Source organism: Burkholderia sp. BE12, from assembly GCF_002959955.1.
Classification (GTDB): Bacteria; Pseudomonadota; Gammaproteobacteria; order Burkholderiales; family Burkholderiaceae; genus Burkholderia.
This window is the reverse complement of record NZ_PREY01000004.1, coordinates 1-57282: the sequence shown is the minus strand read 5'-3', so window position 1 is coordinate 57282 and position 57282 is coordinate 1. Positions and strand designations below refer to the sequence as shown.

At 67.2% G+C, this 57282-nt stretch carries 50 protein-coding genes (1 of these 50 only partly in view); 26 read left to right on the top strand and 24 right to left on the bottom strand.

All coding sequences use genetic code 11. From position 1 onward, the window contains the following. The 9 genes from C4B30_RS35590 to C4B30_RS05600 all read left to right on the top strand — a co-directional run. Positions 1–972, top strand: the 3' portion of a protein-coding gene (locus tag C4B30_RS35590; RefSeq protein ID WP_199779046.1) for a glycosyl hydrolase family 28-related protein. It extends 333 nt beyond the left edge of the window; 972 of the gene's 1305 nt are visible here — the last part of the coding sequence; its start codon lies beyond the left edge, outside the window; its stop codon occupies positions 970–972. A 45-nt stretch (positions 973–1017) separates the two neighbouring features. Continuing rightward, a complete protein-coding gene (locus C4B30_RS05635) occupies positions 1018–1482 on the top strand; it encodes a low molecular weight protein-tyrosine-phosphatase (protein ID WP_105131982.1) in 465 nt (154 codons plus the stop codon). Then, the gene (locus C4B30_RS05630) at positions 1479–3740 is read left to right on the top strand and encodes a polysaccharide biosynthesis tyrosine autokinase (RefSeq protein WP_105131981.1); all 2262 of its coding nucleotides are present in this window, start codon (positions 1479–1481) and stop codon (positions 3738–3740) included. The genes C4B30_RS05635 and C4B30_RS05630 overlap by 4 nt, the downstream gene beginning before the upstream one ends. A gap of 2 nt (positions 3741–3742) precedes the next feature. Then, complete coding sequence (locus C4B30_RS05625) at positions 3743–5896, top strand: glycosyltransferase (protein WP_105131980.1); 2154 nt, start codon at positions 3743–3745, stop codon at positions 5894–5896. A gap of 20 nt (positions 5897–5916) precedes the next feature. Continuing rightward, positions 5917–6963: an EpsG family protein gene (locus C4B30_RS05620; protein ID WP_158683381.1), complete on the top strand. Its 1047-nt coding sequence runs from the start codon at positions 5917–5919 to the stop codon at positions 6961–6963. Between the two features lie 3 nt (positions 6964–6966). After that, on the top strand, positions 6967–8154 hold the full coding sequence (locus tag C4B30_RS05615; protein WP_105131978.1) for a glycosyltransferase: 1188 nt from the start codon (positions 6967–6969) through the stop codon (positions 8152–8154). A gap of 37 nt (positions 8155–8191) precedes the next feature. Next, on the top strand, positions 8192–9271 hold the full coding sequence (locus C4B30_RS05610) for a polysaccharide pyruvyl transferase family protein (RefSeq protein ID WP_158683379.1): 1080 nt from the start codon (positions 8192–8194) through the stop codon (positions 9269–9271). Positions 9272–9421: 150 nt separating this feature from the next. After that, positions 9422–10234, top strand: coding sequence for a hypothetical protein (locus C4B30_RS05605; protein WP_234015390.1), 813 nt, complete (start codon positions 9422–9424; stop codon positions 10232–10234). A 344-nt stretch (positions 10235–10578) separates the two neighbouring features. Then, positions 10579–11889 carry an MFS transporter gene (locus tag C4B30_RS05600; RefSeq protein ID WP_105132142.1) on the top strand — a complete coding sequence of 437 codons (1311 nt, stop codon included), beginning with the start codon at positions 10579–10581 and terminating at the stop codon, positions 11887–11889. Between the two features lie 601 nt (positions 11890–12490). On the opposite strand, the gene C4B30_RS05595 is transcribed toward C4B30_RS05600, so the two are convergent. The 6 genes from C4B30_RS05595 to C4B30_RS05565 form a co-directional block, all read right to left on the bottom strand. Continuing rightward, complete coding sequence (locus tag C4B30_RS05595; RefSeq protein WP_027782091.1) at positions 12491–13201, bottom strand: outer membrane protein; 711 nt, start codon at positions 13199–13201, stop codon at positions 12491–12493. Between the two features lie 99 nt (positions 13202–13300). Further along, positions 13301–13927 carry a response regulator transcription factor gene (locus tag C4B30_RS05590; RefSeq protein WP_027782092.1) on the bottom strand — a complete coding sequence of 209 codons (627 nt, stop codon included), beginning with the start codon at positions 13925–13927 and terminating at the stop codon, positions 13301–13303. Further along, positions 13924–15315 carry a sensor histidine kinase gene (locus C4B30_RS05585; RefSeq protein ID WP_234015389.1) on the bottom strand — a complete coding sequence of 464 codons (1392 nt, stop codon included), beginning with the start codon at positions 15313–15315 and terminating at the stop codon, positions 13924–13926. Before C4B30_RS05585 ends, C4B30_RS05590 begins: the two co-directional genes overlap by 4 nt. A 227-nt stretch (positions 15316–15542) precedes the next feature. Beyond that, the gene (locus tag C4B30_RS05580; RefSeq protein ID WP_105131975.1) at positions 15543–16394 is read right to left on the bottom strand and encodes an ion transporter; all 852 of its coding nucleotides are present in this window, start codon (positions 16392–16394) and stop codon (positions 15543–15545) included. A gap of 269 nt (positions 16395–16663) precedes the next feature. Further along, positions 16664–17473: a TlpA family protein disulfide reductase gene (locus tag C4B30_RS05575; RefSeq protein ID WP_105131974.1), complete on the bottom strand. Its 810-nt coding sequence runs from the start codon at positions 17471–17473 to the stop codon at positions 16664–16666. A gap of 295 nt (positions 17474–17768) precedes the next feature. After that, complete coding sequence (locus tag C4B30_RS05565; RefSeq protein WP_234015388.1) at positions 17769–18860, bottom strand: hypothetical protein; 1092 nt, start codon at positions 18858–18860, stop codon at positions 17769–17771. A 192-nt stretch (positions 18861–19052) separates the two neighbouring features. On the opposite strand from C4B30_RS05565, the gene C4B30_RS05560 reads away from it, so the two are divergent. Then, positions 19053–19778 (top strand): class I SAM-dependent methyltransferase, encoded by a 726-nt coding sequence (locus C4B30_RS05560; protein WP_105131973.1) that lies wholly within the window; start codon positions 19053–19055, stop codon positions 19776–19778. Positions 19779–19838: 60 nt separating this feature from the next. Here C4B30_RS05560 and C4B30_RS05555 read toward each other — a convergent pair whose 3' ends face one another. After that, a complete protein-coding gene (locus tag C4B30_RS05555) occupies positions 19839–20102 on the bottom strand; it encodes a helix-turn-helix domain-containing protein (protein WP_105131972.1) in 264 nt (87 codons plus the stop codon). 215 nt (positions 20103–20317) lie between these two features. On the opposite strand from C4B30_RS05555, the gene C4B30_RS05550 reads away from it, so the two are divergent. Further along, positions 20318–22042, top strand: coding sequence for an ABC transporter ATP-binding protein (locus C4B30_RS05550; RefSeq protein ID WP_105131971.1), 1725 nt, complete (start codon positions 20318–20320; stop codon positions 22040–22042). A 543-nt stretch (positions 22043–22585) separates the two neighbouring features. Here the strand turns inward: C4B30_RS05550 and C4B30_RS05545 are convergent. Continuing rightward, complete coding sequence (locus C4B30_RS05545) at positions 22586–23623, bottom strand: aldo/keto reductase (protein ID WP_105131970.1); 1038 nt, start codon at positions 23621–23623, stop codon at positions 22586–22588. A 126-nt stretch (positions 23624–23749) separates the two neighbouring features. Here C4B30_RS05545 and C4B30_RS05540 point away from each other — a divergent pair, with 126 nt between their 5' ends. From C4B30_RS05540 to C4B30_RS05530, 3 genes are all read left to right on the top strand, one after another. Further along, the gene (locus C4B30_RS05540; RefSeq protein WP_105131969.1) at positions 23750–24631 is read left to right on the top strand and encodes a LysR family transcriptional regulator; all 882 of its coding nucleotides are present in this window, start codon (positions 23750–23752) and stop codon (positions 24629–24631) included. Between the two features lie 178 nt (positions 24632–24809). After that, positions 24810–25109: an ArsR/SmtB family transcription factor gene (locus tag C4B30_RS05535; RefSeq protein WP_027782101.1), complete on the top strand. Its 300-nt coding sequence runs from the start codon at positions 24810–24812 to the stop codon at positions 25107–25109. Positions 25110–25129: 20 nt separating this feature from the next. After that, the gene (locus C4B30_RS05530; RefSeq protein ID WP_105131968.1) at positions 25130–26482 is read left to right on the top strand and encodes a pyridoxal phosphate-dependent decarboxylase family protein; all 1353 of its coding nucleotides are present in this window, start codon (positions 25130–25132) and stop codon (positions 26480–26482) included. 3 nt (positions 26483–26485) lie between these two features. Here C4B30_RS05530 and C4B30_RS05525 read toward each other — a convergent pair whose 3' ends face one another. Then, entirely contained in the window at positions 26486–27409 is a 924-nt protein-coding gene (locus tag C4B30_RS05525) for a LysR family transcriptional regulator (protein WP_105131967.1), read from the bottom strand. A gap of 143 nt (positions 27410–27552) precedes the next feature. On the opposite strand from C4B30_RS05525, the gene C4B30_RS05520 reads away from it, so the two are divergent. The 7 genes from C4B30_RS05520 (at position 27553) to C4B30_RS05490 (ending at position 36895) form a co-directional block, all read left to right on the top strand. Beyond that, complete coding sequence (locus C4B30_RS05520) at positions 27553–28773, top strand: Zn-dependent hydrolase (protein WP_105131966.1); 1221 nt, start codon at positions 27553–27555, stop codon at positions 28771–28773. A gap of 120 nt (positions 28774–28893) precedes the next feature. Beyond that, complete coding sequence (locus tag C4B30_RS05515) at positions 28894–29361, top strand: cupin domain-containing protein (protein WP_027782105.1); 468 nt, start codon at positions 28894–28896, stop codon at positions 29359–29361. Between the two features lie 321 nt (positions 29362–29682). Then, a complete protein-coding gene (locus C4B30_RS05510; protein ID WP_105131965.1) occupies positions 29683–32145 on the top strand; it encodes a GH92 family glycosyl hydrolase in 2463 nt (820 codons plus the stop codon). A gap of 97 nt (positions 32146–32242) precedes the next feature. Further along, complete coding sequence (locus tag C4B30_RS05505; protein WP_105131964.1) at positions 32243–34909, top strand: GH92 family glycosyl hydrolase; 2667 nt, start codon at positions 32243–32245, stop codon at positions 34907–34909. 341 nt (positions 34910–35250) lie between these two features. After that, positions 35251–35469 carry an AbrB/MazE/SpoVT family DNA-binding domain-containing protein gene (locus C4B30_RS05500; RefSeq protein ID WP_089501102.1) on the top strand — a complete coding sequence of 73 codons (219 nt, stop codon included), beginning with the start codon at positions 35251–35253 and terminating at the stop codon, positions 35467–35469. Further along, positions 35469–35888, top strand: coding sequence for a PIN domain-containing protein (locus tag C4B30_RS05495; protein WP_089501103.1), 420 nt, complete (start codon positions 35469–35471; stop codon positions 35886–35888). The genes C4B30_RS05500 and C4B30_RS05495 overlap by 1 nt, the downstream gene beginning before the upstream one ends. A gap of 185 nt (positions 35889–36073) precedes the next feature. Next, on the top strand, positions 36074–36895 hold the full coding sequence (locus tag C4B30_RS05490) for an SDR family NAD(P)-dependent oxidoreductase (RefSeq protein WP_105131963.1): 822 nt from the start codon (positions 36074–36076) through the stop codon (positions 36893–36895). Between the two features lie 71 nt (positions 36896–36966). Here the strand turns inward: C4B30_RS05490 and surE are convergent, their stop codons facing one another. The 3 genes from surE to C4B30_RS05475 all read right to left on the bottom strand — a co-directional run bounded on the left by surE (position 36967) and on the right by C4B30_RS05475 (position 38964). Next, complete coding sequence (gene surE / locus C4B30_RS05485; RefSeq protein WP_105131962.1) at positions 36967–37746, bottom strand: 5'/3'-nucleotidase SurE; 780 nt, start codon at positions 37744–37746, stop codon at positions 36967–36969. A gap of 188 nt (positions 37747–37934) precedes the next feature. Continuing rightward, complete coding sequence (locus C4B30_RS05480) at positions 37935–38237, bottom strand: AzlD family protein (RefSeq protein WP_442778446.1); 303 nt, start codon at positions 38235–38237, stop codon at positions 37935–37937. Further along, positions 38227–38964 (bottom strand): AzlC family ABC transporter permease, encoded by a 738-nt coding sequence (locus C4B30_RS05475; RefSeq protein ID WP_105131961.1) that lies wholly within the window; start codon positions 38962–38964, stop codon positions 38227–38229. The genes C4B30_RS05480 and C4B30_RS05475 overlap by 11 nt, the downstream gene beginning before the upstream one ends. Positions 38965–39089: 125 nt before the next feature. Here C4B30_RS05475 and C4B30_RS05470 point away from each other — a divergent pair, with 125 nt between their 5' ends. Both C4B30_RS05470 and C4B30_RS05465 read left to right on the top strand, forming a co-directional pair. After that, entirely contained in the window at positions 39090–39548 is a 459-nt protein-coding gene (locus C4B30_RS05470; RefSeq protein ID WP_006486309.1) for an Lrp/AsnC family transcriptional regulator, read from the top strand. A gap of 204 nt (positions 39549–39752) precedes the next feature. Continuing rightward, a complete protein-coding gene (locus C4B30_RS05465; protein ID WP_105131960.1) occupies positions 39753–40322 on the top strand; it encodes a hypothetical protein in 570 nt (189 codons plus the stop codon). A 45-nt stretch (positions 40323–40367) separates the two neighbouring features. Here C4B30_RS05465 and C4B30_RS05460 read toward each other — a convergent pair whose 3' ends face one another. From C4B30_RS05460 to C4B30_RS05420, 9 genes are all read right to left on the bottom strand, one after another. Then, on the bottom strand, positions 40368–40655 hold the full coding sequence (locus C4B30_RS05460; RefSeq protein WP_105131959.1) for a helix-turn-helix domain-containing protein: 288 nt from the start codon (positions 40653–40655) through the stop codon (positions 40368–40370). A gap of 42 nt (positions 40656–40697) precedes the next feature. Further along, positions 40698–41330: a LysE family translocator gene (locus tag C4B30_RS05455; protein WP_105131958.1), complete on the bottom strand. Its 633-nt coding sequence runs from the start codon at positions 41328–41330 to the stop codon at positions 40698–40700. A 125-nt stretch (positions 41331–41455) separates the two neighbouring features. Beyond that, positions 41456–44293, bottom strand: coding sequence for a nitrate reductase (locus C4B30_RS05450; RefSeq protein WP_105131957.1), 2838 nt, complete (start codon positions 44291–44293; stop codon positions 41456–41458). Further along, a complete protein-coding gene (locus tag C4B30_RS05445; RefSeq protein ID WP_105131956.1) occupies positions 44290–44688 on the bottom strand; it encodes a nitrite reductase (NAD(P)H) small subunit in 399 nt (132 codons plus the stop codon). The genes C4B30_RS05450 and C4B30_RS05445 overlap by 4 nt, the downstream gene beginning before the upstream one ends. Before the next feature lie 34 nt (positions 44689–44722). Next, the gene (gene nirB, locus C4B30_RS05440; protein WP_105131955.1) at positions 44723–47173 is read right to left on the bottom strand and encodes a nitrite reductase large subunit NirB; all 2451 of its coding nucleotides are present in this window, start codon (positions 47171–47173) and stop codon (positions 44723–44725) included. A 315-nt stretch (positions 47174–47488) separates the two neighbouring features. Further along, on the bottom strand, positions 47489–48889 hold the full coding sequence (locus C4B30_RS05435; RefSeq protein WP_105131954.1) for an MFS transporter: 1401 nt from the start codon (positions 48887–48889) through the stop codon (positions 47489–47491). A 437-nt stretch (positions 48890–49326) separates the two neighbouring features. Beyond that, a complete protein-coding gene (locus C4B30_RS05430; protein ID WP_027782121.1) occupies positions 49327–49659 on the bottom strand; it encodes a DUF2322 family protein in 333 nt (110 codons plus the stop codon). A 53-nt stretch (positions 49660–49712) separates the two neighbouring features. Next, complete coding sequence (locus C4B30_RS05425; RefSeq protein WP_105131953.1) at positions 49713–51155, bottom strand: MFS transporter; 1443 nt, start codon at positions 51153–51155, stop codon at positions 49713–49715. Positions 51156–51181: 26 nt separating this feature from the next. Further along, positions 51182–51883, bottom strand: a complete 702-nt coding sequence (locus C4B30_RS05420; RefSeq protein ID WP_105131952.1) for a flavin reductase family protein — start codon at positions 51881–51883, stop codon at positions 51182–51184. 231 nt (positions 51884–52114) lie between these two features. On the opposite strand from C4B30_RS05420, the gene C4B30_RS05415 reads away from it, so the two are divergent. Then, positions 52115–52441 carry a thioredoxin family protein gene (locus tag C4B30_RS05415; RefSeq protein ID WP_105131951.1) on the top strand — a complete coding sequence of 109 codons (327 nt, stop codon included), beginning with the start codon at positions 52115–52117 and terminating at the stop codon, positions 52439–52441. Positions 52442–52451: 10 nt separating this feature from the next. Then, the gene (locus C4B30_RS05410) at positions 52452–52871 is read left to right on the top strand and encodes a secondary thiamine-phosphate synthase enzyme YjbQ (RefSeq protein ID WP_089501116.1); all 420 of its coding nucleotides are present in this window, start codon (positions 52452–52454) and stop codon (positions 52869–52871) included. 99 nt (positions 52872–52970) lie between these two features. Here C4B30_RS05410 and atsR read toward each other — a convergent pair whose 3' ends face one another. The 3 genes from atsR to C4B30_RS05395 are packed head-to-tail and all read right to left on the bottom strand — an operon-like array spanning position 52971 to position 56208. Continuing rightward, positions 52971–54782 (bottom strand): hybrid sensor histidine kinase/response regulator AtsR, encoded by a 1812-nt coding sequence (atsR, locus tag C4B30_RS05405; RefSeq protein WP_105132140.1) that lies wholly within the window; start codon positions 54780–54782, stop codon positions 52971–52973. Between the two features lie 9 nt (positions 54783–54791). Next, positions 54792–55292, bottom strand: coding sequence for a molybdopterin-dependent oxidoreductase (locus tag C4B30_RS05400; RefSeq protein WP_027782127.1), 501 nt, complete (start codon positions 55290–55292; stop codon positions 54792–54794). Between the two features lie 46 nt (positions 55293–55338). Continuing rightward, positions 55339–56208 (bottom strand): response regulator, encoded by an 870-nt coding sequence (locus C4B30_RS05395; RefSeq protein WP_199779045.1) that lies wholly within the window; start codon positions 56206–56208, stop codon positions 55339–55341. 356 nt (positions 56209–56564) lie between these two features. Between C4B30_RS05395 and C4B30_RS05390 the strand changes: the two genes are divergently transcribed. Further along, positions 56565–57152: a tetratricopeptide repeat protein gene (locus C4B30_RS05390; protein WP_105131949.1), complete on the top strand. Its 588-nt coding sequence runs from the start codon at positions 56565–56567 to the stop codon at positions 57150–57152. Positions 57153–57282 lie beyond the last annotated feature (130 nt).

The window sequence follows — 57282 nt, the reverse complement described above, 5'->3', positions numbered from 1 at the left end:
TTCACCGGCCTGCCGCCCGACCGCGACGGCATCGTCTGCCGCAACGACGTGTCGTTCGGCACCGACGTGCTGCGCTATCCGTCCAATCGTTCGCCGTTCCTGGACGGCACGGGCGGCACGATTTCGATCCTTGGTCCGGGTGTCGGGCGTGCGGGCGGCACGGCGATCGTCGTCGGCGACGCGGATCCGCACGGCGTGGGCGTGGTGCGCGACGCGGGCGGGCGAAACGTCGTCGTCACGGGATGGCGCTGCGCCCTCGGTATCGATCCCGTCCATGCGTACCTGAATGCGTGGCTGTCGTGTCGCTTCGAGGCCAACCGCGACGCGGCGATCCACGTGCGTGCGCGGGCGGGGAAGGCGGTCGACAGCGGCGAGCGCATGACCTTCCACGACTGCACGTTCGCCGGCTCGCAGCGCGCATTGCTGATCGACACCGATAGCCAGGACTTCGTGTTCGACGCGTGCTCGTTCGATTTCAACGGCGACGTGATCGCGTACGGACCGGATGCGCGCTACGGCACGGTCGCGCTACATCACTGCCACGTCGAAGGTTTCGACGGGCTGCTGGTCGACGCGACGAAGGCGGGCGAGCGCCTGCGTGTCGCGCTCGACCATTCGATCGTGCTGCCGCGCGGCTGGAAGCGCCGCGACCGCGCCAATGCGCCACGGCTGCTGGTGGGGGGGCGGTGCCGGTTCTCGGCGATCGCGGTCGAGTTCCGCTTCGAAGCCGCCGCCGCGTCGCCGCGCGACGCGCTGATCGGCGACGACGTCCAGGTGGACGCGCTGGTCGGCCTGAGTTTTACCGGCCACGCCGCCTTGCCGTCGAACCGGCCCGAGCCGCGTGCCGATGCGTTCGAAAACGGCCTGCAGGTGCGCAACGCGGTTCGCGAGGGTCGCTCCGCCGACGTGGCGCGCACCGCCCCGCCCGGCGATGTGCTGATCGCGCGCGCGGCACGCTGGCGCAACGGCTGACCGGCTGGCGCCATCCCCCATTCACGAAAGAAACCGGATTTCACGATGTATCGCGTTCTCGTTCTCTGCCGAGGCAATCTTTGCCGAAGCCCCATGGCCGCCGCCTTGCTCGATGCACGGCTGGACCGTGTCGCCGTCGCGTCCGCCGGCCTCGACGCGCCGCACGGCGAGCCGGCCGCCGACGAAGCGGTCGCGGCGATGCGCGCGCGCGGCGTCGATATCGCTACCCATCGCGCAACCCGCGTGTCGGCCGAGCTGTGCCGCAAGGCCGACCTGATTCTCGTGATGAGCCGTATGCAGCAGCGCGAGATCGAATGGCGTTACCCGTTCGCGCGAGGCCGCGTGTTCCTGTGGTGCGAGCACGATGGCCGCGACGTGTTCGACCCGATGGGCGAGTCGGCCGACCGGTTCGACGCGTGCTGCGCGTTGATCGAGGAGGGAGTCGCCCACTGGGCGGAGCGCATCGGTGAGGTCGCGCGCCTTCGACCGGCAATGGGGGCGAGCCGATGAAATCCCCCGTGCATTCCGCGCGCGACGCGGCGCACGACGACGGCTTCGACATGGGCGCGTTACTCGACATGTTCGTGCTGCATCGGCGGACGATGGCTGTCGTGTTCGCGGTGTTCGCCGTGGCGGGCGTTGCGTGGGCCGTGCTGTCCACGCCGCTCTACCAGTCCGACATCCTCGTCCAGGTCGAGGACAACGACACGACGTCCGCTGCGCGTTCCGCGTTGGGCGAGCTGTCGTCGATGTTCGGCGTGAAGGCGTCGGCGGAGACCGAGAAGCAGGTGATCGGCTCGCGCTTCGTCGTGTCGAGGGCGGTCGATCGTCAGCGGCTCTATGTCGACGCGCGGCCGGCGCGATTGCCGCTGATCGGCGGCGCGATCGCGCGAGCGAACCCCAGGCTGTCGAACCCTGGTCTGCTTGGTTTCGGCGGCTACACGTGGGGCGACGAGCGGATCGACATCGCCGCGTTCGACGTGCCGAAGACGTTCGAAGGCGAGCGCTACATGCTGACGGCATTGCCGGACGGGCGCTTCGCGATCGACGGACCAGGGCTGGACGGGCCGCAGGCCGGCCGTATCGGCGAGCGCACGCATCCCGGTATGGATCAGCGCGGATTTACGTTGCAGGTCGACGCGATTCATGCACGGCCCGGCGCGCGCTTCTCGCTGGTCCGCTACGGGCGCCTCGAAACGATCGATCGCCTGCAGCGCGCACTGTCGATCGCCGAGGTCGGCAAGGATTCGAACGTGCTGCGCGTCAGGCTGCGCGGCGAAGATCCGGTGCGCATCACCGTCACGCTGAACGACATCGCGCATTTCTACGTCGATCAGAATGCCGCCCGCAAGGCGGCGGAAGCGGCGCGCTCGCTCGAATTCCTGGAAGGGCAACTGCCGCAGTTGCGCAGCAACGTCGACGCATCGGAAGCGGCGTTGACGAAGCTGCGCACCGGCTTGCGTTCGGTCGATATCGAAGGCGAAGCGAAGGTGCTGCTGCAGGAATCCGCCGACAACGACACGCAACTCGTACAGATACGGCAGAAACGGGCCGAACTATTGACCCGTTTTACGTCCGCGCATGAATCGGTGCAGGCGATGGACGAGCAGATCGCGGTGCTGACGGCCCGATCGGCCGAGCTCGGCAAGCGGGTCGCGGTGCTGCCCGAGCGGCAGCGCGAGATCGTGCGTCTCGAACGCGATCTCAAGGTCGACAACGAGCTGTACGTCGGCCTGCTCGACAACATCGAACAGCTGAAGCTGCTGCGCGCAAGCCGGATCGGCAATATCCGCGTGATCGACCTGGCCGAGCAGCCCGATCGCCCGGTGCGCTATCGCCGGGTGCTCGGCCTGGTGGCGGGGATTGCGCTCGGCGCGTTCATGGCGATGGTCGCAGCGTATGGGCGTCGCCTGCTGTCCGGCGCGCTTTCCGATCCGATCGAGATCGAGCGCGAGACGGGGTTGCGCGTGGCGGCGACGATTCCGCTGTCGCCAGGCGGCAGCGGGCGGCTGTCGTTGCGCGGGCGCGCGCGGCCGGATCCGCTTCGGCCGCTCGCCGTGAGCGACCCCGGCGATCCGGCGATCGAGTCGCTGCGCAGCCTGCGCGCGACGCTGGAGTTTTCCACGGCGGCGTCCGGCCGCAACGTCGTGATGATCACCGGCCCGTCGCCGGGCATCGGCAAGTCGTTCGTCGCGTCGAACCTGGCGACGGTGCTCGCGGCCGGCGGCCGGCGCGTGGTGCTGGTCGATTCGGACCTGCGCCGCGGCAAACTGCACCGCACGTTCGGCACCGGTGAGGCCGGCCTCGCGGAGGTGCTGGCGGGCACGGCCACGCTCGATGCCGCGTTGCGCGAGACCGGGCACGGGCAGCTCGACTTCCTGCCGGCCGGCGCGTATTCGGCCGACGCGGCGGACCTGTTCAACGATCGGCGCCTGAGGCCGCTGATGGCCGAGCTGTCCGCGCGCTACGACATCGTGGTGCTCGACACGGCGCCGCTGCTGCCGGTTGCCGACGCGGCGACGCTCGCGACGTTCGCGGCCGGCAACGTCTACGTCGTCGCCCGTGCGGGCGCGACGGGCCAGGGCGAGTTGCAGGTGACGGCCGACCGTCTCGCGCAGGTCGGAGCCGACATCAGCGGCGTGATCCTCAACGGCGTCGATCCGCATGCGGGCCGGTTCCGCTACGGGATGAAGTACGGCGCCTACCGTTACGACGCACGCCGCTCGACGAACGGCGCCGCCGCGCGACGGGCCGGGACGGAGGCTTGAGCATGTCTCGTCGCCGCGATATTGCCGCGATGGCGCTGCTCGGCGCCAGTGCGATCGGCTCCGCCGCGCTCGCGTTCGCCGCGCAGGCGATCCTGGCGCGCGCGCTGGACCCGGATGCCTATGGCCATTTCGTGTCGGCGCTGACGGTCGTCACGATCGTCGCGCCGGCCGTCGGTTTCGGGCTGCCGATGTTCTGGCTCAAGGCTTACGGCGCAGAAGGCTGGGGTGCCGTGCGCTGGATGCCGGCGTCGATGCGCTTCGTGTGCGCGAGCTCGCTGGCGTGTGCGGGCGTCGTCGCGCTGTGGGCGTGGCTCGGCGTTCGCGAGCACGACACCGCGCGGCTGCTGATGTGGATGCTGCCGGCCGTGCTGAGCCAGAGCGCGATCGAACTGTGCGCGTCGCGCTTTCAGCTCGAGGAGCGTTTCGCGCTGGTCGGCGCGTGGCAACTGTTCCAGAACGGCGTGCGGCTCGGCGCCGTGCTGCTGTTCGCGTGGCTGCATGCGGACCCGCGCCACTTCGCGATCGCCTACGGATGCATCGGCATGGTGATCGCGGCAGGCGCGTGGCGGGCGCTTCAGCCGCTGCGCAGCGGTCGCGCGGCGCTGGCCGGTCACGGCGCGCCGCCGTCGCCCGCGGCGGGCGATGCGCGCGCAGCGCTGCCGGCGGTGCGCGACGTGTGGCGCGGTGCGTCGCCGTTCGGTCTCGCCAGCGTGCTGTATTTCGCGTATGCGCAATGCGGGCTGTTTCTCGTCTCGTGCCTGATGAACCCGCGCGACACGGCTGCGTACAGCGTCGCCGTCACGATGCTGTCAGCCATCTATCTGCTGCCGGCCGTGCTGTTCCAGAAGTTGCTGATGCCCCGCCTGCACCGCTGGGCAGCGTCCGATCCGGTGCGTTTGCGCCGCGCGTTCGTCGCCGGGAATCGCTGGATGCTGGTGTGCGGCATCGCCACCGCCATCGTGTTCGCGGTATGCGCGCCGGTGCTCGTGCCGCTGGCCTTCGGCGCGCGCTATCGCGACGTCGTGCCGCTGCTTCAGTGGATGGCGCTCTGCGCGCCGTTGCGTTTCCTCACGACGAGCGCGTCGTCGGTCATGACCACGCGCAACCTGATCCATGTCCGGAATCGCCGCGCGATGGCCGCGCTGGCGGGCAGCACGCTGCTGGGCCTCACGCTGATTCCCGCCTGCGGGCTCGCCGGCGCGGTGACGGCGGCGATCGGCGGCGAGGCGCTGTGGGCGGTGCTGTCGGTGGCGGCGGGACGCCGCTGCATCGGGCGGCATGAACCGGAAGGCGAAGCCGGGCCGCGCGTCGCGCCGGCGCGGGCGGAACCGGGCGGCGTGCACGGCCGGCCGGCCACGGCGCCGGTCAGCGTGATCATTCCTTGTTATCGCAACGGCGACACGCTCGAACGGGCCGTCGCGTCCGTCTATCGGCAAACCCGCCGGCCGCTCGAACTGATCCTGATCGACGACTGCAGCCTGGACGATACGTTGCAGCGCGCCGAATCGCTGCGGCAGCGCTACGGCAGCGACTGGATCCGCGTGATCGCGCAGCCGGTCAACGGCGGGCCTGGCATCGCGCGGAATACGGCATGGCAACGCGCGACCCAGCCGTATATCGCGTTTCTCGACGCGGACGACGCGTGGCATCCGGAGAAGATCGCGATCCAGTACGGCTGGATGGCGGCGCACCCCGATGCCGCGATCACCGGCCATCCGGTCGCATTGCACACGGACGATACGCCGGCGTCCGAGCCGGTTGCCGGATCGCCGGAGCCCGTGGCCGTGTCGCGCCGGCGCGTGCTGTTCTCGAATCGCTTCACGCCGTCGAGCGTGATGGTGCGGCGCGACGTCGGCGCTCGCTTCGACGAAACGAAGCGCTACGCCGAGGACTATTTCATGCTGCTCGACCTGGTGCTGGTCGAAGGCGGCCGCGCGTACCTGTTCCGGATGCCGCTTTCCAGCGTCTTCAAGGCGCAGTTCGGCGCGCCGACGGGCTTGAGCGCGCGTCTGTGGAAGATCCAGCAGGGCGAGCAGGACAACTACCGGTACTTCCGGCAGCGCGGCGCGATCGGGCGCGTCGAATGGCTCGTGTTCGCGTTGCTGAGCTTCGCGAAGTACCTGCGCCGTTGCGTGCTGTCCGGCCGCTTCGCGTGAGCATCGGACCAGGATCGCCGATGCTCATGCTTCCCTACCTGATTCCGCTCGTCGTGTTTTCGTTCGGCGTCGCGCTGTGCGCGACCCATGGCGCGACGAACCGGACCGTGCTGATGCTGTTCGGGCTGCCGATGATTCTGTTCGTCGTGCTGCGCGGCGATACCGGCACGGACACGGCCGCCTATTACACCGCGTTCACGGGCCTCGATTCAGGCGCGTGGTACGGCTCGGAGCCGTTCTTTCACGTGCTGACGCAACTGCTGTGGTTCGTCGAGCCCGATCCGCGCTTCGTCGTCAACGGCATCTCGCTGCTGACCGCCGTGACGTTGCTGTGGTCGATCGGCGGCGCGCGTCACGGCGCATGGTTCGGCGGCCTGCTGATCGTGCCCGGCATGTTCTACGAGCTGTCGATGAACGTGCTGCGCTTCGGGCTGGCCGCGTCGATCTTCCTGGTCGCGACGAACGTGCCGCCGCGCGAGCGTCCTTGGCGCTATCTCGCGCTGACCGTACTCGGCACCGGCACGCACTTCTCGTCGATCCTGCTGTTCGTGCTGTTCGTCGCGATCACGAACCGCACGCGGGCGGTGCCGCTGGTGCTGCTGTCGATCGGCGCGCTCGTCGGTGCGGTCGCGCTGCCCGGCTATCTCGGCGACAAGGCCGATCTCTATACCGGGCTCGCCGCGCCCAATGCGTCGTCGGGCCTGCTGTTCGTGATCCTGCAGGTGGCGATGCTCGCCACGGTCGCGCGCTTTCGTGCGGATTTCGCGATTCCGCGCGGCGGGTTCTGGCTCTGCCTGGCGCTCACCGGCGCGTTCTACGGCGTGACCCGCATGACCTACGCCGGCATCCGCTTCCAGCTGCTGCTCACGTTCCTGATGGCCGTCGTCCTGCTGCGCCAGTACCGGCCGCGTACCGGTCGCATGTCGTCGACGCTGGCCGCAGGCCTCCTCGTCATCGGTCTCGTCGCACTGGCGGGCCGGTTCAACAACATGCTGGACGAGGCGGGGCGCGGCGCGTCCCCGTTCATGCCGTATCGCATGTTGCCTTCCCTCGAAGCAGTCGGGTAGTCGATGAAAACCAGGAAAAGAAAGGTCGTGCACGTGACCGAAGCGCTCGGTGCGGGCGTGCTGCATTGCATCGCGTTGCTTGCGAACGCACAGGTGGAAGCGGGGGACGACGTCGTCGTCGTGCATTCGATCCGGCCCGATACGCCGGCTCCGGACAAGCTCGATGCGATGTTCGACCCGCGCGTCGTGCGGCGCGTGCTGCCGATGTCGACTGCGATCGGGCCGCGCGACGCATTGAGCCTGCTGCGGCTGATCGCGTGTCTCGCCGGGCTGCGGGCCGACGTAATTCATCTGCATTCGTCGAAGGCCGGTGCGCTCGGGCGCGTCGCGGCGCGCGTGCTCGGCAGGATAGACCGCACGTTTTACTCGCCGCACGGGTTCTCGTTCCTGCGCAAGGACATCTCGGCGCGGCGGGCGGGGATGTTGATCGGCATCGAAAAACTGTTGCATGCAATCGGCGGGCGACTGATCGGCTGTTCGCGCAGCGAGGCGCGTTATGCGGCGATGCTGTTGTCGCCGCGCCGCGTCGGCTACGTGGACAACGCGGTCGACCTGCGGCGTTTCGAGCCGGACGGCGAACGCGGTACGCGAGCAGGGCAAGCGGTGTGCACGTCGGGGCGCATCGCGTTCCAGAAGGCGCCGTGGCGCTTCGCGAAACTCGCCTTTGGTCTGTCCGCGCGGATGCCGGTGCGGTGCACCTGGCTTGGCGGCGGCGAGCCCGACGCGATCGGCCGATGGATCGGCGATGCGCCGGTCGAGGTGACCGGCTGGATCGACGCCGATGCATTGCGACGCCATCTGGCGGCGAGCGACGTGTTCGTCATGCCGTCGATGTGGGAAGGCATGCCGATCGCGCTGATCGAGGCGCAGGCCGCGGGCTTGCCCGCCGTCGTGAGCCGGATCGCCGGCAATCGGGATGTCGTGATTCACGGGGTCACCGGTTTTATGGCTTCGGACGACGAAGCGATGCGCGACTACACGCAGCGCCTGCTCGACGACGACGCGCTGCGGCAGCGCATGGGCGATGCGGCGCGGAAGATGGCGTTCGCGCGATTCGGCGCCGCGCGTTTCCGGCATGAATTCGACGCGTTGTATGAACGCGTCAGCCCGCGGCCGGCCCAGCAGCCGGCGCGTGCGCGAACCTCAGGAGAGTGGCGATATGGCAGCACGCAGGCACGCAACGAGCGATAGGTCCGTCGCGGCGAGGCGGCATGACGACCGGGTGCGAATGACGTTCTTCGGTTTTTACGGCCGTCACAACTTCGGCGACGATCTGTTCGGTTATCTGCTACAGCGATTCTGCGCGGATCTGCCGGGCGTGGCGCCGATCATGGTGGGTGCCACACCGCAGCGGGAGCTGACGGCCGCGTGGCGCCCGCGTCTGCTGGCGCGATGGCTGGACGATCGCGGCAAGCGCGGCACCATCGCGCGTTTCATCACCTACTGCGCGGCGATGGCACGGGCGGACGTGGCCGTGTTCGGTGGCGGGTCGCTGTTCGGGGCTCATGCGTCCGTTGCGTTCGCGCGCCTGATCGTCGGGTGGGCGCGGCGCTGGAACACGCCCGTGTATGCGCTGGGCGTATCCGTCGGGCCGTTTCATTCGGATCACCGCCGCGACGCCTTTCTTGAGCTGGCCGCACGGCTGACGGGGCTCGCGGTCCGCGACCGCGCGTCGGTGGCTGCGATGCACGGCATGATCGGCGCGAGCGGCCGGCCGCCCAACTTGGGGGATCTCGCGTTCGCGCTGCCGGCGATCTACCGGCCGCTTCGTCCGCTGGCGCCGCGCCGCAAGCTGGTCGTGTCGATCCATCTCGTCGACTACGTCGAGCAGGCAGTGGCCGTGCTGCGCGAGGCCGATTGCGGAACCGATATCGACCGCGTGTGTTTCGTGTCGCTCGATTCGGACTGCGCGGCGATCGCGGCAGCCATTCTGGCGGCGTTCGTGCCGTCACGCGTGACGGTCGAGCACGTCGTCTACGACGATTCGATCGAAGCGATCATCGACGTGATCGCCAGCGCGTCGTGCGTGCTGACCTCGAAGCTGCATGGCGCGATTACCGGATACGTGTATCAGGTGCCGGTGCTGCTGCTGTGCTATCAGCGCAAATGCGCGGATTTTCTGGACGATCACGCACTGCCCGGGCCGCGCGCATCGAACCCGACGCCCGGCGAATGCGTGGCCGCTCTGCGCACGTTGCTCGACCCGGTCGGCGTGCGCGAGCCGTTCGAGCAGGGCGACGCGTATCGGCAGCGGTTCGTGGCGTTTCTGCGCGACGCCGTGGACGCGCACGGTTTCGCACCGCGCTAGGACCAGGCTGACATAGGGCGATGCCGCGATTGGGCGTAGTCCGATTTACTCGAAACGGGCCCGGCGGGATACTCCGGGCAGGTCATTTACATCACGGGAGAACGGATCGGCGCGGCACACGCGGGGCGATTCGTCGTCGACATCATGGGCATGCAGGACATCACCGGACACTTCGCACTACCGCTCGCACGTCCTTATTCCGACGTGCCGCCGCCGTATGGCCGGCGCCGCACGCCGTTCGTGAAGAGCAAGCGGCCGCGGGCGGCGGTGTTCGACCTGCGCGCGGTGCGCGACGCGGCCGATGCACCGCGTGCCGCGGCGGTTCGCGCGGTGGATTTCGGTTCGGACAACCGCTCGTGGGTGAAGCCGAAGCCACCGCGCCGCCGCTGGCGGCCGACGATGCTGGCGCTGGTGGCCGGTCTCGCGTTCGGGTCGGTCGGCATCGCGGGCGCGCATCTGTTCGATGCCGGCCATCGCGCGCGGGTTCGGGCGCGTCCGCAAGATACCGTGTACGAATCGACGATTACGGTCGCGCCGCGGATGGCGCCCACCGTGACGCCGGTCGCCACCGTCGCTGCCCTCGAGATCGAGCGGCCCGTCGCGGACGACGCAGCGTTGCTCGACGCGCTGCAGGACAGTCGTGCAGGCGATGCATCTCCCGTGCAGGCTCCGGTAACGAAAGCCAACGCACCGCGCCGCAAGAAGGCAGTGCACACGGCCGCGATACCCGAGCGCCCGGCCGTGGCATCCGGCAGTGTTGCAACGCATGCCGCGGCGCCGAAAGTGGCTGCTTCGTCGACCGACTCCGCACCGGGCACGTCCGAAGCCGTCGGCATGAGCGCCGCCGAATTTTCGCACTGGCTCGCGTCGACGCGCGCGCCGGCGCACAAGGCGGCTGCACCGACGAATCCAGACGCGCTGCGCGTCGATCTGCCGAGTCATACGCGCCTGACGGATCAGTGAGGCATGCGACGCGTATTGATTCGGAACACGGAAGACTCCTGAAAGACGCACCAGAATCAGACCAATCCGATTCTCAGCCGACCGACCTTCGTCAACAATACTTATGCCGGTTTGGCGTGGTGTCCTCGCCGGTGTCTCCTCGATACGGAGACCTCTCCTTTACGACCGCTCTTCCCGGAGCGGTCTTTTTTATTGGAGCCGTCGGTATTACAGCGAGCGTTGCAATGACGTGGCGATAGTGCGGCCGATATCGACGCAAACGCGGAGAGAGGTACGCCATCTGGTGCGAGCGCATCGCGTGCGCGCCGACAAAAAAGAAATTGAATATCCAAATGGAGGAGCACATGTCGGATCAAGACGCGGCATCGAACGCCGCGATGCCTGACGCATCTACCGCCCCGGCGGTGGCCGGCCGCTATTTCCAGCTCGCGTTGCTCGTGTGCGCGGCCGGCGCGATCTATCCGATGCTGTACCTACGCCAGTTCTACCAGGACACGATGCTGGAGCTGTTCCAGATTTCGCGCGCACAGCTCGGCTATCTGTATTCGGCGCTCGGCACGACGTTCCTCGTTTGCTATTTGCCGAGCGGCTGGCTCGCCGATCGCTTGCCGCCACGCTGGCTGATCAGCTTCTCGCTCGTGGCGACCGGCGCGCTCGGCGTCGCGTATGCGAGTGCGCCGTCCTACCCCGTGCTGATGGTGATCTTCTGCGGCTGGGGCGTGACGACCGGGCTGACCTTCTGGGCCTCCGTCATCAAGCGCGTGAACACGATCGCGTTGCCGCGGGAGCAGGGCCGTTTCTTCGGTTTCCTCGACGGCGGACGCGGGCTGATCGAGGCGCTGCTCGCCACGGCGTCGCTCGCGCTGTTCGCGTGGCTCGTCGATGCGCGCGGCGCGTCGCATGGCGGCGCGTTCCAGCAGGTCGTGTTTTTCTACTCGATCGCCTGCGTCGCGCTCGGCGTCATGCTGCTGACGGTCAAGGACGCGAGCGCTTCGCGGCCTGCCGCCGCGCGAGCGGCGCAGCGCGGGCAGGGCAACCTGCCGCATGATCTGGCGATGCTCGCGCGCAACCGCTTTCTGTGGGTGTTCGCCGTCATCGTGTTCTGCGGGTATCACCTGTCGTGGGCCACGTACAGCATTTCGCCATACTTGCAGCAGAAGGGCGTCGGTATGTCGATCGTCGCGGCCGGCTTCATCGCGTCGCTGAAGCTGTGGATGCGCCCGATCGGCGGGATCGGCGGCGGCTTCGTCGGCGATCGCATCGGCACGCTGAACGTGCTGAGCGCCGCACTGTTCCTTGCCGCGCTCGCATTCGTCGCGCTGATCGTGTTTCCGTCGTTCAACCAGGTCGTGTTGCTGGCGGGCGTCGTGATTTTCATCGGTCTGCTGACTTACGCGGTGCGCGGCCTCTACTGGAGCGTGCTGGAACGCTGCGATGTGCCGCCACGGATCACGGGGCTCGCGATCGGCGTGATCTCGTTGCTCGGCTATTCGCCGGACGTGTTCCTGCCGTTGCTGAACGGCTGGCTGACCACCGAATATCCGGGCATGCACGGCTATCAGCTCTATTTCGGCTATGTCGCGTGCATGAGCGCGATCGGCGGCGGCGCGTGCCTGCTGCTGAAACGCATGCTTGGAAGGGGCGTCGAGCGGTAATGCTCGATGCTCGCGAATCTCGCATCGAGCCGGCGTGCGATTCGCGAGCAGTTGCCGAATGGAAAGGGGAACGGAAGGCGGCTTGGATGCGGGCACTCGATGCTCGCATAAGGCAGCGTATCTCTAGAGGTGCGCAACATACCGTCTGACTACATGTGGCCGCGCCCACCGACCACCATCGAATGCCCGCGTCCAAGCCGTCGCCGCGTAGCGGCGCGCGGTAAGCGGAGCGGTTCGCTCCTCCCGACATGCTGGCTTCACCAGACCGCTATCGACGAACCGTTCCGATACCGCGCCGAGAAAGCATACAAGCCGACGAGACGCTGGCCAATCAGACCAGGCTGAATCGATGCGAAAAAAACAGCGTGTCTGATTGATTCGATATGCGAATGAATATCGAAGTTTGATGCGGATCATGCGCCATCCGACGCTAACCGATGGTCGGTTCGCAAGCGGGGGAGGGAATGCTCGCGGCCGGCGACGTGGGGCCGGCGGCCTGTCGCGCGCGATGCATGACAGGCATCGCACGCCGAAGGCCGAACGGTGGCTGCGACGTGCGCCCGGCACCCGGCGCGGGCACCACGCGTTGACCGACGAACGCTCAGAACCTGCCGCGCAAACCGATGAACACTTCATTCGATCGAAGCGACGCCTTCAATTGCTCGTCGCGCGCCGACACGCGGTTCACGAACGTGTTGTAGCCCGATTCGACGTTGCCCATGTCGACGAAGCGATAGCCGACGTCGAGCGTGAAGCGCTTGTTGATCGCATAGCTGACGCCCGCGCCCGCCGAATACGCGAAATTGGTTTGCGTGCGCGACGCGAACTGGCGCGTGTCGTTGCCCTGCCAGCCGTCCGCCGACACGATCGCGACACCGACGCCGGCCGTGCCGTACACCGAGAAGCCGCGGCCCAGATCGAAATCGCGATAGCCGTTGAGCATCAGCCGCTGCGACGACACGTGGAATTCGTTCGCGTTGGCGTCGAACGGCGCCCAGTAGCTGACGAAATTGCCGGTGCGCTTGAACGTGTATTCGCCTTCCGCGCGCCAGCCGTTGCCGAACTGGTAGCCCAGGCCCACCGCGCCGGTGACGCGCGACTGGCCATCCGGGCCGCCGATGCGGCTCGTCACGCGCGGGCTGGTGAGTTCCATGTTGGCGGCATTGTCGAACGCGCCGACGATGCGAGCCGTCGCGTAGTAGCCGGCATCGCTGTTGGTGGAGGTGCGGGGCGTCGAGTCGGCGGCGTCGGCCAGCGCGGCGCCGGAGAACAGCATCGCGAGCGACGACGGGATAACGAAGAATCGGGACATGAAAGCGTTTCCTTGTGGATGTATCGGCGAGACCCGTCATCGTAGGAATTGCGCCGTGCCGCCAGTACCCGCTCGCGTACGGATGGCGCCTCCGTAGCGTTACGGAGGCGTCGCGTCGAGCAGTGCCGCGTAGTCGCGCACGAATTCGACGAGCGACGTCGCGCCCAGCTTGTCGAACGCGATCGCGCGATAGGTTTCGACGGTGCGCGGCGACAGCGCGAGTTCGCGCGCGATTTCCTTGTTGCTCAGGCCGCGCACGATGCCTTCGAGCACCTGCCGCTCCCGGCCGCTCAGTGCGGCGATGCGCTCCGCGCGATGGCGTTCGGCTTCGTGGCGCGCGCGCTGGTCCGCATGCCGGCGAATCGCCTGCTGCACGACGTCGATCAGTTCGTCGTCGTCGGTCGGCTTGCGCAGGAAGTCGACCGCGCCGCGCTTGAACGCGCGCCGACACGCGTCGACGTTGCCGTGCCCGGTCAGCACGACGACGGGCAGGTCGCGTTGTTCGCGCAGGCGGTCGAGCGCGTCGAGCCCGCTCATGCCCGGCATGCGGATGTCGAGCAGCACGCAGCCGAGCGCTTCGTCGAGCGCATCGCCTAGGAACGCATGCGCGTCCGCATAGCAGCGGGTCGGCAGGCCGACCGTGCGCAGCAGCAGCGCGAGGCCGTCGCGCACGGCCTCGTCGTCGTCGACGATCGCGACCACGGTCGATTCGAGCGGTGCCGTCATGCGCGGGCCTCCGCGAGCGGTAGCGACAGGGTGGCCTCGACGCCGCCCGGCGGCCGGTTGCGCACCGCCAGCGTGCCGTTCTGCCGCTGCGCGAGCGTGTCGCACAGCGGCAGCCCGAGGCCGAGCCCCTGGCCGCGGGTCGTGAAGAACGGTTCGAACAGGCGCAACAGCGTGTCGGCCGGGATGCCGGGGCCGTTGTCGGTCACGCTGAAGCGGTATTGCTGCCCGGCCCGTTCGCCGCGCACGCGGATTTCGCCGTGCGGCGTGCCCGTGAGGGCGTCGCGGGCGTTCTGGATCAGGTTGTGCAGGATCTGCTCGACCGCGACGGGATCGGCGACGGGCCGTGCGTTGGGCGTCGCGTTATGCCAGTTCAGCGCAATCTGTTCGCGAGCCAGCTCGTCGCGATACAGCAACTGAAGCGCGGACACGACGGCGTCCGGATCGAGCGCGTTGCGTTCACCGCCGTGTGCCGACGTCGCGGCGGTGCGCAGCCGGTCGAGGATAGCGGCCGCGCGCTTGGCCTGCGCGACGCTCGTCTGCAGCGCTCGGCGCACGCTGTCGCGTTCGGTGGGGAGGTCGAGCAGCCGCTCGGCGGCACGCGTTTGCGTGACGATCGCCATCAGCGGTTGATTCAGTTCGTGCGCGATGCCGGCCGCCATTTCGCCGAGCGTATCCAGCCGGCCGAAGCGGTCGAGCCGCGCGCGCGCCCGTTCGCGGCGCTGCGCGTCGCGCAGCCGCCATGCGCCGAGCGCGCCGGCGGCGAGCAGGATCGCGACCGCGTTCCACAGCGCGATCGGCAGCCACGGCAGATCGTCGACGGTCAGCGTGCGCGTCGCATGCAGCATCAGCGTCTGGGGCTGGGTCGGCAGGCGCTTGTCGAGCGTCATCGGCCAGCCGAGCGGCGTGGCCACCAGCGGCCGGTGCAGCACCTCGAACCGGCGCCCCTGCAGTTGCAGCGTGACGGACGACAGCGATGCGGGCCAGTCGCCGGGCTGGAGCATCGTGCGCGGGTCGATGCGCACGGCCCATCCCGTCGCGGCGGCGAGCCAGTAGTGACCGTCGGGTTCGAATGCGAGCGCATAGGGCGTTGCCGCCATGTGCAGCGGCGGCGGCGCGTCGGGCGCCGCACCGTTGGCGGATCGCCAGCCGCTGCTGGGCTGCCAGCGTGCGAGCCCCGCGAGTTGCGGCATGCGTTCGCGCAGGCTGTCGAGCATGTGCGGCGGCACGGCGGTCAACGGCGTCGCGCCGAGCGTGGCGAGGATCGCCTCCTGCTGGGCCGCTTTCTGGCCGAGCACGCGAATCGCGATGCTGGTGTCCTGGAAGAAGCGATCGTGTATGTCGGACACGGCGCGCGACAGGACGAACGCTGTGCCCGAGAGGCTCAACACAAGCCAGCTCGATAGCGCTACGAGGCGAGCGGAAATCTTCATGAAGGAGCGGCGGCGTGCACAGGGACGGAACGATGCGACGCGGCGAGCGATGAACGAAGCGGCATATCCTGTCAGCGCAGTCGTCCGAAGTGAATCGGACGCCGGGACGCCGGGATGCCGGCGCTCGCGCGGCGCACGCCGGGACGGCGTTCGTTGTCGTTGATGAAATCCGGATTCGGTGGCGATTACCGCTCCGGTGCGTGATGGGTGGTCGTGGCGGCCGATTCGCCGTGTTTCACTGCGCGTGCGCCGCAATGCGGGCAGATCGCCGCATCGGAGTCGCCGCCGCCGGCTGTTGCCGCTTGTTGCGACCGTCCGCGCTCGAGCGCGGACGCTACGAGTTCGGCGCCCATGATGCCGGTCGGGAACGCGATGATGCCGTAGCCGAGCAGGATCGCGCACGACGTGATCAGCCGGCCGAGCGGCGTGACGGGCGTGAGGTCGCCGTAGCCGGTCGTGCTCATCGTGACGGCCGCCCAGTAGACGCCGACCGGAATGCTCGTGATGCCGTGCTCCGGCCCTTCGACGAGAAAGATCACCGTGCCGAGGATCACGACGATCACGAACATGCCGCCGATGAACACGAAGATCTTGCGCCGGGCACGCGTGAGCGCGCGGATCAGCATCTGGCCTTCTTCCAGGTAGATCGCCAGCCCGAGGATGCGGAACACGCGCAGCAGCCTGAGCAGGCGCACGTCGATCAGCGCATGCAGGCCCGGAAAGAAGAACGCGAGATAGGTTGGCAGGATCGACACGAGATCGACAATGCCGAAGAAGCTGCGCGCATAGGCGGCCGGCTTGCGCGCCGTGAACAGCCGCACCGCGTATTCGGCAGTGAACAGCAGCGTAAACGCCCATTCGGCCGCGTACAGCGCTTTTCCGTAATGCGCGTGCAGTTCCTGGACGCTGTCGGCCATCACGACGAAGACGCTCGCGACGATGAGCGCCAGCACCGCGATGTCGAGCTTGCGGAGGAACGAAGGGCGGCGCGCGCACTGCGTGACGGCATCGAAGGAGGTTTGGATCAGCGAAATCATGCGCCCGAGTTTACGGACGGCGCTCCGCAGGGACTATCGGACGTGTCTGATTCCAGCGTCGCGCGCGTGGCCGCGTCGGCCCCGGCTTACGCGTGCAGCGCTTCCATCTGCCGGTGGGCGTTGTCCAGCCGGCTGAGACGCCGTGCGGCTTCATGTCGGGGCCTTCCGCATGGACGAATTCGACGCCCTCGATGCCCATCAGCCCGAGCACGGTTCGCCGGCAGGGCGTGACTGTATCCGATCCCGGCCGACGGGCACGCTGGCGCGCGTTACCGGCCGAAGCGTTGCGTCACGGTGTCCTTCAGCCGCGCGGCGGTCAATTCGCCCATGTGCGACTCGACGAGTTCGCCTTTCGCGTTGAAGAACAGCGTGGTCGGCAGCCCGCGCGAACCGTACGCGTGCATTGCATGCAGCGAAGGATCGAGCAGCACGTGATCGAAGCGCAGGCCCTGCTGTTCGAGGAACGCGCGCACCACCTGTGCGTTTTCGCCCTGATTGAGCATCAGCACCGTGATGTCCGGATGATCGCGCTGCGCCTGTTCGAGGATCGGCATCTCGCGGCGGCACGGCGCGCACCAAGTCGCCCACAGGTTCACGACCACCGGCTTGCCGACGAAACCGGCCGGCAACACGGGCGTTGAATCGAGTGCCTGGAGCTGCATCGCGGCAAGCGGCGGCGCGCTGCTCTGCAACATCGCCAGCGTACCCTGCGCGATGCCCCACGCACCGAGACCCGCGACGATGCCGGCTAGCACAGGCCGACGCAGCGCGGGCAGCCGGCGCAGCCGCCAGCCGGCGAACACGAGCGCGGCCGCGAGGCCGATGCGCCAGTCGAAGCCGCCGTCGCCGAGTGCGACGATCGAGCGCGGCGCGGCCGCGTAGTCGCGCCACCATTGCGCGACATAACCGATGCGCGCGGCGACCAGCCCGAGCAGCAGCACGTCGAGAATCAGGCTCGACGCCGTCTTGTGATGTCCGTCAGGCGGGCGGCGCTGGATGAAACGCGCGACGAGCCACGCCAGCAGTGCGGCGACGGCTACCGCGACGACGCGGATCGAGAAGGGACCGATGCTCAGCATGAAAAGTAAGGAGTGAACGTGATCGAGCGGGGCAGGAGACGGGATTGTCGGCCGAGGCGATGAAGCCGTCGGCGGATGTGCGGCGATTCGACCCGTGGTGCCGCACGCGGGTTCCCTTCGCGAACGTAACGGCGTGTTGCGAGTTTGACGGAGGGATCAGGACTGCGTTATTTTCACGCCGACGTGCAGCGAATCGGATTGGTCTGATGGCCAGTGGAGTCCGAACGGGGAGACGCTGCGATGCAGACGCCGGGAAACGGCATCCACTGTCGCGGCGTCGGCTTTCTGCATACGATCATTGGCCGCTGCCGCTGCCGCTGCCGCTGCCGCTGCCGCTGCCGCTGCCGCTGCCGCTGCCGCTGCCGCTGCCGCTGCCGCTGCCGCTGCCGCTGCCGCTGCCGGGTACCGCACCACCAAGCCGATAGGCCGTGAAGAACTCGTACCAAGGCGAACCTTCCGCGACCGGTATGCCGAGCGCCGACGTACGCCGCTTCAGCGCGCCGAACACGTCGTTGATGCGCGCCGTCTGCCCGGCGTCGTTGAACGGATAAGGCCGCGATCGGCCGGCCGCGAACGCGCCATACGCGATCGCGAGGAGGCGCGCGCCGCCGTCGGTCGCGGCAATCGAGCCGTTGATCGCTTCGGCGAAGCGCGGCCGGTCTTCGGCGCGCGATTCGGACAGACACAGGAACACGATGGCCGACAGTTCGTGCACGTCGCTCACCCGCAGCAGCGCCGGCAGTCGCGCGACGATCTGCTCCACTGGCGCTTCACGCAGCGCATCGCGGAAATCGAGCACGGCGGTCATCGGATTCGTGTCTGCTTTCAAGCGATCAAGTGCCGGCGGTGCGGCCGACGTGTCGTCTGGCAACGACGGCGGCGCCGACCGCAACACGTCGGCCACCTGCTGCGTCCATTCCGGAAAGATCATCCGCACGTTGCCGAACTGTTCTCCGCCTTCCGCGGCCGGATTCCACCGGTAGACGATCGTGCCGCCGCGAATGAACGGCGAATACAGGTGCTCGGGCGTCTGCGGCAGCGGGCGCCGGTTGATCGGCAGCCACGCGAGCGTGAGCCAGTCGTAGCGGCCCGTCGCAGGCACGGCAGGGCTCGAACTTGCGACGACCTGCCACGTGCCGCGATTCGCATAACGGCGGCGCGCGTCGGGTACCGCAACGGTCTTGCCTTTCGCGGTGTCGAAATACGTCGTGCCCGTGACGTTCGCGCCGCTGTCCGCGGCCGGCGTGATGGTGGAGATGACCCACGACGCGCCGTCCGCCGAGCGGTAGTCGGACAGCTTCAGCGTCGCCACGTCGTGCACCATGCGCGTTTGCGCCGCGACGGGACTTGGCGGGGTATCGGCGGGCGCGGCGAAGATACTCGGCATGGGTTTCCTCGGAATCGGGTGCGCATCGTCGAGCGTGGGCGATGCGCGGCGGCGCGGGTGGTGTTCTCGTAACTGTAGAACGTCGTGACTTGAAACGGAAACTGGCCGAACGGGGTAGTCGGTGCACGTTGTACGCCGCTTCGGCTTACCATGCGCACCTGAGCCAACGACGCATACCGGGCGGGAGCACGCATGACCGACACGAAAGCCATTACCGAACACTGGACGCAGGTAGCTGACCAATGGATCAGCTGGGCCGGCAAGCCGGGCCACGATGCGTTCTGGAAATATCGCGCGGGGCTCGCGGCCTACATCGGTCGGGGCACCGGCGCCGCGCTGGAGATCGGCTGCGGCGAAGGCCGCGTGAGCCGCGAACTGAAGGCACTCGGCTACGATGTGACCGCGAGCGACGCGGTGCCCGTGATGCTCGACGCCGCGCGTCACGCGGATTCCGCGCATCGCTATCAACTGGCCGACGCGGCCGCGCTGCCGTTCGACGCGGCCAGCTTCGATTTCGTGATGGCGTACAACGTACTGATGGATCTCGACGACATGCAGGCCGCGTTGAACGAGGCGCGCCGCGTGCTGAAGCGCGACGGCGCGCTGTTCATCTCGCTCGTGCATCCATTCCGCGATCGCGGCGGCTTCGCGGGGCCGCAAGCCGATGCGCCGTTCGTGCTGAAGGGCAGCTATTTCGGGCGCGAGCGCTTCGACGGCGTGGAAACGCGCGACGGACTGTCGATGCATTTCGCGGGCTGGTCGCTGCCGTTGCAGGCGTATATGGAAGCGCTGGAAGCGGCCGGGTTCGCGATCGTGTCGCTGCGCGAGCCGCCGCCCGATCATGCCGATACGGATCAGCTGAAGCAGTGGGCGCGTGTGCCGCTGTTTTTGTGGATCAAGGCGCGGCCGGTAGGGTGAGAGAAGTCAGCGCTTGTTCCTGCTAGCTGACTGCCTTGAACGTATGCGTGAAGCCGTATGTCACGCGTCTCCCATCGTGCGCTGTTCGGCCAGCACGTCGTCCAGCGTGCGCCGGTGTCCGCGCTTGACCGCGCGCAGCTCATAGCCTGCAGCCTCGAGGAGGCGAACGAGCGCAGATACGCTCATGTCGCCTCGCGCAAGCGTTTCCATGCGTGCAAGCGTCGTGCGCGCGACACCGGCGTGCTCAGCCAGTTCTTTCTGTGAAAGACCTGCTGCGTGGCGAGCATCTTTCAGCATCTCTCCGACATCAGCAAGTGTCGTCATTTGTAGTCCGAAGGCATCATGAATTGCCAAACTGGTTCTGATTGTGGCCTCTCTGCTACGAATTGGCACGTCGAAATTGTAGCCCCAGGGATACAAAAACTACCAAAAACGAAGATTTTGTATCCCTGAGGCTACCAAGTCAGCCAGCGCGATTCTGTTAGACTTTTCGCCCGCCTGTCGCCATCCGGGCCGCACCGCGTCCGGTTTTTCGCGCCATGAACGAACACCACGCGCCAAATCCGATCACCGAGGTCCTGCAGGCCTACTGGAAAGCCGATCGCTGGATGTTGCTGGCGGTGGCGGTGATCGTCGTGCTGTCGAGTACGAGCGCCGTTGCCGCGCCCTATCTGTTCTCGCGCCTGATCGATGCGCTGTCGCATCGCGGCGCGCTCGGCGCGCTGATCCCCGGCTTCGTGCTCTATGCCGTCCTGCTAGGCGTCTCGAGCGCGTTGCAACGCGTGGTGCAGTACCTGGCGTTCATGAGCGCAGAAAATCTGGGATTCGTCCTGAGCACGCGCTTCTTCGCGCGCATCCTGAAGAAGACCACGGCCTTCTTCGTCGAACACAATCCGGCGGAAATACAGAACGCGAATGCGCGCGGGCGTTCGTCGCTGGCGGTGCTCGTGCAGCTCGGCCTCATGGGCCTGATTCCCGGCGTGCTGCAGATCGTGCTGACGCTCGTGATGCTCGGCGCGCTGATCAATCTCGAGGTGGTGGCGATCGCCGCCGCGTACGGCGTGGTCGCGGTGGTGATCGCGGTCGTGTCCGCGCGCCGCTCGCGTGCATTCCTCGATCGTGCGGTCGAGGCCGGGCAGGAGAATGCGCAGTTCGTCGGCGGCGCGATCAACGCGATGGAAACGCTCCGGCATTTTGGCAGCCATCGCTGGATGAACGAGCGCTTCGAGGACAAGGCGCGGATCGTGCGGGACAACTGGCGTGCTTACGTGGCGCGGCACGTCGGCTATCTCGCGCTGCTGGGCCTCAGCCTCGCGATCCAGTTCGCGGTGACGTTCTGGCTGCTCCTGCCGCGCCAGGCGGCCGGCGCGCTGTCGATCGGCGACATCGTGCTGTTCAATACGCTGCTGCTGCAGCTCAACCTGCCGTTCGACATGATCGCGCGGGCCGTCGACGAAATCGCGCGCGCCCGGGCGACACTCGTGCCGTTCGCGACGATGTGGGCAGCGCCCGAGGAGCGGCAGGTGTCGCATGCGTCGGCGTTCGTGCCGCGCGAAGGGCGCGTGGTGTTCGACCGCGTCGGCTATGCGTACGGCAACGGCCGGGGCGTGACCGATGTCGACTTCGTTGCCGAGCGCGGCGCGATCACGTTCGTCGTGGGCGAAACGGGCGCGGGGAAATCCACGGTGTTCAAGCTGGCGCTGAAGTCGATCGAGCCGACCGCCGGGCGCATTCTGGTCGACGGCGTCGATCTCGCGGAGATCGACCGCGCCGACTGGTACGGCGCGGTCGCCGTCGTGCCGCAGGAGGTCGTGCTGCTGAACGAAAGCCTGGAGGACAACATCCTGCTCGGCCGGCCACGTGACGAGCGGCGCTTGCGCGAGGCGGCCGCGAAAGCGACGATCCTGCCGTTCATCGAAGGGTTGCCGGACGGCTTTCGGACCACCGTAGGCGAACGCGGGCTGAAGCTGTCGGGCGGCGAACGCCAGCGCATCGCGATCGCCCGCGCGCTGTACGGCAAGCCGACCGTGCTGTTTCTCGACGAGGCGAGTTCCGCGCTCGACGAAGCGACGGAGCGCGACATCATGGAGCACGTGCGGCTGCTGGCCCGTGATGTGACCGTGATCGCGATCACGCACCGGCGCTCGGTCATCGGTGCGACCGACAAGGTCGTGCGGGTCGGCGGCACGGGAGTGCCTGATGTTGGAGACATCGAGTTCGACCCTCCACGCGCGGACATCAGGATCAAACAGGTTGACTTCTGACGGGCCATCGGATGACGGTCGACGAAAAAACTGCGGTGAAGGCCGGTACGTTGTAAAGAAGACAGTTGACGATGTTTACCCTGGAACTATCGACGGAGCACAGATCAACGTACGTTCTTGTAACGAACCACTTCGTCGAAACGAACGATGCGCTGGCGACGAATACCGACTTCGTTCGTGCGCGAATCGCGTTCGGACGCAATCACGTGCCTGATCCCGTCGGGTATGACGTTCGCGTACAGGCGGTCGTGGGCGATTCCGAATCACGAATCACGCTACCCGCGAGACTAATCACCATTTCGACACCCATTTACACCCATTAATCCATCTCAAGAGAAATGGGTGTAAATGGGTGGCAGTGGTTCATGTTTGTATCCTTGGGATACGAGAATCAATCAAATGGACGATTTTGTGTCCTTCCGGCTACCAAGGCTGTGATGACGTACAACGGGCAACGATATTGAACGCGCGATGGCCTGTCGATGCATTTCGCGGGCATGCCGGCGTAGCGCGGCGCGGCCATCTCGATCACGCCGTCGCCCCTTACCCCCGCATCGGCGGATTGAGCCGCGCGAACGCCTCCTGCCGGCGATACGGGAAGTACGGATACGGCGCTGCCACCGCGCTCGCCGCATCGAGCTTCGCGACCTGCGCATCGGTCAGCGCCCAACCCACCGCGCCGAGGTTCTGCCGCAACTGTTCCTCGTTGCGCGCGCCGACGATCACCGACGACACGGTCGGTCGCTGCAGCAGCCAGTTCAGCGCAATTTGCGCCACCGTCTTGCCGGTTTCCTCCGCGATCGCATCGAGCGCATCGACCACGTCGTACAGGCGTTCGTCGTCGACCGGCGGCCCGTAGCTGGCCGTTTCATGCAGGCGGCTGCCTTCGGGCAGCGGCGCATTGCGCCGGATCTTGCCGGTGAGCCGGCCCCAGCCCAGCGGGCTCCACACGAGTGCCCCGAGGCCCTGATCGGCGCCGAGCGGCATCAGGTCCCACTCGTAGTCGCGGCCGACGAGCGAGTAGTAGACCTGGTTCGCCACGTAGCGCGACCAGCCGTGCCGGTCGGCCGCCGCAAGCGACTTCATGATCTGCCAGCCGGCGAAATTCGACACGCCGATATAGCGGAGCTTGCCTGCGCGCACCAGATCGTCGAGCGTCGACATCACTTCCTCGACCGGCGTGCCCGCATCGAACGCGTGCAGTTGCAGCAGGTCGATGTACTCGGTGTCGAGGCGGCGCAGCGCATCGTCGACGGCGCGCACCAGCCGCGCGCGCGACGTACCCGCGTCGTTCGGGCCGTCGCCGGTCGGCAGGCCCGTCTTGGTCGAGATCAGCACCTGGTCGCGGCGCCCCTTGAGCGAGGCGCCGAGCACGCGCTCGGACGCGCCGTCGGAGTACACGTCCGCCGTGTCGAACAGATTGACGCCGGCTTCGAGGCAGATGTCGATCAGGCGGCGCGCTTCGTCGACGCCGGTATTGCCCCATGCGCCGAACAGCGGCCCGGTGCCGCCGAAGGTACCGGCGCCGAAGCTCAGGACGGGAACCTTGAGGCCGGAGCGGCCGAGCGTACGGTATTCCATGTGCGTTTCCTCTCGTCGTATGACCGGTGCGGGACCGCATGTCGATCGCCAGCAGCCAATGTATCGTTTGCGCCTTTTCCCGATAATCCCGAAGATGACGAAAATATCCTTCGGTAGGGGCGAACAATGCTGCTCGACAACCTCGCGCTGTTCCTGCGCATCGTGGAGAAGGGCGGGCTGGCTGCGGCGGGCCGCGAGGTCGGCCTGTCGCCGGCCACGGTGTCCGAGCGGCTGACGGCGCTCGAACGCCACTACGGCGCGGCGCTGCTCACGCGTACGACGCGCGCGATCAGCCTGACCGACGAGGGGCGCACGCTCGCGGACGGTGCGCGACGCCTGCTGGCCGAAGCCGACGAACTCGAAAGCCGGGTGCGGCTGGGCGTACAGACGCTGTCGGGGCCGGTGCGGCTCAGTGCGCCGGCCGATCTTGGGCGCGAGCGTGTCGTGCCCGTTGTCGACGCGTTCCTGGCCGAACATCCGGGCGTCACGGTCGACCTGCATCTCGGCGACGGCTACGTCGATCTCGTCGGACAGGGGCTCGATTTCGCGATCCGCCGCGGCACGCTGGCCGACAGTTCGCTGCGCAGCCGTTCGCTCGGTCGGGCGCGGCGCGTGGTGTGTGCGTCGCCTGCGTATCTCGCCGCGCATGGCAGGCCAATGCATCCGGACGATCTCGCCGTGCACGACTGCATCGTGATGCGCTTCGGCCAGGAGCTGTATGCCGAATGGCCGTTCAGCATCGATGGCACGTTGAAGCGCGTGGTGGTGCGCGGGCGGCGCGTCGCCAACGACGGCGCGCTCGTGCGTGCGTGGTGCATCGCGGGGCACGGCGTCGCGCTGAAGTCGCTGGTCGACGTCGAGCGGGATCTGGCGTCGGGCGCGCTCGTCGAGGTGCTCGGCGCGTTCTCGCCGGGCGACGTGGATCTGCAGATCGTCTATCCGGGGAGTGTCGCGCAGCCGCGGCGCGTGCGGGCGTTGATCGATAGCCTCGTGCAGGCGCTGGCGTAAAAGCGCGTTGCCCCGCATTGCCTGCGAGACGTTGCGACACCGATCCCGCTGCGATTGCATCGAATGCGCGATGGTGCGCAACGGAGCGCGGCATCGCAGGCCGAAACCGCCGTTCAAACCCGTTGCCCACATTTCGTCATTTAGCTAATATTCAAAACGTCAAACGAAACCGGCACCCATGGACGACGTCATCCGCATCAGCGCACTGGCCAACGAAAGCCGTCTGGCCGTGATGCGCTGGCTCAAGCAGCCGCGCAAGCATTTCCCGCCGCAGCCGCACGGCGACGTCGATGAACTCGGCGTGTGCTGCACGTACATCACCGAGAAGCTCGGCATCGCGCCGGCCACGACCACGCGCCACATGCGCATCCTCGCGGATGCCGGGCTCGTGCAGGCGACCCGCGTCGGCAAGTTCACGTACTACAAACGGATCGACGGCGCGCTGCAGCGGCTCGGCCGCGATCTCTCGCAACTCTGACTCCCACCGAGGCAACCGACATGGACGAACTTGCACTGCTGGCCGACGCCGACCGACGCGCGCATGCGTATCTCGCTGCAACGAACGAGCGGCGTGCGTTTCCCGACGCGGCCGCGCTGGCCGGTCTCGCCGCGTTCGACGAACCGCTGCCCGATGTGGGCCGTCCGTCCGACGACGTGCTGCGCCTGCTGGACGAGCGCGGCACGCCCGCGACGGTCGCATCGAACGGCCCGAACTACTTCGGCTTCGTGATCGGCGCGACGCTGCCGGCCGCGGCGGCGGCCGAGCGGCTGATGCTCGCGTGGGACCAGTGCGCGTCGTCGTATGCGAATTCGCCGGTGGCGGCGACGCTCGAGCGCCAGGCCGCCCGGTGGGTCGTCGATGCGCTCGGGCTGCCCGAAGGCAGCGCGGTCGGGTTCGGCACGAGCGCGACGGCCTGTACGCTCGTCGCGCTGGTGGCCGCGCGGCGCGCGTTGCTCGCGCGCAAGGGCTGGGATATCGACGAGGATGGGCTGATCGGCGCGCCGGAAGTGAAAGTCGTGATCTCCGCGCTCGCACACATCACGGTGAAGAAGGCACTGCGCGTGCTCGGCTTCGGGATGAAGCGCATCGTCGTCGCGCCGGTCGATACGCATGGCCGGATCGACCCGGCGCAGTTGCCGCCGCTCGACGACATGACCATCTTCTGCGTGCAGGCCGGCGAAGTGAACACCGGCGAATTCGATCCGTTCGCGGCATTGATTCCGCCCGCGAAGGCGGCCGGCGCGTGGGTGCACGTGGACGGCGCGTTCGGCCTGTGGGCACGCGCGTCGTCGAAGCGCGCGCTGACGGAGGGCATCGACGGCGCCGACAGCTGGACGACCGACGGGCACAAATGGCTCAACACGCCGTACGACGGCGCGATGGTGATCTGCCGCGATGCGGCCGCGCTCGCGACCGCGATGAACAGCGACGCCGTCTACCTGAGCGGCGCGCACGATGCGCAGAAGAATCTGAATCTCGAATTCTCGCGACGCGCGCGCGGCATTCCCGTGTGGGCCGCGCTGCGCTCGCTCGGCCGCGCCGGCGTGGCGACGATGGTCGAGCGGCATTGCGCGCAGGCGGCGCGTGTCGCGGACGGCCTGCGTGCGGCCGGCTACGACGTGCTGAACCGTGTCGTGCTGAACCAGGTGCTCGTGCGCGCCGGCACCGACGAGGAAACGGCGGCGATCGTCGAAGCGGCGCAGGCGTCGGGTGACGTGTGGTTCGGCACGACCGTGTGGCAGGGGCGGCCGGCGTTCCGGATCAGCGTGTCGTCGTGGCGCACGGAAGACGCGCACATCGATCGCCTCGTCGCGTTGCTGACGGCGTTGCGCGGCGCGCACGTGCGCTGACGATCAACATTCACCGTCGTCCTTGCCGGCGACGGTTGCGGATGCCGTCTTCAGGCATTCGATGAAATGCAGCGCGGCCGGCGTCAGCAGCGCATGCCGCCGCATCACGATCGCGACCGTCAAGGCCGGCAGCGGCTCGACGAGATTCAATGCGACGATTCCGCGCGACTTGTGCTCGACGTCGGCGAGCGGCCGGGCGAATACGCCGAGCGCATCCGTCTGCGATACGAGCCCCAGCGTCGCGGCAAACGACGGGCAGTGGATCACTCGCTTCGGCATGTCGATGCCGAACGGCGTGAAGATCGAGCGGATCAGATCGTCGCCGCCTTCTCCGTAGCGCGGCACGCACCATCGAGCCTCGGTCAGCTCGCGCAACGAGCGGGCGCGTGCGAGCCGATGCCGGTTTCTTGCCACGACCGCGAACGCCGTCCGGAACAACGGAATGCTGGCGAATTCGTCGGTGTCCGGCATCGCGTTCGACAGTTGATGCGTGACGATGAAATCGAGCGAGCCGTCGCGCAGCCGCGCGAGATCCGTCGCGGTCAGCGCATCGTCGACGTTCACGGTCGCGCCGGGCAGATCGCGCGCGAATGCATCGAACGCACGCGGCAGGATGGTCAGCGCGACGGTCGGGCTGACCGCGATCGATACCGATCCGGTCGTGCCCAGCCGCAACTGCTCGATCTCGTCGCGCGTGCGCTGGATTTCCTCGACGATCAGCCGAGCGCGAATCGCAAACGCACTGCCGTAGTCGGTCAGGGCGATCCCCTTGACGCTGCGCATGACGAGCGGCACGTCCAACTCGAGTTCGAGTTCGCGCACGATGCTGCTGACGGCCGGTTGCGTGACGCCGAGCGCGCGGGCCGCGCCACGGATGGTTCGATGTTCGGCGACCGCGAGAAAGGCATCGAGCTGCTTGAGTTTCATGGGCGAACGACCGATCGGGAACGAAGCGCGGCATTCCGGGCGGAGCACCGGATGACAAGGAAAAGTTATCGTCTGCAACGAAATATTGGATTTTTCTTGTCGAATCGAGTGTATATGCTCGGTGCTTTTCAGGAGCGGCCACGATGATTCTCGTTAAGCAGAGACTGTGGGATTCGCTGATGGACATGGCGACGATCGGCGCGACCGCGCACGGCGGCAGCTGCCGGCTCGCGCTGAGCGACGACGACGTGCTGGGCCGGCGCTGTTTCATCCGCTGGTGCGAGGAAGCCGGTTGCACCATCCGCATCGATCCGATCGGCAACGTGTTCGCGCGCCGGCCGGGCACGCAGCCCGACGCGCCGGCCGTGATGTGCGGCAGTCATCTCGATACGCAGCCGCTCGGTGGCCGTTTCGACGGCGTCTATGGCGTGCTCGCGGGCCTCGAGGCGATTCGCACGTTGAACGAGTACGGCATCGCGACCCGCCACCCGATCGACGTCGTGGCATGGACCAATGAAGAGGGTTCGCGCTTCACGCCGGGCATGATGGGCTCGGCCGTCTATGCCGGCACGCTGGAACTGGAAACCGCACTGGCCCGGCCGTGCATGCAGACGGGTGTGCTGCTCGGCCACGAACTCGAGCGCACCGGCTTCGCCGGCCGCGAGCGCGAACGACAGATGCCGAAAGCCTATTTCGAAGCGCATATCGAACAGGGGCCGGTGCTGGAGCAGGCCGGCGTGCCGATCGGTGTCGTGACCGGCGTGCAGGGCATCTACGAACTCGACGTCACGGTGACGGGCTTCGAATCGCATGCCGGCACGACGCCGATGAGCGTGCGCCGCGACGCGATGGGCGCGGCGGCCTCGATGATCGCCGCGATCGTCGAGCACGGTCACGGGTTCGATGCCGATGCGCGTGTCACCGTCGGGCATGTCGCGTGCCAGCCGAACTCGCCGAGCACGATACCCGGCAAGGTCAGGTTCAGTGTCGACGTGCGCCACCCGTCGCGGCCGGCGCTGCGGCAGCTCGTCGCCGACATCGAGGCGATCTGCCTGCAACGCACCGCATTGCGCGGCACCAGCGTGCAGGTGCAGACCATCGCCGAATACGAGCCGGTGGTGTTCGATGCCGAGTGCGTCGCGCGCGTGCGGCAGGCGACGGCCGCCGCCGGCTATCCGTATCTGGAAATGTGCAGCGGCGCGGGGCACGATGCGGTGAACCTGTCGTATGTCGCACCGGCTGCGATGGTGTTCGTGCCGTGCAAGGCCGGACTGAGCCACAACGAGGCGGAAGATGCCGATCCGGTGCACCTCGCGCAAGGCGCGTCGGTGCTGGCGAACCTGCTGGCCGATTGCGCGCGCTAGCCGCGCGGCATGACGGTGCCCGGCGCACCGTTGCAGGCGTGAAAATGTCGGACAATAGCCGCTACGCGCGCCGCGCGGGCGGCGCGTTCAACCGATGCAGTCACGCCAACGAGAGCCCCCATGTCGATCACTCCCCCCCGGGAATTGCTGAAGGCTGCCGATATCGCGAAGATGGAACCGACGCGCGCGGTGCATTCGCTGAATCCCAATGCCGTCCGGCTCAAAAGACCGCTCAGCGACCTGACCGGCCTGACGCAGTTCGGCTTCCACCTGCTCACGCTGATGCCCGGCCACGAATCGGCCGAATACCACCGTCACCTGTACGAGGAAGAGTGCGTGTACGTGCTGTCCGGCACGGGCACGGTCACGATCGGAGAATGCCCTTACGACGTCGGGCCCGGCGATTTCCTGGGCTTCGCGCGCGGCGGCGAAGCGCACACGCTGCAGAACACGGGCAACGTGCCGCTCGAACTGATCGTCGTCGGGCAGCGGCTCGAGCACGACGTGTGCGAATACCCGAGAATCGGCAAGCGGCTTTACGTGGCCGGGGAACTCGAGGAGTTTGTCGATCTGCCGAAACAGCCATGAGCCGGACTGGATTCTCTAAAAATCGCGTAAAACTCGTTATAACGTTATTTGTTTAGATAAACAAAATAAAAATTCGTAAAAACACGGGGTAGAGAAATCGCGTTTATTTGGGCACGCTTGTGCTCATTGTCCGTTCCTGGGCACCGGTATTTCGACATGCCGGCGCGACTTTTTCCAGGTAGCCGAATGCGGAAATAAATACACGCACCCGGGATTTTCGACCGATGGACCGGGCAAGCGGAAAGGCGCGAAAAGATTCCTGATTTAAAACTCAGTAGTTCGAATCAATAGATTGATTGAAGAACGATACGGAGACAGGCAATGTCGAGGAACTGGGGGTTGGGGACGGCGCTGCTGGCGTTGTGCGTGGCCGTGACGTCGTGCGGCGGCGATGCGGATTCGCCATCGGTAGCAGCAGCGGCAGCGGCCGCAACCATGTCGGCCGCTGCACAGGCGCAGGGCAACGACAACAGCAGCGGTAACGACGACGGCAATGGCAACGGCGCATCGAGGAAGAACGCGGACATCCGCGTCGTCCAGTACGTCAATCCGTTGATCGGCACCGACTACGCCACCGATCAGCCGGCCGACCCGGTCGGCTCGGGGCTGGGCGGCGGCACGTTCCCGGGGCCGACGGTCCCGTTCGGGATGATGCAATGGAGCCCGATGACGCCGACCGCGCAATACGACAGCCGCAAGGGCGACGGCTCCGGCTTCTCCGGCGGCTACTGGTACGGCGACACGTCGATCGACGCATTCAGCATCCTGCACCTGAGCGGCACGGGCTGCTGGGCGAACGGCGGCTACCTGAACGTGATGCCGCAGCTTGCGCCCGGCGACGCCGGCACGCCGGCCAGCTTCAGCCACGCAAACGAAACCGCGCAGGCCGGCTATTACGGCGTCACGCTCGGCAACGGCATCAGGGCCGAGCTGACCACCACGCTGCGCACCGGCTTCGCCCGCTTCACGTATCCGGCGCTCGTACAGGGCCAGCAGGCGACGATCGCGATCGATCCGACCGTGCAGAACAATCGCTCGCAGGGCGCGACCGCGGATACTGTGACGCAGGTCGGCGACCGCGCGCTGTCCGGCACGATCGCGGGCAGCGGCTTCTGCTGGGCCGGGCATGCGGTGCCCGTCTACTACTACGCGGAATTCAGCCAGCCGTTCGCGGCGAAGCCGACGCTGGCCGCCAATCGTCCGCTCGTCGTCACGTTCGCGCTCGACAAGCAGCACCCGGCGGTGATGATGAAGCTCGGCATCTCGTTCGTCAGCGAAGCGAATGCGAAGGCGAACCTCGATGCGGAAAATCCGGGCGCCGCCGCGCATGGCCGCGCCGGCTGGAATTTCGACAAGGTGCGCCACGCGGCGAGCGCCGCATGGAACGCGCGCCTGAACGCGATCCAGGTGACGGGGGGCAGCGACGCCGACAAGACGAAGTTCTACACCGCGCTGTATCACGCGTCGCTGCACCCGAACGTGTTCAACGACGTGAACGGCCAGTATCCGGATTTCTACACGTCGAACGGCACGTCGACCGCGCCGACGCGTCAGGTCGAACGGGGCCGCAGGATGTACGCGAACTTCTCCGGCTGGGACATCGACCGCTCGTTCATGCAGCTGCAGGCCTTGCTCGATCCGGTGCGGACCAGCGATATCGTGCAGTCGCTCGTGCTCGATGCGACCGCGTGCGGTGCGTTCCCGCGCTGGGCGTACTTCAATACGGAGACGGCCGTGATGCCGGGCGATGCGGGTTCGATCGTCGCCGCGAACGCGTATGCGTTCGGCGCGACGAACTTCGACACGCAGCGCGCGCTGTCGATCATGAAGCACAGCACGGCGCCGGGCGCCGCGTGCGCAGGCACGCCGGTGATGGGCAGCCGCGCGGACTACGACCGGCTCGGCTATGTGCCGTCGTCGGGCAACGGCGACAACCAGACCGCGTCGAACACGCTCGAATACGCGCTGCGAGATTTCGCGGTGTCGCGCTTTGCGACGGCGCTTGGCGATACCGCGACGGCCGGCACGCTGCTGAAGTCGAGCGGCAACTGGCGGAACCTGTTCGATCAGGGCGCGATTCAGCCAAAGACGTCGGCCGGCGCGTGGGTCGTCGACGGCTCCGGTTTCATGGAAGGCAATTCCGAGCAGTACACGTGGTACGTGCCGCACGATCTCGCCGGTGTGATCGCGCAGGCGGGTGGCGCCGCGTCGGTCGTCAAGCGGCTCGATACCTTCTTCACGCATCTCAACATCGGCACCGTGCAGCCGTATTTCTATGTCGGCAACGAAGTGACGATGGCCGTGCCGTGGACCTATGCGTGGGCCGGCGCGCCGTCCCGTACGCAGCAGGTGCTGCACGCGTCGCTTGCGAACGAGTTCGGCACCGGCGCGGCGGGGCTGCCCGGCAACGACGATCTCGGCGCGATCTCGGGGTGGTACGTGTGGGCCGCGCTCGGCCTGTATCCGGTCGTGCCGGGCGTGAGCGGCGTCGCGGTGTCGAGCCCGCAGTTCGAGAAGATCGACGTGCGCGTCGGGCAGATGGACGGCAGCTACCGTCTGCTGCGGATCGCCGCACCGGGCGCGGGCTCTGCCGACACCGCGTCGTTCTACGTCAAATCGCTGAAGCTGAACGGCGCATCCTGGCCGGCCGCCTGGTTGCCGCTCGACAGGATTGCGAAGGGCGGCGCGCTGTCGTACGCGATGACGGCGGATGCGGCCGCAACCACATGGGGCACCGACGCGTCCGCGATGCCGTCGTTCCCGGTAGCGACCCAAAGCCGTTGATAAGAGGCGAAACACATCGAGACGGTGGTGCAGAAGGAGGCAGTTCAACGAGCGGTTCTTGCCAACAGGATCGACGCGGAGAGAGGGGGACGAACGAATGAAGCTACGTCATGTGGTGGGTATCGGGTGCCTTGCCGTGCTGTCGGGTTGCGGGGGCGATCAGGGTTCGACGGATGCGAGCGTGCTGGCGCAGGTGTCGGGCGCAGCCGGACCAGGATCGTCGCAAGGCGACCAGAATGATCAGGGCGACCAGAACGATCAGGGCGGGAACGGCGGCTCGGGCAAGCGGTCGGTGCTGCGCAGCGTCGATCCGATGATCGGCACCGCGAATCTCGACATCAACGCGGACTGGAGCAGCGGCGTGCGCGGCCACGGCCACGTCTACCCCGGTGCGACCGTGCCGTTCGGCATGGTCCAGCTCGGGCCGGACACGACCGGCGGCGCGCATACGTTGCCATGGAACTGGGATCGCACGTCGGGCTATCAGTACGACGATCCGTTCATCACCGGCTTCACGCATACGCACCTGTCGGGCACCGGCATCGGCTCCGGCGGCGAAGTGCGGTTCCTGCCGACGCTCGCGCCGGTGGACAAGGCAACGCTGGCCAGGGTCGCCGCCGACGCGTCGATCACGTACGACGCATCGTTCAGCCACGACGACGAAAGCGCGAGCCCCGGCTACTACCGCGTGCGGATGTGGCCCACCGGCAGCGGCAACACGCCGTGGAACGTGCAGGGCGCGAAAATCCTCGCCGAAATGACGGCCACCACGCACGCGGGCGTGCACCGCTACACGTATTTCCCGAGCGCGGCGGGCCAGCAGCGCAGCATGATCGTGAGCATCGACAAGCCGATCGGCGGCTCGACCGCGAGCGGCAAGATCCAGATCGTCGATGCGCAGACGATCGCCGGATGGGAGATCACGAACAACTGGGCGAACAACAAGCCGACGTATTTCGTCGCGCGTTTCTCGAAGCCGTTCGATACGAAGAACGTCGCGTTCAGCGCGGACGGCTACACGGCCTACCTGACGTTCGCCACGGACGGGAACGATGCCGGCGGCGCGGTCACGGTGAAGGTCGGCATCTCGCCGTCGAGCGTCGCGGATGCGCAAGCGAATCTCGCGTCGGAAGTCGGCGCGAAGACGTTCGACCAGGTGCGCGGCTCGGCCGAGCGCGTGTGGACCGCCGCGCTCGACCGGGTCAGGATCAAGGGCGGCAGCGCCGACCAGCGGACGATGTTCTACACGTCGCTGTATCGCACGATGCTCGCGCCGACGGTCTACAACAACGCGGACGGCAGCTACGTCGGCACGGATTCGACCAACGACGGCGCGACGTCGCCGCCCACGACGAGCAAGCATGCGAATCCGGGTTTCGACTATTCGTCGACGTTCTCGCTGTGGGATACCTTCCGCGCCGAGTCGCCGTTGATGACGCTGGTGCAGCCCGAGCGCGTCGACGGCTGGGTCGAGTCGCTGCTGACGCAGTTCAGGCAGAACGGCAAGGGCGAACTGCCGGTGTGGCCGCTCGGGCAAACCGAAACCTTCACGATGGCCGGTCACCCGTCGATCCCGATGATCGCGGATGCGTATCTGAAGCACCTGACGAGCGCGGGCATCGACGACATCTGGACCGCATTGACGACCACGCAAAGCGCGAGTGCGCACGGCTTCGACCAGTACCGGCAGAGCGGATACGTGTTCGCGGGCGACAACGCGTCCGTGTCGACCACGCAGGACTATTCGTTCGACGACTGGGCGACGGCCGCGGTGGGCAAGGCGGCCGGCAAGAGCACGGCCGACTACCGGTCTTACCTGCAACGGAGCCGGAATTACCGGAACGTCTTCAACGCGGTGCCGAACAACGGCTGGAAGTTCGCGCAGCCGAAAGACGCGCAGGGCAACTGGGTGGCCGGCTTCGATCCGACGGCCGCCGAGAAAACGGACTTCTCCGAATCGAATTCATGGGTCGATACGTGGAACATCTTCCACGACTTTCCGGGGCTCGTTGCGCTGCTGGGCGGCAAGAGCCAGTTCATCGCGCAACTCGACCGCACGTTCGATCCGGCCAACCCGCTGACCTTTCTCGACAACCAGGGCTTTCCGGACCTGACCGGCCGCAGCGGCCAGTTCTTCGCGGGGAACGAGCCGGCGAACCACCTGCCGTACCTGTACGACGTCGCGGGCATGCCGTCGAAGACGCAGGACCGGGTTCGCACGGTGATGGACGACATGTACTCGCTGACGCTGACGGCCGGCGATCGCGCATTGCTGAGCGGCGACAGCCTGAAGGCCGCGCTGAATGATCCGCGGCGGGTGCGGAACGCGGCGATTCCTGGCAACGACGATTGCGGCCAGTTGTCCGCGTGGTACGTGCTGTCCGCGCTCGGCATCTATTCGCTCAATCCGGTGGGCGGCGTGTTTTACCTCGGCACGCCGCTGTTCGAGGAAGCGACGGTCGACATCCCGGTCGCGTCCGGCGGCGGGGGCGGCAATGCAATGAAGTTCGGCGCGTCGCGGCGCTTCACGGTGACCGCGCATACGGCCAGCGGCGGCGCACCGTCGTCGGTCAATCGCTATGTTCAGTCGGTCAGCCTGAACGGCACGCCGCTGCACCGGCCCTACATCACCTATGACGAGATGAAGGCCGGCGGCAAGCTCGATTTCGTGATGGGCTCGACGCCGAACGATGCATGGGTCGGCCAGTGGAACGGCCAGGATCCCAACAGTGCGCTCGCGCCGGCGCTGGCGTTGACCAACTAGTCGGCAGAGACGCCGTAACAAGGTCGCCTTGATTCCGGCAGTACGCCGAGCCAGGCGAGATGACGGGCAGCAGAACAAGGCGGCCGCTACCTGTACGGGGAACGTTCACGGCAACTGGCCGCAGGCCAAGTGTCGATACCATCGCGCCGTTCGCGCTCAACTAATGCGGCTTCGCTATTTGGGGGGCGTATCAAGTTGACTGAGTCGCCGTCACTCGGGCTCCGAGCGGGGCGGTCAGCAGCGGCTTCACGCCTTGGCCGGTTTGCCTGTCGCTCGCCATTACCGCGTATTGCGAATAGGGGCAAAATGCCTTACAATTAATTGAAAAGTAAGGAGATATCATGTTCGAAGCCACACTTACTAGCAAGGGGCAACTTACATTGCCGGCCGGCATCCGGCATGCGCTTGGCCTCGCCGCAGGCGTGCGGATTGTCTTTACGCCACTGGATGACGGTACGGTCATTTTGCGCGCCAAAACCCGCAACCTGCTTGATTTGCAGGGTGCCCTACCGTCGATCACAAGTGTGCCAATCGATGCCATGCGGATAGGCGACGCTTGATGCCCAGTCTTGATACAAACATTCTGGTGCGTTGGTTGACCAATGACGACGTTGACCAAGTCGCGCATGTCCGTGAGCTGTTTGCCGCTTTGGCTGGACAAGCGGACGCATTCTACATACCGGTAACCGTAATGCTCGAACTCGAATGGGTTCTGCGATCGCGCTATAAATTCGACCGCCAGCAGATACTGACTGCACTCACGGCACTGCTCGAGACGCGGGAACTGAGTTTTGAAGCGGAGGGGGCGCTTGAACGTGCGGTGCACATGTATCGCGAGCATGGCGGGGATTTCGCAGATTGCCTGCACGTCGGTCAGGCTAGTGCAGCTGGTCGGGCACCTCTACTCACGTTCGACGAGCGTGCTGCACGGTTGCCTGGCGCCGAAATTCTTGGTGCGGGGCGAGCGCAGTTGCTGTGAATCTTGCAGGATTGCGGTGATGTCGGCCGTACGTCGCTTAGAGCCGCAATAGGCAGAGCGGGTTCTACTAGAGCGTCCCTTTAGGTCCTTCGTGGATGTGATCTTGTCGTTGTCGCTATCACGTTCGTGTCCAGTTGCGTCGTCGCGCTTATGATGCGGGAACGCCACTAACTGGGTTCCACGCCATGGACGCGCCGCTCCCGCCGATGTCTGCCCCGATTGCCGAAACGACACCTGAAACCGAAGCCGCCGGCGAGCCGCGCGTGGCGCGCGTGCACCGGCCGGTCGCGCTTGTCACTGGCTCGACGTCGGGGATCGGCGCGGCCGTCGCGCGTCGCCTGGCAGCCGACGGCTACGCGGTGATCCTGCATTCGCGCCGCTCAGCCGATACTGGGCGTGCAATGGCACGCGAATTCGGTGGCGCTTATGTGCAGGCCGATCTCGCCGACGATGGCGAGCGCGTGCGGCTGATCCGTGATGCGCTCGCGGTGTACGGGCGCCTCGACGTGCTCGTCAACAACGCCGGCGTCAGCCGCGTGATTCCGCATGACGACCTCGCGGCGGCTACGCCCGACGTGTGGCGCGAGATGCACGAAATCAACGTGATCGCGCCGTTCCGGCTGGTCGCCGAAGCGGAGGCCGCGCTGCGCGAGTCGGCGTCGCACGGACGGGCCGGGTGTGTCGTGAACGTCAGCTCGCATGCGGGCGTGCGCCCGAAGGGCGCGTCGATTCCGTATGCGGCCGCGAAGGCCGCGCTCAATCACACGACGCGGCTGCTCGCCCGCACGCTCGCGCCGGCAATTCGCGTCAACGCGGTCGCGCCGGGGCTCGTCGATACGCCGCTGACCGCCGACTGGACGGAGGCGCAGCAGCTCTGGCGCGAGCGCGCGCCGATGCGTCGCGAAGCGACGCCGGACGATATCGCGCAGACGGTCGCGATGCTCGTCGCGTCCGATTACGTGACGGGCGAGATCGTGATGCTCGACGGCGGGTTGAACCTGACGTGACGGGGTGACACGGTGAACCGGCGGCGCGCGCATCGTATGCGCAACCGCCGGGCTCGTTAAGGCGAGATCGGTCAGCCGAGGTTCGACCGCAGCCGCGCGAGCGCCTGATCGTGCGTGCGCTCGAACTTCAGCGGTGTGATCGCGATATACCCTTCGCCCAGCGCGACCGTTTCCGAATTCGCATCGTCGTCGCGCGGTGCCCGCGCGAGCTTCAGCCAGTGATAGTCGATCTCGCGCGGATCGCGCCCCGACACGATCTCGACGCCTTGGAGCGTGCCGGCGCCCTGGCTCGTCACCTTCAGGCCGCGCACGTCCTCGGCCGGTCGCGCCGGGAAATTCACGTTGAGGCACGCATCGCTGTCCCAGCCGGCGGCGACGAGGCGGCGGATGACGTCCGGCGCATGCGCGAGCGCGGTGTCCCACGGCACCGCGTTGCGATCGGCGAATGCCTGGCTCAGCGCGATGGCCGGCACGCCGACCAGCATGCTCGTCATCGCCGCGCCGACCGTGCCGGAAAACACCGTTTCGGTGCCGAGGTTCGCGCCGCGATTCACGCCGGACAGCACGACGTCGGGCTGCGCACCCTTCATCAGGTGGCTGACCGCGATCGCGACGCAATCGCCGGGCGTGCCGCGCACGGCGAAGCGGCGTTCGCCCTTGCGATGCACGCGCAGCGGTTCGTGCAGGCTCAGCGAATGCGACGTGCCGCTCTGGTCTTCGGCCGGCGCGACGATCCACACTTCGCGTGCGAGTTGCGTGGCGACCTGTTCGAGCACTTGAAGGCCGGGAGCGTCGAATCCGTCGTCGTTGGTGAGCAGGACACGGTCGAACAGCGGGCGGGTTTCTTGCATCGGGACGATCCTCGCGAAGGGCAATGAGAGGGGAATGCGGCGTGGCGCAAGCCACAAGGCTAGCACTCCGGCGCGAGAATCGTCGTGTCGCGCCGGGGTGCCGGTCGGCGCGGACGTGAAAACGGGCGCATCGCGCGCCCGTTCGTCGTGTCGTGGAATGTGTTGCCGGTGTGGCCGGCCGGAAGCGCTCAGCCGAGCAGATGCCGCAGCAAGCCGGCCGACACGACGCCGACGATGACGGTCGGCAGGATCGACAGGCGCGTCGCCGCGACCAGCGTGATGGCGAGCGCGAGCAGGTCGGCCGGGCGCGTCGACACGAACGCCGGCGCGATCACCGAAATCAGCACGCAACCCGGCACGTTCTCCATCACCGACGCCATCCGCGGGCTCAGCGTGCGGTTGCGCAGCAGCACGTAGCCGAGCACGCGCGACAGATAGGTCGTCGACGCCATCAGCACGATGGTCGCGACCGTCGCGAAATCAGGCAGCATCGCGCGGCTCCCACAGCAGCGCGGCGACCAGCCCCGCGCACGCGCCGGCCGCGACGTACCACGCGCCCGGCACGGCCAGGTGCGTGGCCGCCGCGACGACGAGGCTCACGAACCACGGACGGCTCGCGCGCATGCCCTTCCACATTCCGCGCAGCAGCACCAGAAACACGGCCGTAAACGCCATGTCGAAGCCGTACTGCTCGACGCTGCCGATCGTCGGGCCGATTGCCGCGCCGAGCGTCGTCATCGAGGTCCACGTCAGGTACAGCCCGGAACAGATGCCCGCGTAATAGGGGACGCTGATGTGCGTGGCCGAGCGCGAGCGCGCATCGGCGAGCGACATGGCCCAGCTTTCGTCGCACATGAAGAACAGCGCGGCGAACGCACGGCGGCGCGGCAGGCGCCGGAGGTAGGGCGCGAATGCGGCGCCCATCAGGATGTGGCGTGAATTCACGAGGAACGACATCGCGATGATCAGCGCGATGTGCGGCGGCGACGTCCATAGATGGATCGCCGCGAACTCGGAGCCGCCGCCGAAGTTCAGGCCCGTCATCATCGGCACCTCGAACAGGCTCAGCCCCTTTTGCGCGGCCTGCGCGCCCAGCAGCAGCGCGAACGGCACGAAACCCAGCATGACGGGCAGCGCCGCGCGCAATCCGCGACCCATCTCGGCGATATGGGCGGGCTTGTCGCGAAGCCCGGACGACGTTGAAACGCTACTGCTCATTACTCCTCCTTCGGGGGAGGGATTGTCTGCTTTTTTGACTCGAATCGGGTTGCGTTGTGGCCAGAACTTTCGGAGAATTTGGCATTGAACGCGTGATTTGCGGATTTTTTGGAATTCAATGCCAAATGAAACTTGACGCCATCGACCGGCGGATCCTGAGCGCACTCCAGCGCGACGGCCGCATGCAGAACGTGGAACTCGCGCACGAAGTCGGGCTGTCGCCGTCGCCGTGCCTGCGGCGCGTGCGGCTGCTCGAGGAAGCGGGCGTGATCGAGAAATACGTGGCCGTGCTGAACCCGGCGAAGGTCGGCAAGGGGCTGACCATCTTCACGCGCGTGTGGCTGAAGGGGCAGGACGCGGAATCCGTGAACCGCTTCGCCGAGGCCGTCCAGCAGATGCCGGAAGTCGTCGAGTGTCACCTGATGGCGGGCGACTGCGATTTCCTGCTGCGCGTCGTCGCGGCCGATATCGACGATTACCGGCGCTTCCAGATGGAATACCTCACGCGCATTCCGGGCGTGCTCAGCGTGAAGACCGACATTCCGATGCAGAAGGTGAAGCTCACGTCGGCGCTGCCGACCTGACGCGGCGCGGGCACGCGATGGCGGGTCGACGAACGGTCACGACCCGGTGACGATCGCCCGCTAAACTGGCGAATCATGCCGCTTCGGACGTATTGTCCGTTTAGTCGTGCGACGTTCGATGCGCAAGCAACTAACGGTCAATGTCGGTGGGTCGCGCAGGCGGCGTGCGCCGGTGCGGATGCATTTCTTCTTGTCGGGCCAATCATGCAGCCATTCAACGATCCGTGGAATTCGCTGGAAATCGTCAAGCTCACGCTGGGCGTGCTGACGCCATTGTCGGTCGCGTGCCTCGGCTGGCTCGTCGCGCGCCGGCTGAAGCGGCTCGAACTCGTGCAGTGGACCAACCAGCGACTGATCGAGAAGCGGCTCGCGCTGTACGATGCGGTCGCGCCGGAGCTCAATGCGCTGCTGTGCTTCTACACGTGGATCGGCTACTGGAAGGACATTTCGCCGGACGACGTGATCCGCGCGAAGCGCGAGCTCGATCGCACGTTCCACATCTATCGCTACCTGTTCGACGACGACGTGTACGACGCGTATCACACGTACATCCATGCGTTGTTCGACATGCACACGGGCCCGGGCCGCGACGCGCGGATCCGCTCGCTGATCCAGGCGCCCGACGGCGACCGGAGCGTGCACGGTTCGTATGAATGGAAGCCGGCGTGGTCCGAGCGTTTCGCGACGGCGAACGTCGTGCCCAGGGACGACGTGCTGCGGCATTACACGCAACTGATGGAACGGCTGCGCGTGGCGCTGGGCGCGACGCGCTGAAGTGCTGGCGAAGGCGGCTGATGCGTGTCCGGGTTTCGGGCCGACTCAGGCGAAAGAGATCACGAGCTTTTTGCCGCAAGCGGCGGCGTACTTGCGCAGCGTTTCGATCGACGGCGAGTGCTGGCCGGTCGCGAGGGAGCGTTCGAGCCGCGTGATGGCAGGCGCTTTCGTTCCCATGCGTTCTGCAATATCGGCTTGTGAAAGACCGGCGGCTCGCCGGGCGGCAAGCATCGCGTCGAGCAACGCGAATTCTTCCCGGTTCAACCGTTCGTACTCGGCGCGAACCTTCGGATCGGCAAAGGCGCGTTCGCGTAGTGCTTTATACGTTGTCATCTCGAAACTCTTTCAGGTGATGGCGCGGTTTCCCGTTTACTACTACTGCCGCCCTGCCACCGCGAGCCGCGCGGCGAGACCGACGAACACCGTGCCGAGCAGATATTGCGGCAGCTTCGACGGACGGCGGCGCACGCCGATCCGCCGGCTCAGCCGGCTCGCGGAGAGGATCACCGCGCCGTTCACGACGAGCCCGATCAGGTTGAGCACGGTCGCAAGCACGAGGATCTGCACGGCGATCGAGCCGTGTTCGGGCCGCACGAACTGCGGAAACAGCGCGAGCACGAACAGTGCCATCTTCGGATTCAGCAGGTTCGTCGTCAGGCCCTGACGGAAGATCGCGGCGCTCGAGTGCCGGCGCGGCGATGCGACGGGCGACAGCGCGGTCGCGTCCGAGCGGAACGTCTTCCAGGCGAGATACAGCAGATACGCGGCGCCGGCGAAGCGCACGGCGTCGTAGGCGATCGGCACCGCGACAAAGAGCTGCGACAGCCCGAGCGCTGCCGCGAGCGCGTGACAGTAGGTGCCGGCCTGAATGCCCGCCAGCGTCGCGAAGCCCGCGCGCCGGCCCTGGCTCAAGCTGCGGGACGCGATCAGCAGCATGTCGGGGCCGGGCGTGGCGGTCAGCGCGAGACAGGCACCGGAGAACAGCGCGAGCGTGGAGAAGTCGATCACGGGAACCCCTTTCGCCGATGAGGCGTAAAAGGGAGGTCAGTTTAGGAAGGCGGTCGCCGGCAGTCAACCGCGCGCAGGCGACGCTGTCCCTGACGACGGCGCGCCCGTCGCGATGGAACCGCGTGCTACGACAGAGCCGGCTCGGCGATCATCCGCCGCAGTTCGGGCACGCACGAGCCGCACTGCGTGCCGCATTTGAGTTGTGCCTGCAAGCCGGCCAACCGCTCCGCCGCCGTCGCGTTCGCGGGACAGGCCGACAGCGTCGCGCGAATCTCGCGCTCGCCCACGCCGACGCAATTGCAGATCGCCCGGCCGCGTGCGGGCGCCGCCTGCAACGGCACGCGCCCGGCGAACAACAACATCCGGCCGATCGCGCCGACGCTCGTGCCGCTGTCGACGTAGTCGCGCAGCACGGCGGCACTGTCTTCGGTCGCGTTGGCCGCGCCCGACACGGAGAACGCCGTCAGCGCGCCGTCGACGACGCGCACGCGTCGGGCGGTGCCGCGCCGCGCGTCGCCGTAGCTCATCACGTCGGGCGCCGGGTCGGGCAAGCCGAGCAGCGCTTCGACTTCGCGCTGCAGCTCGATCGGCACCGGCTCGTAGGCCGCCGCGCGCCAGGCGAGCCCGCCGCCGGCGTCGGTGCCGAACGGCGTGCAGCTCGCATACGGGAAGCGCGCGAACAGTGCACGCAACTGGCGCTGCCGGGCCAGCAGTTCGTCGGCGGGCAACCGCGCGGCAATCAGCCAGCGCCACGGCAGGTCGGCCTTCAGCAGCTTGATCGCCGCGTGCTTCAGTTCCGGCTGGCGCGAGTGCGGGTCCAGCGCGGGCGAGGTCACGGTGTTGACGCCCGCGCCGACGCGGTTGCCGGCCACGCCGGACACGAACTCGTCGCCCCAATGCATCGGCGTGAACGCCTGGCCGGGCGCGATCGCGTCATCGGCGCGCGCGGGCAGCAGCATGCTGCCGCGGTGCGACGTCAGGTGCACGAAGTCGTACGGGCCGATGCCGAGACGCGCGCAGTCCGCGGTGTTCAGATCGACGGTCGGTCCCGGTGCGTGCGAGAACAGCTTCGGCACGCTGCCCGTGCGGCTGCAACCGTGCCACTGGTCGCGCAGCCGGCCGGTCGTGAGCGCGAAGCGGAAGCGCGCATCGACCGGCTCCGCGACCGGCTGATACGGCGTGGCGATGAAGCGGGCGCGGCCGTCGGCGGTCGGGAACCGACCGTCGGCATAAAGGCGGGCGGCACCGCTCGCCGCGCCGGCGGGAAACGGCCATTGCTGCGGGCCGTCTGCGTCGAGCCGCGACCACGACAGCCCGCCGATGTCGCAATCGCGTCCGACCGTCGTCGTGCGATGCTCGTTCCAGATCGCTTCGGTGTCCGCATACGGAAACAGCGTGGCCCGGCCCGTCGCGAGCCGCGCTTCCAGCCGTCGGCCGACCTCGGCGGCGATTTGCCAGTCCGCGCGCGCGTGGCCGTACGGTTCGACGGCGGCCCGCACGCGCGAGATGCGCCGCTCCGAATTGGTGACGGTGCCGTCCTTCTCGCCCCACGTCGCCGCGGGCAGCAGCACGTCGGCGTACGGTGCGGTACCGGTGTGTGCGTACGCCTCCTGCAGCACGACGAATTCCGCGCGGGCGAGCCCCGCGCGCACGGTCGCCTGGTCGGGCAGCGAGTGCGCCGGGTTCGTGCAGACGATCCACACGGCTTTCAGTTCGCCCGACGCGAGCCGCTCGAACATCTCGACCGCGGTCAGGCCCGGTTGGCTCGGCACGTCGTCGACGCCCCACAGTCGCGCGATTTCGGCCCGATCCTCGGGACTCGCGAGATCGCGATGCGCGGATGCGAGCGTCGCCATCCCGCCCACCTCGCGGCCGCCCATCGCGTTCGGCTGCCCGGTCAGCGAGAACGGCCCCGCGCCGGGCTTGCCGATCTGCCCGGTGGCGAGGTGCAGGTTGATCAGCGCGACGTTCTTGTGCGTGCCGTCCGCGGACTGGTTCAGCCCCTGGCAGTACAGCGACAGCGACGGGCCGTCGGCGAACCAGCGCGCGGCTTTGACGATGTCGTCTGCGCGTAGCCCGCAGACTTGCGCCGAGACGGCCGGCGACCATTCGCGCACGCTGTCGCGTACCGCGTCGAAGCCGTTCGTGTGGGCGTCGATGAAGGCGCGATCGAGCGCACCGTCCCACACGAGCACGTGCAGCATCGCGTTGAACAGCGCGACGTCGGTGCCCGGCTGCAGCGCGAGGTGCAGCGTCGCGTCGCTCGCGGAATCGGTGCGTCGCGGATCGGCGACGATCACCTTCATCGCCGGATTGCGCTCGCGCGCGGCTTCGAGCCGGCGGTACAGGATCGGATGCGCGAACGCCGGGTTCGCGCCGGCGATCAGCACGGTGCCCGCGTGGTCGAGATCGTCGTAGCTGCACGGCGGCGCATCCGCGCCGAGCGATTTCTTGTAGCCGACCACGGCCGAGCTCATGCACAGTCGCGAATTCGAATCGATGTTGTTGGTGCCGATCAGCCCCTTCGCGAGCTTGTTGAAGACGTAATAGTCCTCGGTCAGCAGTTGGCCCGACACATAGAAGCCGATTGCATCGCGGCCATGCTGCTCGACGATCCGCGCGAAGCGCGCGGCGACATGGTCGAGCGCGTCGTCCCACGACACGCGCGTGCGGGCAGCGTCGCGCGTGTGTCGCAATTCGGGGTGCGTCGCACGGGTCTGTGCATAGCGTTCGGCCGTGGCGGTCAGGTGCAGCGTGCTGCCCTTCGAGCACAGCCGGCCGAAATTCGCCGGATGAGCGACGTCGCCGCGCACGCCGACGATCTTGCGCTGTCCGTCGGCATCGGCACGCGTCTGGATGATTACGCCACAGCCGACACCGCAGTAGCAGCAGGTCGAATGCGTTTCGCGCAGGTCCGCGTCGGCGCGCGCGTCGCGATCGAGTGCTGCTGCCAGCTCCGTCATGCAGCGTGTCCCGGTTCGGTGCACGCGGATGCGCCGGATGCGTCGTCACCCGTCGCGAGCGACGCGAGTTCGCTGCGCCTGAGCAGCACCGTGTCGCCGTCGCAGGCGACGCTGAACACGGGCGTGCCGCCGTCGTCGGGCGGCAGCGCGCAACCGTTGCCGAACGCGATGTTGAAGCCGTGCAGCGGGCACGTCACCTGTTCGCCGTGCACGATCCCCTGCGACAGCGGGCCGCCGCGATGCGGGCAACGGTCGAGCAGCGCGAACACGCGGTCGCCGGCAGTGCGAAACAGCGCGACGGGCGCGCCCTCGGGCCGCTTGACGACGCGTGCGCCGAGCGGGGGAATGTCGTCGATCCGGCAGACCGTGATCCAGTCGGGGTCGAAAGTGGTCATCGTAGGATTCCTGGCGGTGGCAGTGGCGGCGCGGTCAGCGGCCGGCCGTCTCGACGGCGATCGGGATGAACTGGCGCAGGTCGACCTGCGCATCGTCGGTGTCGTGCCACGGATCGGGCTCGTCCTTCAGCGCGAACTGCAGGCGTTCCCACAGCGCCGCCCGGTTGCCGGCATCGTCGACCACGCGCGCCTTCACGTAGTCGAGGCCGACGCGTTCGAGGTAGTGCACCGTGCGCTCCAGATACCAGCCTTCCTCGCGATAGAGCTGCAGGAACGCACCCGCGTACTCGAGCACTTCCTCGTGCGTCTTCACCTTGCAGAAGAACTGCGCGACCTCGGTCTTGATGCCGCCGTTGCCGCCGACGTAGAGTTCCCAGCCGGAATCGACGCCGATCACGCCGACGTCCTTGATCCCCGATTCCGCGCAGTTGCGCGGGCAGCCGGACACCGCGAGCTTGACCTTGTGCGGCGCATACATCCGCCACAACGCGCGTTCGAGCTGCTGGCCCATCAGCGTCGAATCCTGCGTGCCGAAGCGGCACCATTCGGAGCCGACGCAGGTCTTCACGGTGCGCAGCGCCTTCGCATACGCATGGCCGCTCGGCATCCCGAGGTCGTGCCATACGCCGGGCAGGTCTTCCTTCTTCACGCCGAGCAGGTCGATGCGTTGCCCGCCCGTGACCTTGACCGTCGGAATCGCATACTTGTCGACGACGTCGGCGATGCGGCGCAGCTCGTCGGCCGTCGTCACGCCGCCCCACATGCGCGGCACGACCGAATAGGTGCCGTCCTTCTGGATGTTCGCGTGCGCGCGTTCGTTGATGAAGCGCGATTGCGGGTCGTCCTTCGCCTCGTGCGGCCAGGTGCTGATGCAGTAATAGTTGAGCGCCGGGCGGCAGGTCGAGCAACCGTTCGGCGTACGCCATTCGAGGAAGTGCATCGCGGCCGGCACCGACAGCAGCTTGTGCTCGCGAATCGCGCTGCGCACTTCCGCGTGCGTGCGGTCGGTACAGCCGCATACCGGCTTCGCTTTCGGCGATGCGGAATAGTCGCCGCCGAGCGTTGACATCAGGATCTGCTCGACGAGGCCCGTGCACGAGCCGCACGACGCGGACGCCTTCGTGTGCTTGCGCACGTCTTCGAGCGTGAAAAGCCCCTTCTCCTTGATCGCGCCGACGATGGTGCCCTTGCAGACGCCGTTGCAGCCGCATACCTCCGCGGTGTCGGGCATCGCTGCCGCGTGCGTGACGCCGCTGTGCCCGGTGTCGCCGAGGCTCGTCTCGCCGAACATCAGCGTCTCGCGGATGTCCGCGATGTTGCGGCCTTCGCGCAGCAGCTTGAAATACCACGCGCCGTCGGCGGTGTCGCCGTACAGGCACGCGCCGACGATCCGGTCTTCCTTGACGACGATCTTCTTGTAGACGCCCGCGAGCGGGTCGGACAGCGTGATGTCCTCGGTGCCTTCTCCGCCGAGGAAGTCGCCCGCCGAATAGAGATCGATGCCGGTGACCTTCAGCTTGGTCGACGTGACCGAGCCGACGTAGCGGCCGATGCCGAATTCGGCGAGATGGTTCGCCGCGACCTTGGCCTGCTCGAACAGCGGCGCCACGAGCCCGTACGCGACGCCGCGGTGGCTCGCGCATTCGCCGACCGCGTAGATGCGCGGGTCGTAGGTTTGCATCGTGTCGCTCACGACGATCCCGCGATTGCAGTAGAGGCCCGTGCGTTCGGCGAGTTCGGTGTTCGGCCGGATGCCGATCGCCATCACGACGAGATCGGCGTCGAGCGAGTCGCCGTCGGCAAAGCGGACCGCGCGCACGCGCGTGCCATCGGGGCCGTCGCTTTCGAGCGCGGCGGTCTGCTTCGACATCAGGAACTTCAGGCCGCGCGCTTCCAGCGACTTGCGTAGCAGTTCGCCGGCGGTGGCGTCGAGCTGTCGCTCGAGCAGCGTCGGTGCAAGGTGCACGACCGTCACGTCCATCCCGCGCAGCTTCAGGCCGTTCGCGGCTTCGAGGCCGAGCAGCCCGCCGCCGATCACGACCGCACGGCGATACTGCGACGACGCGTCGATCATCGCCTGCGTATCGGCGATGTCGCGATAGCCGAGCACGCCATCGAGCCCGATCCCGGGAATCGGCAGCATGAACGGGTTCGAGCCGGTCGCGAGCAGCAGGCGGTCGTACGCCGCCTCGGTGCCGTCGTCGGCGATCACGACGCGGCGCACGCGGTCGATCTTCACGACCTTGCGGCCGGTCAGCAGCGTCACGCCGTGCTGCTCGTACCATGCGTAGTCGTTCAGGACGATCTGCTCGAGCGTCTGTTCGCCGGCCAGCACCGGCGACAGCAGGATCCGGTTGTAGTTCGGATGCGGCTCCGCACCGAACACCGTGACGTCGTACAGATCCGGGGCCAGCTTGAACAGTTCCTCGAGCGTGCGTACGCCCGCCATCCCGTTGCCGACCATCACCAGCTTCATCTTTCGCATTCCGACGTCTCCTTGGCGTTCAGCGTGCGGGTCGCCCCATGCGGGTCGCCCCACTTGTCAAGGAGACAAAAAGCAAACGGCATGCCAATGGCTGCATGCCTTGGCCCGGTGCGCGGCGTGCACGTGGGGGCGCACCGCACCCATGCATCGCCGGGCTACCTTGGTGCATTGCCACACAAGTCGGTGCACGAAGGCGCTCACGCGCGATTCGTCAGTCGTTTAGCGGCGCGCGCGCCGGATCGGCGTTCACGCCGCGTGTGCCGCCCGGCGCGGTATGGCTTCGCTATGGCTCCGCGATCGCGCCGGCCGCGGGGGTCACTCGGTCACATGCGTCATGCCGGGCGCTCGCCCGGCCGGTACGCCGGCCGCGCGCGCATCGGCGGGCATCGCCCACGCGAGCCATTGCGTGCGCAGCAACACGAGCGCGCCACATGCACCGGTCGCGAGCACGCCGAACGTCACGAAGCCGAGCTGATAGCTGCCGGTGCCCTCCTTCGCGATGCCCATCACCACGGGCAGGTAGAAGCCGCCGATGCCGCCCGCGGCGCCGACGATCCCTGACAGCAGCCCCGTCTTGCCCTGCCAGCGATGCGGCACGAGCTGGAAGGTTGCGCCGTTGCCGAGCCCGAACGCGACGTACAGACAGATCAGCAACGCAATGCCGCCGGCCAGTGGCGGCATCCACGCGGCGAACGCGAAATCGGCGACGGCGATCGCGGCGAGCAGCACGATCAGCGCGCGTACGCCGCTGACGCGGTCCGCGATGAAGCCGCCGAGCGGCCGCACGATCGCGCCGAGGAACGCGAGCAGCGACATGAAAAGGCCCGCATCGATCTTCGGCATCTGATACAGCGACGTCAGCAGTAGCGTTACATACGACGACATCCCGACGAAGCCGCCGAACGTGATGCTGTAGATCAGCATGATCACCCACGTGTCGCGCTCGGCGAGCACCGTGCGGTAGCGCGCGGGCAGGACCGCGATCGCGAGCAGCGCGCCCATCACCGGCAGCAGCAGCACGCCGGTCTTGCCGGCGCCGAACAGTCCGCCGTGCACGGCCAGCACGAGCGCGACGAGACCCGCGAGCGTGACGGCGAACGCAGCGATCGCACGCGGCACGCTGCCGGATTTCTCGCTGCGGTCGTCGGCCCACGCGGCGACCGCGACGCCCGCGATCGCGAGCAGCGGCAGCGCGGCAGCGGTCGACAGCTTCCAGCCGACGGCGGCCGCGATATGCGGAAACATGAAGCCGTCCAGCACCGCGCCGATGTTGCCGGCCGCGGCGAGGCCGAGCACGAGCCCCTGTACTTTCGGCGGATAGCTGCTGCCCGCCATCGGCAGCGCGACGGCGAAACTTGCGCCGCCCATGCCGAGGAACACGCCGAGCACGAGCAGCAGCGCGTACGACGGCGTACCGGGCACGCACGGCAATACGATGGCCGGCAGCGCGGACAGCACGATACCCGTCAGCGCGATCGTGCGGCCGTTCGCCGACTGGTACAGGTTGCCGAGCGTCACGCGCAGGATCGCGGCGGCAAGCACCGGCACCGCGACGAGAAAGCCCTGCTGCGCGGCCGACATCGCGATGTCCTTGCCGATGAACGGCGCGAGCGGGCCGTACAGCACCCAGACGGTGAAGCCGGTGTCGAAGTACAGGAAGCATGCGAGCAGCGAGCGCCAGTTGCCGCTCTGCAGGGAGGTGCGCAAACGCGTCATGGTGAAGACCTCTGCGGATTGCCGGTCGGATACCGGCTGGATCGGTCGGAAATCGATTGGCGCCGATTCACGGCGTCAGGTGATCGTTGGCAATATGTATGCCAGCGATGGCGGATTTCGACGGATGCGGTGCTGGACGTGCTTTGCGGAGAAACGGGGCGTCGATGTGGGCGGCGATTGGCGGACGGACGGCGGCACTGTCGGCGTGCGCGTGGCGCGGTGCCGGTGCGGCGATGCACTGCGATGATTCGCGTTGCCGTCGCCTCATAGGGCGAGATCGCGGGGATGAACGGGCGAGATCGGGTCGTATGGATTACGTACTGCGGGCATGCGGCGATTCGCCAAAATCGAGGACCGCGTGCCGATCGGAGCGCGCACTGCCTTTAGCGGCTGCAGTGCCGCGCGTCCGGCGGCCCGGCGATCCTCCGGCGCGTCGCTCAGCCCTTCGCGACGACGTCGATCCGCAGCGCTTCGCCGCCGGCGACGATCGCCAGCAGACGATCGACGTTCGGATGTGCGCCGGGACGGTTGCGCGCATCGGCCGTATGCTCGGCGAACACCGCGAGGCCGTGCTCGGCGGCCTTTGCATCGAGCGCGCCGAATGCCTGCTTCAGGTAGTGGTACACGGCGAGCGAACCTTGCTTGCCCGGCTGGTTCTCGATGCTGGCGACCACGTCGCCGTTCGCGCCGACGAGATCGATGCGCGCGATGCCGTCGATGGCCGGCAGTTGCGCGAGGTTGTCCTTGAATACTTGGGTCGGTTGAATCACTGAAAACACTCCGTTGGTTCGGTCATGGGCCAAAGAGCGTGGCCGGCCGTATCTTATCCGATCGGCTTCGGTGCTCCGGCCGGCGTGCCGGCCCCGGCCGTGCGCCAGGCCAGTGCCGCGCCCGCGAGCTGCACGGCGCTGCCTGCCAGCATCGCGACCCGCAGCCCGGCCGCGCCGCCGCCGCACGCGTCGTACAGCGCACCCAGCACGGCCACGCCGAACACCGCGCCGATCATCCGCATCACGTTCATCAGCGACGCGGCCGTGCCCGCGCGTGCGGCGTCGACCGCGCCGACGGCCGTCGCGGCCAGCGACCCGACGGCGAGGCCGAGCCCCGTGCCCGTCAGCGCGAGCCCTGCTTCGGCCCAGCCGAGCATCGGCGCATGCGCATCCGTTGATCCGGCCGCGCCGATGCCGATCGCGGCGAGCCCGAGTCCCATCAGCGCGACGCCGCCCGCGCCGGCCGTGCGCCCGCCGAAGCGCGCGGCGAACGCGCCGGAGCCGAACGACACGAGCGCGAACGGCACGGACATCGGCAGCAGCGCGAGGCCCGCGCCGGTCGCGTCGAGCACATGGTGGCTTTGCCACGCGAGCGGCAGCACGAACAACATCCCGTAGCCGCCGAACGTCATCGCGCCGTTGGCGATCAGCATCCCGCGAAACGCACGGTTCGCGAACAGGTCGAGCGGTACGAGTGCAGCCATGCCGAGGCGCCGTTCGATGCGGATGAACAGTGCGATGGCGGCCGCACCGGTCGCGACCAGCAGCGCCGCGCGCAGCGCATCGTGGCGCGCGTCGATCGTCGCGAACACGACGCAGCCGATCGCGATCGCACCGAGCGCTTGCGCGGCCGGATCGAAACGGCGACCGTGCGGATCGGCCGATTCGGGTACGACGACGGAAGCCAATCCGATCGCCGCGACGCCGAACGGGATCACGACCCAGAAGATGCTGCGCCAGCCGAACGCATGGATCAGCACGCCGCCGAGCGTCGGGCCGACGATCATCGCGATACCGCCGCACGCGGCCCAGATGCCGAGTGCGCGTGCGCGTTCGGCAGGGTCGCACCAGATCACGCGGACGATCGCGAGCGAAGCGGGGATCAGCAATGCAGCGCCGGCACCGGCGAGCGCGCGTCCCGCGATCAGCATGCCGAGCGTCGGCGCGAGCGCGCACACGATCGATGCGCCGATCAACACCGTCGCGCCGAGGACGAACGCGCGCCGCCTGCCGTACAGGTCGCCGACGAGGCCGCCCGTGAGCAGCAGCACCGCATAGGCGAGGTTGTATGCATCGATGACCCATTGCAATGCGCCGACGCGTGCGTCGAACGCGGCGCCGATCGGTTCGGTCGCGAGATTGACGATCGCGGTATCGATCTGCGCGATCAGCACCGCGATGCACAGCGTCGGCAGTACGAGGTGGTGGCGGGGAGGCGCGGCCGCCTCGGCCGCCGCGCCCGCGCCGGACGAAGCGTTCCGGATCGTCGGGTTCATCGGTGTTCTCCGGTTCATCGCGTTCGTTACCGCCCGACGCCGGCCGACACGCCCGCATCGCGCGAGCGCTCGATGTCGAGGCTGCGATACGCGCGCTCCGGAATCTCGGCGAGTCGAGACGAGTGCACCTGCTGCGGCGCGAGCCCATAGAACTTCTGGAAGCTCATGATCAGCGGCGACCACTTGTCCGGATCGATGCGGTCCGGATGACCGTCCATCAGCAGGTCGGGGTGGACGTGCACGCGCTGGATGCGCACCTCGAACACGCGGATGTGGCCGCGCAGGTCGGGCGCTTCGTCGCCGATCCCGTGCGTGGCCGCGACGACTGCTTCCATGTGCACCGGGCATTCGAGCGCGCGCGGCGGCGACACGGTTTGCGACGCCGCTTCGGTGAGCCCGGCCGTGCCGAACTTGTCGGGCTCGTACACGTAGCCCTTCGCCCGCTTCCCGTCGGATACCGGATACGTGCCCGTCGTGCGCGCGATCCGGTCGACCGCGTCCGCCTGCGCCGACGACGGCAGATTCAGCACGCATTCGCCGGTGCGCAACAGGTTGCGGGTGGTTTGCGAGCTGGCGGCGATGCCGAATACGCTGCGCCAACCCAGCCAGAAGGCGGACGAGATCGGCGCGAGATTGGCTGTGCCGTCGTCGTTCCGCGTGCTGACCAGCACGACGGGCGTGCCGAAATAGAGGATGTTCGGTTCGGTGACGCGATGCGGAGTGTTCATGGTCGGGGCCTTCGTTTCGAGGAATCAGTCTGCATGCTGATCCCGTCGCGGCCGCGCGGCGCTCCGATTCTTGTCGTGTCATTCCGGCGGTGCGTGCAGACGGCGTTTGCGCCGGGATGGCCCCGCCGGCGTCCCGCGCGCTTTTCCGCTACAGTAAGAAATCACCGGTCGCCTGTGCCGCGCACGCCGGCACGCGGCCGCCACGTTCTGCAATTGCACACGAGGGCTCCGATGGACACTGAGCAACGCTACACCGCCAATGCGCCGACGCGCGCGGAAGTCGACGCACTGGCCGGTGCCACCGTCATCGAATTCGGCGCGAACTGGTGCGGAATCTGCGCGGGCGCGCAGCCCGCGATCGTCGCGTCGTTCTCCGCGCATCCCGACGTGCGGCACCTGAAGATCGAGGATGGCCCGGGCCGGCCGCTCGGCCGTTCGTTCGGCGTGAAGCTGTGGCCGACACTGGTGTTCCTGCGCGATGGGGTCGAAGTCGCACGTGTCGTGCGCCCGACTGACGCGAAGCAGATCGAGGCCGACGGCTTCGCCGCGCTCGCCTGAGGCGGTCGTCATGCAACAGGCCATCACGCACATCCCCGTCGAAACGCGCGGGAGCGGCCTCGTCGAGTTCACGCCGCAGGTACGCGCGTTCGTCGACCAGCAGGCGATCCGCACCGGGCTCCTGACCGTGTTTTGCCGCCACACGTCCGCGTCGCTGCTGATCCAGGAGAATGCCGATCCATCGGTGCAGCGCGATCTCGAACGCTACTTCGCGACGCTCGCACCCGAGGACGAAACGCGCTACGAGCACGACACCGAAGGCCCCGACGACATGCCCGCGCATCTGCGCACCGCGCTTACGCAGGTACAGTTGTCGATTCCGGTCGAGCATGCGCGCATGGTGCTCGGCACCTGGCAGGGCATCTACCTGTTCGAGCATCGTCGCGCGGCGCACCGGCGCGACATCGTGCTGCATCTGATCGGCGAGTAGGCGAGTAGGCGAGTAGGCGAGTAGGCGAGTAGGCGAGTAGGCGAGTAGGCGAGGCGGACGCCGGCGCGCGGCCGCACGCGGCGGGCATCGCCGCCGCGTTCAGCCGAGCAGCTTCTCGACGAGCGCGCCGAGTTCGCGCAGGTGAACGGGCTTCGGCAGGAACTCGTCGAATACGCGCTGGTTCTCGCGGAGCGCGGCCGATTCGTACGCGCTGACGCCGAGAATCGACGGAAACTTGCCGTCGTCATTCGGCTGCGCGACCGTGCGGATGCGGCGCGCGACTTCGAAGCCGCTCAGGTCCGGCAGTTCGAGATCGAGCACGACCAGGTCGTAGTGCGCGTCGTTGAAGCGCGCGACGCCTTCGTGCCCGGTGCCGCACAGATCCGCGTCGAGGCCGAGTGCCGACAGCATCGCGCCGAGCGTTTCGCGCGCGTTGTCGTTGTCGTCGACGACGAGCGCGCGGCGGTTGCGATGCACGGGAGCGGCCGGCCATGCGGGCGCATCGGCGGCCGTGTCGCCGGCATCCGGCGCTTCGGCCGGCAGCGTGACGACGAACTCGCTCCCTTCGCCGACCGTACTGAGCACGTCCACGTGGCCGCGCAGCGTCGTCACGATTTCGCGCACGACGGCGAGCCCCATGCCGATACCGTCGACGTGCAGGCCGACCGCGTCGTTCGCGCGATAGAACGGCTCGAAAATCTTCGGCAGATGCTGCTTCGCGATGCCGGAGCCGGTATCCCGAACGACGAGTTTCAACTGCCGGCCGGCCGGCGCGTCGACGAGCGTGATGGACACGTCGATCGATCCGCCGACCGTGTACTTCACCGAATTCTCGATCAGGTTCGACAGCACCTGTCGCAGCAGCTTGCGATCGGAGCGGATCGCGAGGTCGCGCGGCTCGACCCGCTGCGCGACGGCGATCCGCTTCGCCGCGATCTTGTCGCGCAGCGGATCGAGCACTTCGGCGAGCAGCGATGCCATCCCGACCGTCTCGGCTTCGGCGAGGCGCTTGGTCGAGCGCAACTTGATGTAGTCGGTCAGGTCCTTGACCAGCGCCTCGAGCGACGACGCGGAATTCTGCAGCCGCCGGATCGTCTTCAGGTTCGCGTCGGACTGCGGCCGCGCGAGCAGGATCTCGATCGACCCGCAGATCGCCTGCAGCGGCGTGCGCAGTTCATGGCTGACCATTCCGAGAAATGCGTTCTTCGCCTCGATCATTTCGAACGCGCGATCGGACGCCTTGCGTTCCGCATCCAGCGCCGCGTTCTGCCGTTCGAGCAGATCGTCGCGCGTGCGCATCGTATAGAACAGCAGCAGGAACAGCGCGCACAGGATCACGCCGAGGATGATGCCGAGCGCGAGAATCGCCCGCTGCCGTTCCTTCAACTGATGGAACGTGAAGTCGCGCTGCGCCATTTCGATCGCGCGGAAGTAGTTCGCGAGGCCGTTGACCTTCGGCCAGTACGCGTTGACTTCGTCGATCACGCGCTGCGCGCCGTCCGGGGCGGTGCGCAGCAACGGCACTTCCTCTTTCAGGCGCGTCATGAATTCGCCGAGCGCCGCGATCTCGGAGCGCGCGCGCGGGATGCGCAGCCAGTATTCGGAGACCTCGGACGGCCGCTGCAGGAACCCGAACGACACCGACAGGCTGTCGAGCTGCATCTGCACGTGATCGTAGTCGCCGTCCACGTGTGTGGCGTAGAGGATCAGCTGGCGATCGAAGCGCGTGTAGACGTTCCGGTATTGCGACGCGGTCCAGAACACGCCCTCACGCGGGCCTTCGAGCACGCCCTCGTTGACCGACGTCGCGAGCAGGTCCCACAGCAGGAACGCCCACGCGGCGAATCCCAGGATCCACAGCGACCCCAGGACCACGATGATCTTTCTGTTCTTCCATCGCCCGCGCATGATGCCGCGCACTTACTTCACGGTCAGGCCGATGATCTGCCACGCGAACTTGGCTTCGCCGATGGGCGTCTTCAGCTCGTCCGGATACTGATCGCGCGGATACATGACCCACAACGGGCCGTAGTTGTCGTTGCCGAGCACCTTGCCGTTCATCGTGCGCGCGAGGATCACGCCGTACTTGTCGGCATCCGACACGGGGATCGTGAACGTGTATTCGTCGATGCAGCGGAATTCGATCTGCGTGCCGTGCGCATCGACGGTCTTCAGCACGTCGGACAGGCGCGGGCCGGTGAAGGTCGCCTTCGGCGTCCAGCTCGTCGACGTGACGATCGTATGCTGCGGCAGCGCCATCAGCGCCTGCTCGGAAAAGACGAACGCCGTCTTGCCGGGCTGGTTGCCGCGGCCGATCTTGCCGTCGACGGTGAACGTGAACGACGCGGCCCAGCTCGCGGCGGCGAGGCCGAGCAGGCCGGCAGTGAGCAGGCTCTTGATCCAGATGGTCGAAATTCGCATGTCGGTCCCTTCGTTCGGGTGCGCGTGGTGATGGATTGTCGGGGGCTCAATTCCCGGCGGGCGCCGGCTGCGCGAGCTTCAGTTCGCGGGCGACCTCGGCGAAGAGGATCGGCAGGCGCACCGGTTTCTCCTCGCAGCGCGCGTTGTAGTGCGACACGATGTGCGCGATTTCGTCCTCGCTCGCTTCCCCGGTGGAGATCTTGCCCGTCAGCAGGAAGATCGGCGCGCCGCCGTTTTCGCTCGACCGGATGCCGCGTACGAGTTCAGCCGCGGTCTGGTCGCCGAGCATCCAGTCGAGGATGTAGCCGTCGAAATCCTCGACCTCCAGCGCCTTGCGGAACGACGCGCCGTCGTAGTACGGAATCGCGTTCACGCCTTTTTCGAGGAAGTATTCGCACACGGTTTCGGCGACGTCCTGCGAATCGTCGACCACCGCGATCCGCGCCGCGTACACGTTCGGCTGGCTCGAGCGCAGCTCGATGACGTCGACCGGATAGGTGCGGCCCTCGCGCGCCTGCTGGCGTTCGGTGACGATCCATTCGCCTTGCCACTGCAGCGCGACGAAATCCGTTTCGATCTGGCTGGTGGCCTTCGCCGAGATCGCGGCGCGGCAGCGAAAGCGGCGCGATTCGATCACGAGCGTCGCGTCGATCATCTCGGCGGCGGCCCGCTGCGTGCCCTTGTCGTCGAGCAGGATCGCGGGCGGCACGCCGAAGTGAGTCGCGATGTCCTGCAGTTGCGACAGGTTCCACGGGATCAGCCCTTTCATCTTGCGCGTGACGACCGAGAAACTGAGCCCCAGCACGTTGGCGATCGTCGTGTTGTGACTGCGCGGCGGAATGCCGTTGCGCGTCAGCAGATCGCGCACCTTGGTGGCGGTGATGAGGTCGGCGTTGGCCTGCTCGCTATTGGACATCTCGAAGGGCTCTCCTGGGCTTTGGCGACGAAGAGCATATTCAAAAGTGACGCGATACGCAAACTGTGGAATCGCGATTCACCTTGACATGCCATATTTCTCGATTATCATTGCTCACCACGTCACTATTGTTTGGTGCGTCATGTTTGGAGATCGAGGTCGCCCGCAGTCGACCCGTGATGAACGACGCCGGCGAAGTGAACGAACGATTCGAAGAGAGAGCCTGAGAGAGCCTTGGAGTGCGTGTCGGCGTCGGTGAATTGTATTCGCCCCGCCGCGCGCAAACCGGGTACGCGCTCGCGGGGGTGGGATAGCGCGAAGCAACACGGCGCAAATAAAACGTGGGGAAAGCACACATGATTCGCCGTTTACTCGCACCGGGGCTGCTGTTGCTGTTGGCCGCGTGTGCGCAGGATCCGTCCATCACGAGCAGGACCGTGCGGATCTGCGACGACACCGGTTGTTCCGATCGCCCTAAAGATCAGGCCTCCTATCAAAAGAAGGACGATGCGGACGACCGCGACGATCCGCGCATCGCCGCGCTCAAGCAGGCCGCGAAAACCCAGCCGAAAGCCGCCTACGACCTCGGCCTGCGCTACTTCCGCGGCGACGGCGTGCGCCAGGACAGCTACCAGGCCCTCAAGTGGATGCACGAGGCCGCCGAACGCGGCGACCTGAACGCGCAGAAGGCCCTCGGCAGTTTCTACCTGTTCGGCCTCGAGGAAATGGGCTCGGATGCGCGCGAGGCGGAGAAGTGGCTGTCGATCGCGGCGGCTCGCGGCGACAAGGAATCGAAAAAGCTGCTCGAGCTCGCGCGCAAGGCGAAGAAGGAAGACGAAGACGACTGGAAATGGCGCACGCAATGGCGTGATGTCTATTACGGCTACTGGTATTCGGGCTATCCGTACTACGGCGTCTGGAATCAGACATCCTGGTACTACTGACCAAGCCTGAAGCAACGGGGGCAGCCGCGGGGAGACCACCATCGCGCGCCACGCCGGGGGGCTTATCGAAGTTCGCACGGACACATAAGCCGAACAACGACTCTAATCGATCGACAACGACATGAAGACC

What these genes read in the sequence shown, in the direction of transcription:
- C4B30_RS05635 (WP_105131982.1), top strand. Translation starts at nt 1,018, where the DNA reads ATGTATCGCGTTCTCGTTCTCTGCCGAGGCAATCTTTGCCGAAGCCCC.
- C4B30_RS05630 (WP_105131981.1), top strand. Translation starts at nt 1,479, where the DNA reads ATGAAATCCCCCGTGCATTCCGCGCGCGACGCGGCGCACGACGACGGC.
- C4B30_RS05625 (WP_105131980.1), top strand. Translation starts at nt 3,743, where the DNA reads ATGTCTCGTCGCCGCGATATTGCCGCGATGGCGCTGCTCGGCGCCAGT.
- C4B30_RS05620 (WP_158683381.1), top strand. Translation starts at nt 5,917, where the DNA reads ATGCTCATGCTTCCCTACCTGATTCCGCTCGTCGTGTTTTCGTTCGGC.
- C4B30_RS05615 (WP_105131978.1), top strand. Translation starts at nt 6,967, where the DNA reads ATGAAAACCAGGAAAAGAAAGGTCGTGCACGTGACCGAAGCGCTCGGT.
- C4B30_RS05610 (WP_158683379.1), top strand. Translation starts at nt 8,192, where the DNA reads ATGACGTTCTTCGGTTTTTACGGCCGTCACAACTTCGGCGACGATCTG.
- C4B30_RS05605 (WP_234015390.1), top strand. Translation starts at nt 9,422, where the DNA reads ATGCAGGACATCACCGGACACTTCGCACTACCGCTCGCACGTCCTTAT.
- C4B30_RS05600 (WP_105132142.1), top strand. Translation starts at nt 10,579, where the DNA reads ATGTCGGATCAAGACGCGGCATCGAACGCCGCGATGCCTGACGCATCT.
- C4B30_RS05595 (WP_027782091.1), bottom strand. Translation starts at nt 13,201, where the DNA reads ATGTCCCGATTCTTCGTTATCCCGTCGTCGCTCGCGATGCTGTTCTCC.
- C4B30_RS05590 (WP_027782092.1), bottom strand. Translation starts at nt 13,927, where the DNA reads ATGACGGCACCGCTCGAATCGACCGTGGTCGCGATCGTCGACGACGAC.
- C4B30_RS05580 (WP_105131975.1), bottom strand. Translation starts at nt 16,394, where the DNA reads ATGATTTCGCTGATCCAAACCTCCTTCGATGCCGTCACGCAGTGCGCG.
- C4B30_RS05575 (WP_105131974.1), bottom strand. Translation starts at nt 17,473, where the DNA reads ATGCTGAGCATCGGTCCCTTCTCGATCCGCGTCGTCGCGGTAGCCGTC.
- C4B30_RS05565 (WP_234015388.1), bottom strand. Translation starts at nt 18,860, where the DNA reads ATGCCGAGTATCTTCGCCGCGCCCGCCGATACCCCGCCAAGTCCCGTC.
- C4B30_RS05560 (WP_105131973.1), top strand. Translation starts at nt 19,053, where the DNA reads ATGACCGACACGAAAGCCATTACCGAACACTGGACGCAGGTAGCTGAC.
- C4B30_RS05555 (WP_105131972.1), bottom strand. Translation starts at nt 20,102, where the DNA reads ATGACGACACTTGCTGATGTCGGAGAGATGCTGAAAGATGCTCGCCAC.
- C4B30_RS05550 (WP_105131971.1), top strand. Translation starts at nt 20,318, where the DNA reads ATGAACGAACACCACGCGCCAAATCCGATCACCGAGGTCCTGCAGGCC.
- C4B30_RS05545 (WP_105131970.1), bottom strand. Translation starts at nt 23,623, where the DNA reads ATGGAATACCGTACGCTCGGCCGCTCCGGCCTCAAGGTTCCCGTCCTG.
- C4B30_RS05540 (WP_105131969.1), top strand. Translation starts at nt 23,750, where the DNA reads ATGCTGCTCGACAACCTCGCGCTGTTCCTGCGCATCGTGGAGAAGGGC.
- C4B30_RS05535 (WP_027782101.1), top strand. Translation starts at nt 24,810, where the DNA reads ATGGACGACGTCATCCGCATCAGCGCACTGGCCAACGAAAGCCGTCTG.
- C4B30_RS05530 (WP_105131968.1), top strand. Translation starts at nt 25,130, where the DNA reads ATGGACGAACTTGCACTGCTGGCCGACGCCGACCGACGCGCGCATGCG.
- C4B30_RS05525 (WP_105131967.1), bottom strand. Translation starts at nt 27,409, where the DNA reads ATGAAACTCAAGCAGCTCGATGCCTTTCTCGCGGTCGCCGAACATCGA.
- C4B30_RS05520 (WP_105131966.1), top strand. Translation starts at nt 27,553, where the DNA reads ATGATTCTCGTTAAGCAGAGACTGTGGGATTCGCTGATGGACATGGCG.
- C4B30_RS05515 (WP_027782105.1), top strand. Translation starts at nt 28,894, where the DNA reads ATGTCGATCACTCCCCCCCGGGAATTGCTGAAGGCTGCCGATATCGCG.
- C4B30_RS05510 (WP_105131965.1), top strand. Translation starts at nt 29,683, where the DNA reads ATGTCGAGGAACTGGGGGTTGGGGACGGCGCTGCTGGCGTTGTGCGTG.
- C4B30_RS05505 (WP_105131964.1), top strand. Translation starts at nt 32,243, where the DNA reads ATGAAGCTACGTCATGTGGTGGGTATCGGGTGCCTTGCCGTGCTGTCG.
- C4B30_RS05500 (WP_089501102.1), top strand. Translation starts at nt 35,251, where the DNA reads ATGTTCGAAGCCACACTTACTAGCAAGGGGCAACTTACATTGCCGGCC.
- C4B30_RS05495 (WP_089501103.1), top strand. Translation starts at nt 35,469, where the DNA reads ATGCCCAGTCTTGATACAAACATTCTGGTGCGTTGGTTGACCAATGAC.
- C4B30_RS05490 (WP_105131963.1), top strand. Translation starts at nt 36,074, where the DNA reads ATGGACGCGCCGCTCCCGCCGATGTCTGCCCCGATTGCCGAAACGACA.
- surE (WP_105131962.1), bottom strand. Translation starts at nt 37,746, where the DNA reads ATGCAAGAAACCCGCCCGCTGTTCGACCGTGTCCTGCTCACCAACGAC.
- C4B30_RS05480 (WP_442778446.1), bottom strand. Translation starts at nt 38,237, where the DNA reads ATGCTGCCTGATTTCGCGACGGTCGCGACCATCGTGCTGATGGCGTCG.
- C4B30_RS05475 (WP_105131961.1), bottom strand. Translation starts at nt 38,964, where the DNA reads ATGAGCAGTAGCGTTTCAACGTCGTCCGGGCTTCGCGACAAGCCCGCC.
- C4B30_RS05470 (WP_006486309.1), top strand. Translation starts at nt 39,090, where the DNA reads ATGAAACTTGACGCCATCGACCGGCGGATCCTGAGCGCACTCCAGCGC.
- C4B30_RS05465 (WP_105131960.1), top strand. Translation starts at nt 39,753, where the DNA reads ATGCAGCCATTCAACGATCCGTGGAATTCGCTGGAAATCGTCAAGCTC.
- C4B30_RS05460 (WP_105131959.1), bottom strand. Translation starts at nt 40,655, where the DNA reads ATGACAACGTATAAAGCACTACGCGAACGCGCCTTTGCCGATCCGAAG.
- C4B30_RS05450 (WP_105131957.1), bottom strand. Translation starts at nt 44,293, where the DNA reads ATGACGGAGCTGGCAGCAGCACTCGATCGCGACGCGCGCGCCGACGCG.
- C4B30_RS05445 (WP_105131956.1), bottom strand. Translation starts at nt 44,688, where the DNA reads ATGACCACTTTCGACCCCGACTGGATCACGGTCTGCCGGATCGACGAC.
- nirB (WP_105131955.1), bottom strand. Translation starts at nt 47,173, where the DNA reads ATGCGAAAGATGAAGCTGGTGATGGTCGGCAACGGGATGGCGGGCGTA.
- C4B30_RS05435 (WP_105131954.1), bottom strand. Translation starts at nt 48,889, where the DNA reads ATGACGCGTTTGCGCACCTCCCTGCAGAGCGGCAACTGGCGCTCGCTG.
- C4B30_RS05425 (WP_105131953.1), bottom strand. Translation starts at nt 51,155, where the DNA reads ATGAACCCGACGATCCGGAACGCTTCGTCCGGCGCGGGCGCGGCGGCC.
- C4B30_RS05420 (WP_105131952.1), bottom strand. Translation starts at nt 51,883, where the DNA reads ATGAACACTCCGCATCGCGTCACCGAACCGAACATCCTCTATTTCGGC.
- C4B30_RS05415 (WP_105131951.1), top strand. Translation starts at nt 52,115, where the DNA reads ATGGACACTGAGCAACGCTACACCGCCAATGCGCCGACGCGCGCGGAA.
- C4B30_RS05410 (WP_089501116.1), top strand. Translation starts at nt 52,452, where the DNA reads ATGCAACAGGCCATCACGCACATCCCCGTCGAAACGCGCGGGAGCGGC.
- C4B30_RS05400 (WP_027782127.1), bottom strand. Translation starts at nt 55,292, where the DNA reads ATGCGAATTTCGACCATCTGGATCAAGAGCCTGCTCACTGCCGGCCTG.
- C4B30_RS05395 (WP_199779045.1), bottom strand. Translation starts at nt 56,208, where the DNA reads ATGTCCAATAGCGAGCAGGCCAACGCCGACCTCATCACCGCCACCAAG.
- C4B30_RS05390 (WP_105131949.1), top strand. Translation starts at nt 56,565, where the DNA reads ATGATTCGCCGTTTACTCGCACCGGGGCTGCTGTTGCTGTTGGCCGCG.